Source organism: Pantoea sp. R13S299 (assembly GCF_048515925.1).
Taxonomy (GTDB): domain Bacteria; phylum Pseudomonadota; class Gammaproteobacteria; order Enterobacterales; family Enterobacteriaceae; genus Pantoea.
Map to the genome: position 1 here is coordinate 1 of NZ_JBLYEF010000001.1, position 55,611 is coordinate 55,611.

The 55,611-nt window shown below is 56.5% G+C and carries 56 protein-coding genes, 2 tRNA genes and 1 rRNA gene (1 of these 59 only partly in view); 38 read left to right on the plus strand and 21 right to left on the minus strand.

Annotated elements, in window-relative coordinates; genetic code table 11:
- The first annotated feature begins 9 nt into the window (after positions 1-9).
- Together rrf and ACN1CO_RS00010 are read left to right on the plus strand one after the other, a co-directional pair.
- Positions 10-125: ribosomal RNA gene (rrf, locus tag ACN1CO_RS00005) — 5S ribosomal RNA — on the plus strand.
- A gap of 87 nt (positions 126-212) precedes the next feature.
- Positions 213-289, plus strand: a tRNA-Asp gene (locus ACN1CO_RS00010).
- A gap of 75 nt (positions 290-364) precedes the next feature.
- Here ACN1CO_RS00010 and yafC read toward each other — a convergent pair.
- On the minus strand, positions 365-1,267 hold the full coding sequence (yafC, locus tag ACN1CO_RS00015; protein WP_419136723.1) for a DNA-binding transcriptional regulator YafC: 903 nt from the start codon (positions 1,265-1,267) through the stop codon (positions 365-367).
- Between the two features lie 265 nt (positions 1,268-1,532).
- Between yafC and ACN1CO_RS00020 the strand changes: the two genes are divergently transcribed.
- Positions 1,533-2,324 (plus strand): endonuclease/exonuclease/phosphatase family protein, encoded by a 792-nt coding sequence (locus tag ACN1CO_RS00020; RefSeq protein ID WP_031590451.1) that lies wholly within the window; start codon positions 1,533-1,535, stop codon positions 2,322-2,324.
- Positions 2,325-2,429: 105 nt separating this feature from the next.
- Here the strand turns inward: ACN1CO_RS00020 and mltD are convergent, their stop codons facing one another.
- Complete coding sequence (mltD, locus tag ACN1CO_RS00025; RefSeq protein WP_090963464.1) at positions 2,430-3,806, minus strand: murein transglycosylase D; 1,377 nt, start codon at positions 3,804-3,806, stop codon at positions 2,430-2,432.
- A 71-nt stretch (positions 3,807-3,877) separates the two neighbouring features.
- A complete protein-coding gene (gloB, locus tag ACN1CO_RS00030) occupies positions 3,878-4,633 on the minus strand; it encodes a hydroxyacylglutathione hydrolase (protein WP_419138945.1) in 756 nt (251 codons plus the stop codon).
- A 42-nt stretch (positions 4,634-4,675) separates the two neighbouring features.
- On the opposite strand from gloB, the gene ACN1CO_RS00035 reads away from it, so the two are divergent.
- A complete protein-coding gene (locus ACN1CO_RS00035) occupies positions 4,676-5,413 on the plus strand; it encodes a class I SAM-dependent methyltransferase (protein WP_419136726.1) in 738 nt (245 codons plus the stop codon).
- Here the strand turns inward: ACN1CO_RS00035 and rnhA are convergent.
- Positions 5,395-5,862: a ribonuclease HI gene (gene rnhA / locus ACN1CO_RS00040; RefSeq protein ID WP_419136728.1), complete on the minus strand. Its 468-nt coding sequence runs from the start codon at positions 5,860-5,862 to the stop codon at positions 5,395-5,397. The two genes, ACN1CO_RS00035 and rnhA, sit on opposite strands and share 19 nt — an antisense overlap.
- A gap of 51 nt (positions 5,863-5,913) precedes the next feature.
- On the opposite strand from rnhA, the gene dnaQ reads away from it, so the two are divergent.
- Positions 5,914-6,645 carry a DNA polymerase III subunit epsilon gene (gene dnaQ, locus ACN1CO_RS00045; protein WP_283546176.1) on the plus strand — a complete coding sequence of 244 codons (732 nt, stop codon included), beginning with the start codon at positions 5,914-5,916 and terminating at the stop codon, positions 6,643-6,645.
- 134 nt (positions 6,646-6,779) lie between these two features.
- Positions 6,780-6,856, plus strand: a tRNA-Asp gene (locus ACN1CO_RS00050).
- A 49-nt stretch (positions 6,857-6,905) separates the two neighbouring features.
- Here ACN1CO_RS00050 and ACN1CO_RS00055 read toward each other — a convergent pair.
- Complete coding sequence (locus tag ACN1CO_RS00055) at positions 6,906-8,414, minus strand: NCS1 family nucleobase:cation symporter-1 (RefSeq protein ID WP_419136730.1); 1,509 nt, start codon at positions 8,412-8,414, stop codon at positions 6,906-6,908.
- A gap of 143 nt (positions 8,415-8,557) precedes the next feature.
- Between ACN1CO_RS00055 and ACN1CO_RS00060 the strand changes: the two genes are divergently transcribed.
- The 3 genes from ACN1CO_RS00060 to puuE are packed head-to-tail and all read left to right on the plus strand — an operon-like array spanning position 8,558 to position 10,996.
- Positions 8,558-9,280, plus strand: coding sequence for a GntR family transcriptional regulator (locus ACN1CO_RS00060; protein WP_419136732.1), 723 nt, complete (start codon positions 8,558-8,560; stop codon positions 9,278-9,280).
- On the plus strand, positions 9,277-10,008 hold the full coding sequence (gene hpxA, locus ACN1CO_RS00065; RefSeq protein WP_283546173.1) for an allantoin racemase: 732 nt from the start codon (positions 9,277-9,279) through the stop codon (positions 10,006-10,008). Before ACN1CO_RS00060 ends, hpxA begins: the two co-directional genes overlap by 4 nt.
- A 34-nt stretch (positions 10,009-10,042) precedes the next feature.
- Complete coding sequence (gene puuE, locus ACN1CO_RS00070; RefSeq protein ID WP_419136735.1) at positions 10,043-10,996, plus strand: allantoinase PuuE; 954 nt, start codon at positions 10,043-10,045, stop codon at positions 10,994-10,996.
- A 49-nt stretch (positions 10,997-11,045) separates the two neighbouring features.
- Here the strand turns inward: puuE and hpxZ are convergent, their stop codons facing one another.
- From hpxZ to ACN1CO_RS00090, 4 genes are read right to left on the minus strand one after another with little or no spacing between them, the layout of a single operon-like run.
- The gene (hpxZ, locus tag ACN1CO_RS00075) at positions 11,046-11,426 is read right to left on the minus strand and encodes an oxalurate catabolism protein HpxZ (RefSeq protein WP_110331408.1); all 381 of its coding nucleotides are present in this window, start codon (positions 11,424-11,426) and stop codon (positions 11,046-11,048) included.
- A complete protein-coding gene (locus tag ACN1CO_RS00080; RefSeq protein ID WP_419136737.1) occupies positions 11,426-12,823 on the minus strand; it encodes an AtzE family amidohydrolase in 1,398 nt (465 codons plus the stop codon). The genes hpxZ and ACN1CO_RS00080 overlap by 1 nt, the downstream gene beginning before the upstream one ends.
- Positions 12,820-13,002, minus strand: a complete 183-nt coding sequence (gene hpxX / locus ACN1CO_RS00085) for an oxalurate catabolism protein HpxX (protein WP_419136739.1) — start codon at positions 13,000-13,002, stop codon at positions 12,820-12,822. Before hpxX ends, ACN1CO_RS00080 begins: the two co-directional genes overlap by 4 nt.
- 12 nt (positions 13,003-13,014) lie before the next feature.
- A complete protein-coding gene (locus ACN1CO_RS00090; RefSeq protein ID WP_419136741.1) occupies positions 13,015-14,601 on the minus strand; it encodes a gamma-glutamyltransferase family protein in 1,587 nt (528 codons plus the stop codon).
- 138 nt (positions 14,602-14,739) lie between these two features.
- On the opposite strand from ACN1CO_RS00090, the gene hpxU reads away from it, so the two are divergent.
- From hpxU to ACN1CO_RS00140, 10 genes are all read left to right on the plus strand, one after another.
- Positions 14,740-15,579, plus strand: a complete 840-nt coding sequence (gene hpxU / locus ACN1CO_RS00095) for a MurR/RpiR family transcriptional regulator HpxU (protein ID WP_419136743.1) — start codon at positions 14,740-14,742, stop codon at positions 15,577-15,579.
- Positions 15,580-15,770: 191 nt separating this feature from the next.
- Positions 15,771-16,556, plus strand: coding sequence for a transporter substrate-binding domain-containing protein (locus ACN1CO_RS00100; RefSeq protein ID WP_419136745.1), 786 nt, complete (start codon positions 15,771-15,773; stop codon positions 16,554-16,556).
- Positions 16,557-16,566: 10 nt separating this feature from the next.
- Positions 16,567-17,235, plus strand: a complete 669-nt coding sequence (locus tag ACN1CO_RS00105) for an amino acid ABC transporter permease (RefSeq protein ID WP_090963442.1) — start codon at positions 16,567-16,569, stop codon at positions 17,233-17,235.
- Positions 17,235-17,891, plus strand: coding sequence for an amino acid ABC transporter permease (locus tag ACN1CO_RS00110; RefSeq protein WP_179897149.1), 657 nt, complete (start codon positions 17,235-17,237; stop codon positions 17,889-17,891). Before ACN1CO_RS00105 ends, ACN1CO_RS00110 begins: the two co-directional genes overlap by 1 nt.
- A complete protein-coding gene (locus ACN1CO_RS00115; RefSeq protein ID WP_419136746.1) occupies positions 17,872-18,603 on the plus strand; it encodes an amino acid ABC transporter ATP-binding protein in 732 nt (243 codons plus the stop codon). The genes ACN1CO_RS00110 and ACN1CO_RS00115 overlap by 20 nt, the downstream gene beginning before the upstream one ends.
- A gap of 22 nt (positions 18,604-18,625) precedes the next feature.
- The gene (locus tag ACN1CO_RS00120; RefSeq protein ID WP_419138946.1) at positions 18,626-19,861 is read left to right on the plus strand and encodes a pyridoxal-phosphate-dependent aminotransferase family protein; all 1,236 of its coding nucleotides are present in this window, start codon (positions 18,626-18,628) and stop codon (positions 19,859-19,861) included.
- Positions 19,858-21,111 carry an allantoate amidohydrolase gene (gene hpxK / locus ACN1CO_RS00125; RefSeq protein WP_419136748.1) on the plus strand — a complete coding sequence of 418 codons (1,254 nt, stop codon included), beginning with the start codon at positions 19,858-19,860 and terminating at the stop codon, positions 21,109-21,111. The genes ACN1CO_RS00120 and hpxK overlap by 4 nt, the downstream gene beginning before the upstream one ends.
- A 2-nt stretch (positions 21,112-21,113) precedes the next feature.
- Complete coding sequence (uraD, locus tag ACN1CO_RS00130) at positions 21,114-21,608, plus strand: 2-oxo-4-hydroxy-4-carboxy-5-ureidoimidazoline decarboxylase (protein WP_419136749.1); 495 nt, start codon at positions 21,114-21,116, stop codon at positions 21,606-21,608.
- Positions 21,605-21,940 (plus strand): hydroxyisourate hydrolase, encoded by a 336-nt coding sequence (gene uraH / locus ACN1CO_RS00135; protein WP_161734521.1) that lies wholly within the window; start codon positions 21,605-21,607, stop codon positions 21,938-21,940. The genes uraD and uraH overlap by 4 nt, the downstream gene beginning before the upstream one ends.
- A 203-nt stretch (positions 21,941-22,143) precedes the next feature.
- On the plus strand, positions 22,144-24,513 hold the full coding sequence (locus ACN1CO_RS00140; protein ID WP_419136751.1) for a hypothetical protein: 2,370 nt from the start codon (positions 22,144-22,146) through the stop codon (positions 24,511-24,513).
- Here the strand turns inward: ACN1CO_RS00140 and ACN1CO_RS00145 are convergent.
- The 3 genes from ACN1CO_RS00145 to ACN1CO_RS00155 form a co-directional block, all read right to left on the minus strand.
- Positions 24,510-24,935 carry a hypothetical protein gene (locus tag ACN1CO_RS00145; protein WP_419136753.1) on the minus strand — a complete coding sequence of 142 codons (426 nt, stop codon included), beginning with the start codon at positions 24,933-24,935 and terminating at the stop codon, positions 24,510-24,512. The genes ACN1CO_RS00140 and ACN1CO_RS00145 overlap by 4 nt on opposite strands.
- 469 nt (positions 24,936-25,404) lie before the next feature.
- Positions 25,405-26,172 (minus strand): amidohydrolase, encoded by a 768-nt coding sequence (locus ACN1CO_RS00150; RefSeq protein WP_419136755.1) that lies wholly within the window; start codon positions 26,170-26,172, stop codon positions 25,405-25,407.
- The gene (locus tag ACN1CO_RS00155; protein WP_419136757.1) at positions 26,160-27,320 is read right to left on the minus strand and encodes a pyridoxal phosphate-dependent aminotransferase; all 1,161 of its coding nucleotides are present in this window, start codon (positions 27,318-27,320) and stop codon (positions 26,160-26,162) included. Before ACN1CO_RS00155 ends, ACN1CO_RS00150 begins: the two co-directional genes overlap by 13 nt.
- 296 nt (positions 27,321-27,616) lie before the next feature.
- On the opposite strand from ACN1CO_RS00155, the gene ACN1CO_RS00160 reads away from it, so the two are divergent.
- Genes ACN1CO_RS00160 through ACN1CO_RS00170 form a run of 3 tightly spaced genes read left to right on the plus strand, consistent with a single transcriptional unit; the run spans position 27,617 to position 29,455 of the window.
- A complete protein-coding gene (locus ACN1CO_RS00160; RefSeq protein WP_419136759.1) occupies positions 27,617-28,231 on the plus strand; it encodes a methylthioribulose 1-phosphate dehydratase in 615 nt (204 codons plus the stop codon).
- The gene (gene mtnC / locus ACN1CO_RS00165) at positions 28,228-28,911 is read left to right on the plus strand and encodes an acireductone synthase (RefSeq protein WP_419136761.1); all 684 of its coding nucleotides are present in this window, start codon (positions 28,228-28,230) and stop codon (positions 28,909-28,911) included. Before ACN1CO_RS00160 ends, mtnC begins: the two co-directional genes overlap by 4 nt.
- 1 nt (position 28,912) lies before the next feature.
- Positions 28,913-29,455: a 1,2-dihydroxy-3-keto-5-methylthiopentene dioxygenase gene (locus tag ACN1CO_RS00170; protein WP_136197732.1), complete on the plus strand. Its 543-nt coding sequence runs from the start codon at positions 28,913-28,915 to the stop codon at positions 29,453-29,455.
- Between the two features lie 45 nt (positions 29,456-29,500).
- Here the strand turns inward: ACN1CO_RS00170 and mtnA are convergent, their stop codons facing one another.
- Entirely contained in the window at positions 29,501-30,523 is a 1,023-nt protein-coding gene (gene mtnA, locus ACN1CO_RS00175; RefSeq protein WP_419136763.1) for an S-methyl-5-thioribose-1-phosphate isomerase, read from the minus strand.
- Positions 30,524-30,644: 121 nt separating this feature from the next.
- On the opposite strand from mtnA, the gene mtnK reads away from it, so the two are divergent.
- Positions 30,645-31,844: an S-methyl-5-thioribose kinase gene (gene mtnK, locus ACN1CO_RS00180; protein ID WP_419136765.1), complete on the plus strand. Its 1,200-nt coding sequence runs from the start codon at positions 30,645-30,647 to the stop codon at positions 31,842-31,844.
- 58 nt (positions 31,845-31,902) lie between these two features.
- Here mtnK and fadE read toward each other — a convergent pair whose 3' ends face one another.
- Positions 31,903-34,353 carry an acyl-CoA dehydrogenase FadE gene (gene fadE, locus ACN1CO_RS00185; protein ID WP_419136767.1) on the minus strand — a complete coding sequence of 817 codons (2,451 nt, stop codon included), beginning with the start codon at positions 34,351-34,353 and terminating at the stop codon, positions 31,903-31,905.
- A 253-nt stretch (positions 34,354-34,606) separates the two neighbouring features.
- Between fadE and lpcA the strand changes: the two genes are divergently transcribed.
- Together lpcA and ACN1CO_RS00195 are read left to right on the plus strand one after the other, a co-directional pair.
- Positions 34,607-35,185 carry a D-sedoheptulose 7-phosphate isomerase gene (lpcA, locus tag ACN1CO_RS00190; RefSeq protein ID WP_031374980.1) on the plus strand — a complete coding sequence of 193 codons (579 nt, stop codon included), beginning with the start codon at positions 34,607-34,609 and terminating at the stop codon, positions 35,183-35,185.
- A gap of 51 nt (positions 35,186-35,236) precedes the next feature.
- Positions 35,237-36,004: a class II glutamine amidotransferase gene (locus ACN1CO_RS00195; protein WP_136197263.1), complete on the plus strand. Its 768-nt coding sequence runs from the start codon at positions 35,237-35,239 to the stop codon at positions 36,002-36,004.
- On the opposite strand, the gene dpaA is transcribed toward ACN1CO_RS00195, so the two are convergent.
- Positions 35,975-36,718 carry a peptidoglycan meso-diaminopimelic acid protein amidase gene (gene dpaA, locus ACN1CO_RS00200; protein WP_419136770.1) on the minus strand — a complete coding sequence of 248 codons (744 nt, stop codon included), beginning with the start codon at positions 36,716-36,718 and terminating at the stop codon, positions 35,975-35,977. The genes ACN1CO_RS00195 and dpaA overlap by 30 nt on opposite strands.
- A gap of 244 nt (positions 36,719-36,962) precedes the next feature.
- On the opposite strand from dpaA, the gene dinB reads away from it, so the two are divergent.
- Positions 36,963-38,018: a DNA polymerase IV gene (gene dinB, locus ACN1CO_RS00205; protein ID WP_419136772.1), complete on the plus strand. Its 1,056-nt coding sequence runs from the start codon at positions 36,963-36,965 to the stop codon at positions 38,016-38,018.
- Between the two features lie 36 nt (positions 38,019-38,054).
- Here the strand turns inward: dinB and ACN1CO_RS00210 are convergent, their stop codons facing one another.
- From ACN1CO_RS00210 to pepD, 4 genes are all read right to left on the minus strand, one after another.
- Positions 38,055-39,122 (minus strand): sugar ABC transporter substrate-binding protein, encoded by a 1,068-nt coding sequence (locus tag ACN1CO_RS00210; protein ID WP_419136774.1) that lies wholly within the window; start codon positions 39,120-39,122, stop codon positions 38,055-38,057.
- 25 nt (positions 39,123-39,147) lie between these two features.
- Positions 39,148-40,149, minus strand: coding sequence for an ABC transporter permease (locus tag ACN1CO_RS00215; RefSeq protein ID WP_419136776.1), 1,002 nt, complete (start codon positions 40,147-40,149; stop codon positions 39,148-39,150).
- Positions 40,146-41,651: a sugar ABC transporter ATP-binding protein gene (locus tag ACN1CO_RS00220; RefSeq protein ID WP_419136778.1), complete on the minus strand. Its 1,506-nt coding sequence runs from the start codon at positions 41,649-41,651 to the stop codon at positions 40,146-40,148. Before ACN1CO_RS00220 ends, ACN1CO_RS00215 begins: the two co-directional genes overlap by 4 nt.
- Before the next feature lie 259 nt (positions 41,652-41,910).
- Positions 41,911-43,368 (minus strand): beta-Ala-His dipeptidase, encoded by a 1,458-nt coding sequence (gene pepD, locus ACN1CO_RS00225; protein WP_419136780.1) that lies wholly within the window; start codon positions 43,366-43,368, stop codon positions 41,911-41,913.
- 253 nt (positions 43,369-43,621) lie between these two features.
- Here pepD and gpt point away from each other — a divergent pair, with 253 nt between their 5' ends.
- The 3 genes from gpt (at position 43,622) to crl (ending at position 46,006) form a co-directional block, all read left to right on the plus strand.
- Positions 43,622-44,080 (plus strand): xanthine phosphoribosyltransferase, encoded by a 459-nt coding sequence (gene gpt / locus ACN1CO_RS00230; protein WP_419136782.1) that lies wholly within the window; start codon positions 43,622-43,624, stop codon positions 44,078-44,080.
- Positions 44,081-44,195: 115 nt separating this feature from the next.
- Positions 44,196-45,443, plus strand: coding sequence for an esterase FrsA (frsA, locus tag ACN1CO_RS00235; protein WP_419136784.1), 1,248 nt, complete (start codon positions 44,196-44,198; stop codon positions 45,441-45,443).
- Positions 45,444-45,604: 161 nt separating this feature from the next.
- Positions 45,605-46,006, plus strand: coding sequence for a sigma factor-binding protein Crl (gene crl / locus ACN1CO_RS00240; protein ID WP_419136786.1), 402 nt, complete (start codon positions 45,605-45,607; stop codon positions 46,004-46,006).
- 259 nt (positions 46,007-46,265) lie between these two features.
- Here the strand turns inward: crl and ompC are convergent, their stop codons facing one another.
- Entirely contained in the window at positions 46,266-47,378 is a 1,113-nt protein-coding gene (gene ompC, locus ACN1CO_RS00245; RefSeq protein WP_419136788.1) for a porin OmpC, read from the minus strand.
- A 238-nt stretch (positions 47,379-47,616) separates the two neighbouring features.
- Between ompC and proB the strand changes: the two genes are divergently transcribed.
- Positions 47,617-48,720, plus strand: a complete 1,104-nt coding sequence (gene proB, locus ACN1CO_RS00250) for a glutamate 5-kinase (protein WP_010255198.1) — start codon at positions 47,617-47,619, stop codon at positions 48,718-48,720.
- 10 nt (positions 48,721-48,730) lie between these two features.
- Positions 48,731-49,984: a glutamate-5-semialdehyde dehydrogenase gene (gene proA, locus ACN1CO_RS00255; protein ID WP_419136790.1), complete on the plus strand. Its 1,254-nt coding sequence runs from the start codon at positions 48,731-48,733 to the stop codon at positions 49,982-49,984.
- Between the two features lie 31 nt (positions 49,985-50,015).
- Here proA and ACN1CO_RS00260 read toward each other — a convergent pair whose 3' ends face one another.
- Positions 50,016-50,312: a hypothetical protein gene (locus ACN1CO_RS00260; RefSeq protein WP_419136792.1), complete on the minus strand. Its 297-nt coding sequence runs from the start codon at positions 50,310-50,312 to the stop codon at positions 50,016-50,018.
- 32 nt (positions 50,313-50,344) lie between these two features.
- Between ACN1CO_RS00260 and ACN1CO_RS00265 the strand changes: the two genes are divergently transcribed.
- The 7 genes from ACN1CO_RS00265 to cspA form a co-directional block, all read left to right on the plus strand.
- Positions 50,345-51,076 carry a S24 family peptidase gene (locus ACN1CO_RS00265; RefSeq protein ID WP_419136794.1) on the plus strand — a complete coding sequence of 244 codons (732 nt, stop codon included), beginning with the start codon at positions 50,345-50,347 and terminating at the stop codon, positions 51,074-51,076.
- A 423-nt stretch (positions 51,077-51,499) separates the two neighbouring features.
- The gene (locus ACN1CO_RS00270; RefSeq protein WP_419136796.1) at positions 51,500-51,778 is read left to right on the plus strand and encodes a hypothetical protein; all 279 of its coding nucleotides are present in this window, start codon (positions 51,500-51,502) and stop codon (positions 51,776-51,778) included.
- A gap of 204 nt (positions 51,779-51,982) precedes the next feature.
- Entirely contained in the window at positions 51,983-52,450 is a 468-nt protein-coding gene (locus ACN1CO_RS00275) for a glycoside hydrolase family protein (protein WP_419136798.1), read from the plus strand.
- The gene (locus tag ACN1CO_RS00280; protein WP_031590367.1) at positions 52,447-52,794 is read left to right on the plus strand and encodes a hypothetical protein; all 348 of its coding nucleotides are present in this window, start codon (positions 52,447-52,449) and stop codon (positions 52,792-52,794) included. The genes ACN1CO_RS00275 and ACN1CO_RS00280 overlap by 4 nt, the downstream gene beginning before the upstream one ends.
- Positions 52,791-53,084 (plus strand): hypothetical protein, encoded by a 294-nt coding sequence (locus ACN1CO_RS00285; RefSeq protein WP_419136800.1) that lies wholly within the window; start codon positions 52,791-52,793, stop codon positions 53,082-53,084. The genes ACN1CO_RS00280 and ACN1CO_RS00285 overlap by 4 nt, the downstream gene beginning before the upstream one ends.
- A 203-nt stretch (positions 53,085-53,287) precedes the next feature.
- Positions 53,288-55,042 carry a glycosyl hydrolase family 28-related protein gene (locus ACN1CO_RS00290; protein WP_419136802.1) on the plus strand — a complete coding sequence of 585 codons (1,755 nt, stop codon included), beginning with the start codon at positions 53,288-53,290 and terminating at the stop codon, positions 55,040-55,042.
- Positions 55,043-55,417: 375 nt separating this feature from the next.
- A protein-coding gene (cspA, locus tag ACN1CO_RS00295) for an RNA chaperone/antiterminator CspA (RefSeq protein ID WP_003854408.1) crosses the window boundary here: on the plus strand, positions 55,418-55,611 show its 5' portion. Its footprint extends 19 nt past the window's final position; only the first 194 of its 213 coding nucleotides appear in the window; it begins with the start codon at positions 55,418-55,420; the stop codon falls past the right edge of the window.

A 55,611-nucleotide genomic window follows, 5' to 3' on the forward strand; every position in this document is an offset into this window, starting at 1 on the left:
CAGAATTTGCCTGGCGGCTTTAGCGCGGTGGTCCCACCTGACCCCATGCCGAACTCAGAAGTGAAACGCCGTAGCGCCGATGGTAGTGTGGGGTCTCCCCATGCGAGAGTAGGGAACTGCCAGGCATCAAATTCGTTCCTTTTCCCCTGACAGGGAAAGTAACAGGAACAGACTGTAATCAGCCAGTTGCTGAGAGCGGTGAAAGAATCGGTGGAGCGGTAGTTCAGTTGGTTAGAATACCTGCCTGTCACGCAGGGGGTCGCGGGTTCGAGCCCCGTCCGTTCCGCCACTTAATTGGAAAGCCCTGACTTAACGGTCAGGGCTTTTTCCATTGCAGTATACAAATAAGCCGGCCCCAAAACCGTCACGTGCGCCACGGCTGCTCAGCGGTCCACTCACTGAGAAAATCGATAAAAGCCCGCACTCGCTGGCTCACGCCAGTATCACTGTAGTAAACCGCATTGAAGGGCATCTTCACCGGCAGACGCTGATCGGCCAGCACTTCCACCAGTGATCCCTCCGCTACCTCACGATCGATCATGTAGTCCGACAGACAGGCAATACCATTACCGGTAAGGCAAAGCTGCTTAATCGTCTCACCGCTGTTCGAAGAAAGAGCCCAGTTAATATCATAGAGTTCACCGCTTTCACGGGCGACGGGCCAGCGATTGAGTTTTGGAGAGTCATCAAAACCAAGACAATAATGGTTATCCAGCTCAGCCACCGTTTGCGGTATCCCATGCTCACGAAGATAGGCGGGTGAGGCAACTACCTTGCGAAAGCTATTGAACAGCAGCCGGGCGCGCAGGGTCGAGTCGGTCAGATTGCCGGCGCGAATGGCAATATCGACTTTTCGCTCAATCAGGTTGATGAAGCTCTCTGAGGAAATTAAAGAAATAGTCACTTCAGGGAAGCGTTGGCGAAATGGCTTAATCATCGGCATCAGCAAATGCAGAATGACCGGTGTCGCAGCATCAACCCGCAGCAGTCCTTTCGGCGCCTGCAGACTTTCGATCAAATCGCTTTCCGCTGTGGTCATCTCCTGCAAAAAACGCTGAACGTGGCGGAAATAGCGTTCACCTTCCTGCGTCAGTGCCAGCTGCCGCGTTGTGCGGGTCAGCAGAGCGATACCCAGCTTGCTCTCCAGTTTTTTGATGGTCCTGCTGACGGCAGAGTTCGCCATCTTCAACTGTTCAGCAGCGCGACTAAAACTCCCACTTTCTACTACGCTGACAAACACTTTTAGTTCGTCAGAAGATGCCTTCATTCTTAGTCCCTGCAGTGACGTGGCCAGTTAAACCAGTTTATAGCCGATAATGTTGTGATAACCAGTATAGAGCCCCCGATGATGACGACCTCAATGTCGTCTCCCGATCTGCCTCGTTTTGCTTAGCGAACTTAAAAGAGCTGCTTTATGCTGCAAAAGCGCGATGAATTCTGACATTCACCTGCATCCATTGAAACCCCGGTCTAGAATCCCTATAACAGACAGGTGTTAACTGTATTTTTTGAATCATCAGCCAGGCGGGAAAGTGCGCAAAAAAACTTATGCAATGCGATATGTAGCAGGACAACCAGTGGAACAGATCTTTCCACCTGGCGCGATGCTCCATCTCGGTCAGGCACTGCCTCCCGGCGCGCCATTGCCTGCGCATCCAAACCTCAAAGTTCTGGTATGGAACATCTTCAAGCAGCAACGTGCAGACTGGATGTCCGTACTGGAAGGATTTGGCAAGGATGCGCACCTGGTATTGCTGCAGGAGGCGCAGACCACGCCTGAACTGGTGGAGTTTGCCACCAGTAATTATCTGGCTGCCGATCAGGTGCCCGCCTTTGTGCTGCCTCAGCATCCCTCAGGGGTGATGACGCTCGCCTCTGCGCACCCGGTCTATTGTTGCCCGTTGCGTGAGCGTGAGCCTCTGCTGAGGCTCTCTAAATCGGCACTGGTCACGGCCTACCCTCTGCCGGCCGGTGAAATGCTGATGGTTGTGAACATCCATGCGGTTAATTTCAGTCTGGGTGTCGACGTCTACAGTAAACAGCTGGGGCCAATCGGCGAGCAGATCATGCATCACCAGGGGCCGGTAATAATGGCCGGAGATTTCAATGCCTGGAGCCGTCAGCGTATTAATGCGCTCTACCGGTTTGCACAGCGCATGAAGCTGGAAGAGGTGATGTTCACTGCTGACCACCGGCGCAAAGCGTTTGGCCGCCCGCTGGACTTCGTCTTCTATCGCGATCTCAGAGTGAGTGAGGCATCCGTACTGGTGACGCGCGCGTCCGATCATAACCCCTTACTGGTGGAGTTCAGTTCAGGAAGCTAATCGCTGCATTGAGTGTGACTGCAGAAGGGGGGAAGGCGGGGGATAAGCAAACTGTGGCAGATGAATAAAAGAAAAAGGCTGACAATTGTCAGCCTTTTCAACGTATCAGGTATCAGGTGTGGCGTTATTATTCACAAACAGCGTTAAGTTATCGCCGGGTTGAATATCTTTCGCACTGTCCAGCACACTGTTCCAGCGCATCACGTCTTTAATGTTGACGCCATGATGACGGGCAATACTGTCAAGAGAATCACCCTTACGAACACGGTAGGTGATGCTGTTGCCGTTATCAGCCAGTCGGGTGCCATTCGAACCGATGGTCAGAGTCTGACCCGGTCGGATATCAGCACCGCGCAGGTTGTTTTCCTGCCTCAGTGTCGAGACGCTAACGCCAAGTTTAGAGGCGATACCAGAGAGCGTATCACCACGTCGGACTTTATACCCGCCACTCGCGCTGGCTTTCGCAAGCTGCGTAGGCTGTACCGCTGCGATGTCACCGGAAGCCAGTGAATTACGCAGTTTCGCGACGTTCGACTTCGGCACCATAATGTAGTGCGGGCCGTTTGGCGCTGTTGCACCGCCTTTGTAGCCGGTATTGAAGCTCTTCAGTTTCGTGAGCGACATACCCGCCATTTCGGCAGCCTGCGTCAGCTGTATCTGCTGACCCACTTCCACTCGTGCCAGAGCACGACTTTCATTAGGTGTCGGCAGTTTGATACCGTAACGCTTATTATTTTTGAGCAGTTCACTCAGAGCTAACATTTTAGGCACATACACGGTCGTTTCGCGTGGCAGCGATAAATGCCAGAAGTCAGTCGGCTTACCGCGCGCCTTGTTCTGCTTAATCGCTTTGAGCACACGTCCTTCACCACTGTTGTATGCGGCGATGGTTAATAACCAGTCACCGTCAAACATCGTGTTAAGACGCTGCATCATGTCCAGCGCAACTTTCGTGGATGCGACCACATCACGTCGCCCATCGTAATACTGGTTTTGTTTCAAACCATAGTTTCGACCCGTAGCCGCAACAATCTGCCAGATACCAGCGGCATTGGCGGATGATGTTGCATGGGGGTCAAAAGCGCTCTCCACTATGGGTAGCAGTACCAGTTCCATCGGCATTTTACGTTTCTGTATCTGCTCGACTATCCAGTACATGTACGGCTCTGCCCGTAATGTTACATCGTGGAGATAGCTCTTATTTTTTAGAAATTTACTTTTTTGTTCGCGGATTGCCGGGTTTTCCGGAATCCCCATCTTCAACTCGTCACTAATGAAACTCCAGAGATCTGCGTCTGCTGCGAGGCCAGTTCCATCTTCCTGCCAACGCGGCGACAAAAACTCGTCTCCGTACTTTTCATTTTCACCTTGACCAGCTGAAGACAGACTCTGTGCATGCTGTACCGGGATATTGGCATCGTTCCTGGACGCCTGACATCCCACCAGCAAGACTGAGGCGAGTAATATCGCTTTAGCCTTCATATGTGTGTCAATAGTTCGCTTAAAAGACGAGCAACTATACTTGACGACTTTTCACAACACAACCCGAAAAATCAAAAACCGTCTTTCTTCTCGCGTAGAACGGCAAATGTATGCCATACCGGTTCATCAGAAACATTAACGTTTAAAGCCCGTTGTAAATCAATATCTTGCGTGCGTAGAAATAAATTAATTGACCGTTCGTGCGCCAGTTTTGTTGGCAGACTAATGCCATTTTCAGCGCGTAAGTCCTTAATTTTCTGATATTCGGCCGTTATTTGTGGGTCATGGGGCAGAATAGCCGCAGCAAACTTCAGATTGGATAAAGTATATTCATGCGCGCAGCAGACTAAGGTTTCTCCTGGCAGCTGATTAAGCTTTTGAAAGGAATCATACATCTGCTCTGCGGTGCCTTCAAAAAGACGTCCGCAGCCACCCGAAAACAGGGTGTCGCCACAAAAAAGATAAGGCGCACTGTAATATGAGATATGTCCTAAAGTGTGACCAGGGGTGTGAATCACTTCGAAAGTCAGGCCCAGAACCGTGACTTTATCGCCTTCGCTGACTATCGTTCTGGCCCCTTTGGTCTCGGTTTCCTGAGGGCCGTAGACCGCCAGCTGCGGGAAATGCTCACACAGCGTTTTCACGCCGCCGGTGTGGTCGTTATGGTGATGAGTCAGCAGAATCGCGACCGGCTCCCAGCCATTGGACGCCATTTTTTCTAACACCGGTTGGGCTTCGCCGGGATCGACAATCAGGCATTTCCCTTCATCATCGTTCAGCGTCCAGATGTAGTTGTCCTGCAACGCAGGAATACTGGTAAGATTCATCATCACCTCTCGCAGGTCGTTGTAAAAGGAAGAGCGTAAAGCATGAAGCCCGCGAAAACACGCAAGATTCTGAACGCGCCGCTGTCCTGGCACGATATGCCGTGGGGAGATTATTTCCGCGACGCACTGACTCAGCAGCTTCAGCCTTACCTCGGAAAGCTTTATGGCTTTCATATGCTTAAGCTTGGCAACCTCAGCGCAGAAATCAACACTGAAAACTGTTCTATTTCACATCAGGTTAATGTGGGCAGCCAGGGTGAGCTGTTACAGGTGCAGGCTGACCCGATGCAACTGCCGTTCGAGTCGAAGTCGATTGATGCCTGTCTTCTGGCCCATACGCTCGCCTGGAGTCAGGATCCTCACCGTGTGTTACGCGAAGTGGACAGGGTGTTAATTGACGATGGCTGGATGATTATCAGCGGCTTCAATCCTTTCAGTCTGCTCGGCGTAAGTAAGATGGTGCCGGGATTAACTCGTAAAGCGCCGTGGAGCGGAAGAATGTTCAGTCAGATGCGGTTGCTCGACTGGCTGGGACTGCTGAATTATGAAGTGGTCTATCGCACCCGATTTCAGGTGCTGCCGTGGCACCGGCAGGGCGGGAAACTGATCAGCGCCCACTTACCGGCGCTGGGCTGTCTCAATATTGTGGTGGCGCGTAAACGCACCTTCCCGCTGCTGCCGACCCGGGCAAAGAAAAGCCTGAGTACCAGTAAAATCCGGCAGACGGTCAATGCCACTCGTCAGTTCCGGAAAGCAGAGGATCAGGACTCGGCTTTATAGCCGATATCCTCAAAAGCAGGATTTTCAGCCGCGCTGCGGGCCAGCACGTCGCAGCGTTCATTCTCCAGATGTCCGGCATGCCCTTTAACCCACTCCCACTGAATTTTGTGAGTGCTGAGTGCCAGGTCGAGACGCTGCCAGAGATCGACATTCTTCACCGGTTTTTTATCAGCGGTTTTCCAGCCACGCTTTTTCCAGTTATGGATCCAGCTGGTGATCCCCTGGCGCACATACTGACTGTCGGTGCTCAGCACCACATCGCACGGCTGGGTCAGCGCTTCTAGTGAGACAATCGCCGCCATCAGCTCCATGCGGTTATTGGTGGTAAGGTGATAGCCCGCGCTGAAGGTTTTCTCATGCTGACCGTAGCGTAAAATCGCCCCGTAACCGCCGGGGCCGGGATTTCCAAGACAGGATCCATCGGTGAATATTTCTACCTGTTTGCGCATCTCTGGTAGACTTCCTCTCAAAAATGCTAAGTCTGACATAAAACGGGTCTTATGAGCACTGCAAATAACCGCCAGATCGTTCTCGATACTGAAACTACCGGCATGAACATGATCGGGGTACATTATGAGGGGCACCGCATCATTGAGATTGGTGCGGTGGAGGTGATTAACCGTCGCCTGACCGGTAACAATTTCCATATGTATCTCAAGCCCGATCGGCTGGTCGACCCCGAAGCTTTTGGCGTCCACGGCATTGCCGATGAGTTCCTGGCTGACAAGCCCGCCTTCAGCGAAATCGCCGATGAGTTTCTGGACTACATTCGCGGTGCGGAATTAGTCATCCATAACGCGCCGTTTGATATCGGCTTTATGGACTACGAGTTTTCAAAGCTGAACCGCGGCATTGAGAAAACCGAAACCTTCTGCAAGATTACCGACAGCCTTGCGCTGGCGCGTCGTATGTTTCCCGGCAAGCGTAACAGCCTGGATGCGCTCTGCTCACGTTACGAAATAGACAACACCAAACGAACCCTGCACGGCGCACTGCTCGATGCCGAGATTCTGGCTGAAGTCTTCCTGACCATGACTGGCGGTCAGACGTCACTCTCCTTCTTGTCGGAAAGTGAAAGCGCCCGTCAGGCGCAGGGTGAGAGCATTCAGCGCATCGTGCGTCCCACTTCTGCACTGCGCGTGGTCACGGCCAGTGAAGAAGAAGTGGTTGCTCATGAGTCCCGTCTGGATCTGGTGATGAAAAAGGGTGGCAGCTGCCTGTGGCGTGGCTGAATGGCCTGTTTTTGTGGATAAAATCAACGGCAAGCTGAAAAAAACAGCAAACGATTCATTCACCTGGAAAAAGCGTTGACGCGGTAACGGCCTGCCATTACTATGCGCCTCGTTCTCGACGGGGAACAAAGCGCGGAGCGGTAGTTCAGTTGGTTAGAATACCTGCCTGTCACGCAGGGGGTCGCGGGTTCGAGCCCCGTCCGTTCCGCCAATCTCTTTAAAAAAGCCGATTCAGAAATGAATCGGCTTTTTGCTGTCTGCTATTCAACGATGGCTTGATTCTTCTGCGCCATCACCTCGCCATGCGAGTGGGTAACATCCTCCGCCTCACGATCTTCACGGGCGATAAAGCGATAGCAGCCCGCCGCCAGACCGGCACCAATAAACCAGCTGAAGTTCGCCACCTGATGCAGGGAAGGGATAAAGCTAATCACCAGGCAAATCGCCACCGACGGCAGCAGCGCGCCAATAGCTTTCGGGTTAAAGCCACCGCGATACCAGTAACGGCCTGATGGCGTGTCGTTAAACAGATCGTCGACCGAAATGCGTCCACGTTTAATCAGATAGAAATCGGTCAGCAGAATCCCGAACAGCGGCCCGATAAACGATCCCAGCACATCCAGAGTGTAGTGAATCAGCTCAGGCGACTGGAACAGGTTCCACGGTGTTAACAGCACTGAGCCGACGGCAGCGATCATGCCACCCGTGCGGAAGCTGATTTTCTGCGGGGAACAGTTCGAGAAGTCAAAAGCGGGTGAGACGAAGTTTGCCACGATATTGATGCCGATAGTGGCGGTAATCATGGTCAGCAGGCCAATCGCGACGGCCAGATCGTTGCCGACCATACTGACGGTTTCGATGGGGTCGGTGATCATTTTGCCAAACAGCGACTGGGTGCCCGACACGATGACCACGGTCACTACTGAGAACAGCAGGAAGTTAAACGGCAGGCCCCAGCGGTTGCCGCGACGAATCTCGGACATGTTTTTGCCGTAGCGTGAAAAGTCACCGAAGTTCAGCAGCGGCCCGGAGAAGTAAGAGACCACCAGCGCGGTGGCCGTAATCATCTGCCACGTCTGCTCGCCTGCGGTCAGCGATTTGCTGGCGAGTGTAAAGGAGATCCCATCAAAGCCGGTCTTGTATACAATCCAGCCCGCCAGCGCCACCATCACCACATAAACCGCCGGTCCGGCGACATCGATAAACCGTTTAATGGCGTTCATGCCGTGCCAGAACACCATCGCCTGGAGTAACCACATAATGCCGAAACAGCACCAGCCCAGCAGCGATAGGCCCAGCCAGTGCGGCACGGTCATTGACGTCAGCGAAGGCACGAACTTCAGCAGCACCAGCATCAGGGCGTTCGCCGCCAGATAAGTCTGGATGCCATACCAGGCGAATGCGATCAGCCCGCGGATCACCGCCGGGATATTGGCACCAAATACGCCAAACGCCTGACGGCAAATCACCGCATAAGGGACACCCGCCATCTGGCTTGGTTTCGCCACCAGATTCGCACAGATCTGCACGATGCAGATCCCCGCCAGCAGGCAGAGCAGCACCTGCCAGCTGGCTAATCCCAGCGTGAAGAAACTGGCGGCCACCACATAGCCGCCCATACTGTGCACATCGGACATCCAGAAAGAGAAGATGTTGTACCACGACCAGTTCTGATCGCGAGTCGGTGCCAGGTCGTCATTACAGAGCCGTGGGCTGTAACGGGCGTTGGCTTCAGAGGCCGTGCTGGCCACCGTTGATTGATTTGGCATGAAACCTGCTCCTCTAACCGAAAGTGGAATGAATAATCTGGGAAGAGGTATTGCAGGATTCAGGCCAGATCTGTTTTCTTGTATACAATATTTAATTTTCACGTATACGATATGTGGCACACAGCGAGCGACCGGAGCAGGTAATGACGAGTAAAACAGCCCAGCGAGACGCCACCCATCTGCAGGACAAAGATGAAGGGATTTACCAGGCGCTAATGAACGCCATTGTTGAGCACCAGCTGCCGCCGGGCAGTAAATTGCCGGAAGAGGCCCTTTCCGGAGTCTTTGGTGTGAGCCGCACTGGCATCCGCAAAGTGCTGCAGCGCCTCGCAGCGGTGCAGATGGTCACCCTGACGCCCAAACGTGGTGCGCAGGTGGCAACACCCGGCGTTGAAGAGGCGCGTGACATCTTCTCAACCCGCAGTTTAATGGAGTGCGCCAATCTGCCTGCGGTGCTGGCACATCTGCAGCCTCCCCATCTGGTGGCGCTGGAGCAGCTCATCGTCCAGGAGAACCAGGCGCACGCCGATCATGATGGCCCGGCAGCGATCCGGCTCTCTGCGGCGTTTCATATTCAGCTACAGGCGATCTCGGGTAATCAGGTGCTCACCGGCATGGTGACCAGCCTGACGCAGCGCTCCTCGCTGGTGATCGCCGCCTATGGCGCGCCCTGGCAGCGCGGCTGCCGCTGTGACGATCACGCGAATCTGCTGACGTTACTGCGCGAACGCGCGCTGGAACCGCTGACGCAGGCGCTACAACATCACTTTGAGCACATCGTCTCCAGCCTGCACTTTGAGCGCAGCGGGGAAACCCTGCCCGATTTTTCCCGACTGTTTGCCGCAGGCTCTGGAGCTGACTCATGAGTCTGATTCAGGTCATTAACCCCAACACCAGCCTGGCGATGACAGAAACCATCGCTCAGGCCGCCCGTGCCGTCGCCGCACCGGGTACCGAAATTCTGGCGGTTTCACCGTCGCAGGGCGTGCCCTCCATTGAAGGCCACTTCGATGAGGCGATCGCCGCCATCGGTGTGCTGGAGCAGATCAGGCTCGGCAGGGAGCAGGGCGTCAGCGGTCACGTCATCGCCTGCTTTGGCGATCCGGGTTTACTGGCAGCGCGCGAGCTAGCCAGCGGACCGGTGATTGGTATTGCGGAAGCGGCGATGCACACCGCCACAATGCTGGCGACGCGTTTCTCCATTGTCACCACGCTGCCACGTACCCTGGTGATTGCGCGTCATCTGCTGCAGCAGTATGGCTTTACCCATCACTGTGCCGCGCTGCACGCCATCGATCTGCCAGTACTGGCGCTGGAAGATGGCAGCGGCGTGGCGCAGGAAAAAGTACGGCAGCGCTGTATTCAGGCGAAACGGGAAGATGGCAGCGGGGCGATTGTACTGGGCTGTGGCGGGATGGCGACGCTGGCTGCTTCGCTGACCCAGGAGCTGGGCCTGCCGGTGATCGATGGCGTCAGTGCGGCGGTAAAAATGGTCGAGTCGCTGGTGGCGCTTGGCTTTGGCACCAGCAAACATGGCGATCTGGCCTGGCCTTTGCAGAAACCTCTCTCAGGTGCGTTTCAGCATCTAAACTAACGGAACTTTCCCGAATCAAGACAGGAAGCCAGTGATGACTGACGCTGCAGAGAAGAAAGAGTACAGCTTTAACAAAAACTATCCGCGCGATTTAATCGGTTATGGCGCTAATCCGCCACATGCCGCCTGGCCCAACAACGCCCGTGTGGCGGTGCAGTTTGTTCTGAATTACGAAGAAGGCGCTGAAAACAGCGTGCTGCATGGCGATGCCGGTTCAGAGCAGTTCCTCTCCGACATCATCGGTGCAGCGAGCTATTCCGATCGGCACATGTCGATGGAGTCGCTGTATGAATATGGCTCCCGCGCCGGATTCTGGCGCATCCACAATGAATTTCAGAAACGCGGCCTGCCATTAACCGTGTTTGGTGTGGCGATGGCGCTGGCGCGTCATCCGGAAGTCGTCGAGGCGATCAAACAGGCGGATTACGATGTGGTCAGCCATGGCTGGCGCTGGATCCACTATCAGGGCATGGATGCAAAAACCGAACGTCAGCATATGCAGCAGGCGGTCGATGTGCTGGTGGATCTGTTTGGTAAAGCGCCGACCGGCTGGTACACCGGCCGGGACAGCCCGAACACCCGTCGGCTGGTGGTAGAGCAGGGTGGCTTCAGCTACGACAGTGACTACTACGGCGACGATCTGCCGTTCTGGACCCAGGTCACCTGTCAGGATGGTACGGTGAAACCGCACCTGATTATCCCTTACACCCTGGAGTGTAACGACATGCGCTTTGCCTCGCCGCAGGGATTTAATACCGCCGAGCAGTTCTTCACCTATCTGCGCGACAGCTTCGATGTGCTGTACGAAGAGGGGGAAACGGCGCCGAAGATGATGTCGATCGGTATGCATTGCCGCCTGCTGGGGCGTCCTGGCAAATTCCGCGCGCTGCAGAACTTCCTCGATCACATCCAGCAGCACGACGACGTCTGGATCTGTACCCGCCAGCAGATTGCTGACCACTGGATCGCTACCCACCCGGCTCCTTAAGCCGGTTCCGGCGCTTACCCCACTCAACCGGGCGAAGCGCCGGAAGCCGTCAGCTCATCAGACTGACCTGCGCCGCCACGATGCACCAGCCATGGGGCATTCGCACCCAGGTCTGCTGCTGACGGCCAATCTTATCGCTGCCGGTGCGGGTAAATTCAGTGCTGCAGACCGCATAATCCTCACCAAAAGTCGTAATCACGGTGTTTCGCAGCGTCCGGTCCAGCCCGGCAGAAGGGCGCGCGGCACGGAAGGCCCGAATCTCATCAATGCCATACAGATTCTCACCCGCGCCGAGGCGTACGGTTCGCGGATCGTGCCAGAACAGCGCATCCAGTTCGTCCACATCATTGCTGACCAGCGCCTGCTCGTAGCGATAAAACTGCGCCGTCACTTCGCTGAGCACCTGCGGTAAATTAATCTCTCTGTTCATCAGGCTCCTGCCATATTCATTTGCGGCATCGTGATGCCCTGTTGTTCCAGTGCCCAGGCGGCGCGTAATACCGCCTCTTCGTTAAACGGCCGGGCGATAAGCTGTAAACCAATCGGCAGGCCACTTCGGGTCGCCAGCGGCACGGTACAGACCGGCAATCCCAGGAAGGAGATTGGCTGCGTCAGCATCCCCATACTTGCTTTAGCGGGCAGCGATTCACCCTGAATCGTCAGGGCTTGCTGACCGATGGTGATCGCACTGCAGGGCGTCGCCGGAGCGATCAGCACATCGAAGCGATCAAACAGCGGTAACACCTGCTGCTGGAAGTAGCGACGGAAACGCTGCGCCTGCACATACCAGGCACCTGGCATCATGGCACCCGCCAGCAGACGCTCGCGGGAGTTTGGTTCAAACTGCTCCGGCATCTGACGCAGAGCTGGCAGATAGTGATTGCCGCCCTCAGCGGCGGTCATGATAAACGCGGCTGAGCGAGCCAGCTCCGCCTCCGGCATCAATACCTCTTCCTGTGCCTCAAGCGTTGCCGCAACCACCGCAACGGCAGCGCGGGCATCCTCATCACACCAGCGCGTAAAAAAGCCGCCCAGCACGCCGCAGCGTAATCCTTCGAGGCCCTGTGACAGCCCCGGCAGCGTCGCGGCCAGCGGACGGTCAGCCTGAAACGCATCGGCGTGATCTGCGCCCTGTAACAGGTCATACACCAGTGCCAGGTCTTCAACCCGCCTCGCCAGCGGACCGATGTGGTCAAGGCTGGCGACAAACGGATGGCTGCCGCTGCGTGACAGGCGGCCAAAGGTGGGCTTGAGACCAAAAATACCGCACAGCGAGGCAGGCACCCGAATCGAGCCATTGGTGTCGGTGCCCAGTGAAAAGTGGACCAGACCGGCGGCGACGGCAGCCGCAGAACCGCCTGACGAGCCGCCCGCCACGCGGCTCAGATCGCGCGGGTTGTGCGTCGCACCATAGTGAGTGTTTTCGGTAGTAAAACCATAGGCGTAGGCATCCATGTTCAGCATGCCCGACAGCAGCGCACCCGCCTGGCGCAGTTTCCCGACGGCAAACGCATCTGCCTGTGCCGCAGGGCGATCGCGGAACAGACTGGCACCGGCCAGCGTGCTGTGACCCGCCACATCAAACAGGTTTTTCACCGCATACGGGATGCCCGCCAGTGGTGGCAGGGTTTCGCCGCGCTGCCGCTGCGCATCAATCTCGCTGGCCTCTTTTAACATGCGCGGCCCGGTCACTTCCGTCCAGGCATTCAGCGCCGGATTATGCTGCTCAACCGCCTGCAGCGTGCTCGTCGCCACCTCCAGCGCGCTGATCTCACCCTGCTGGATCGCCCGTTGCAGGGTCTGAATCGAAACATCACCTAATCTCATGCCCGGTATACTCCTGCCACTTCCAGCCGGTCATCCAGCGGAAACGCCATCAGCGGCGCCGCCAATTCTGCGATGCGCGACAGCTGGATCAGCAGTTCTGCGCGGCGGGCGTCATCCAGTTCCAGTTGCAGGATCTGCTCCATATGGCCGATGTAGCTGGTCCAGTCGTGTTGATTCATGATTCGCTCCTGTTAAAAACCGGCGGCGCTGCCGTTACTGCGCGGATCGCTTGCGCCCTCAAACATGCCGTTGCTGTGACGCACAATCGCGCCCGCATGGCCCACGGATTCGCTGAAGTCCGGCAGTAGCTCCACCTCATGGCCCCACAGACGCAGCATCAATACCGTTTCGTCGTCAAAGCGGCCTTCCAGTTTCAGCGAGTCTGACAATTGCCCCCAGGTCCGGCCCAGCAGCCAGCGCGGCGCACTAACCGCCTGCTGTAACGGCAGGCCCTGGATCACATGGCGGGTGAAAATCGCCGCCTGGGTCTGCGGCTGTCCATCTCCGCCCATTGCGCCATACACCATTGTCCGGCCATCTTTCAGCCGTGCGGCGGCAGGATTCAGGGTATGGAACGGCTGCTTGCCGGGCGCCAGCGCCAGCAGGTGCTCAGGATCGAGGCTGAATGCCGCGCCCCGGTTCTGCCAGGTAATGCCCGTGCCGGGCAGCACCACACCGCTGCCAAACTCGTGGTAGATGCTCTGAATAAAGGAGACAGCCAGACCGCTGCTGTCCATTACGCCCATCCAGACCGTATCGCCCGGTCCGCGTCCGTTACCCCAGGCTGCCGCTTCTCCATCGGTGATCTGGCTGGCGAGCGTGGCGAGGTGATCGCTATCCAGCAGCGCCTGCAAATCTTCGGTGACGTGACGCGGATCGGTGATGTGTTTGTCGCGCAGGGCAAAGGCTTTCTTGGTGGCTTCAACGATGCGGTGCACCGTCTGCGCCTCGTCAGCCTCCGCCATCTCCAGACGATCGGTGATGCCGAGGATCGCCAGCGACACCATGCCCTGCGTCGGCGGGGCAATATTCCAGATGTCGCCTTCGCTGTGGGTGAGATGCAGCGGCGTCGTGCGGCGGGCGCGGTGCTGCTGCAGATCGGCCAGCGTGACCGGCATGCCGAGCGTGGCCATCTCATCGGCCATATGGTGAGCCAGCGGACCGCGATAAAAACTGTCGAGTCCCTCTTCGGTGAGCTGGCTCAGAGAGTTAGCCAGTGCGGGCTGGGTAAAACGGCTGCCCGGCTGCGGCACATCGCCGTCGGGCATAAAACTGGTGCTGAAACCGGGCTGATGCTGCAACTCACTGCGGAACGTCGCGGTGGCGGCGCTTTGTGAAGCGGTCACCGGAATGCCGTCGGCGGCGTAGCGAATCGCATCACGCAGCAGACGCGCTAGCGGCAGTGGCGGGGTGCCCATCTCCGCAGAGAGCGTCAGGGCCTCCTGCCAGCCGCTGACCGTTCCGGCCACGGTCAGCGCCGCTTTCGGCCCGCGATGCGGGATCTTCAGGTGATCGGCGTAGAAATCGCGGTGCGCCAGCGAACCGGCTGCGCCGCTGGCGTCGATAGCGACGGGATCGCCGCCGGGCGGCAGAATCAGCCAGAAACCATCGCCGCCCAGTCCGTTCATGTGCGGGTAGACCACGGCGATAGTCGCGGCAGCAGCCACCATCGCTTCAATGGCATTACCGCCATCACGCAGCACGGCGAGTGCGCTTTCACTCGCCAGATGGTGTGGCGTCACCGCCATCCCCTGCGGGGCCATATTGCTTTGAATCATCTTTTTCTCGTTCTTTGGGTGACAGAACCCATATCAAAGCAAGAGCTGTTCCAGTTTTCCCCCCGGCCTGACAATGCGCCGGTTAACCTGGCGTAAATTGTGCTAGCTTCTGCTGAAACAAAAGTTACAGGACGCCTTATGAAACAGCTTGATGAACGACTCAGAAGTCACTATCCCCAGCTCTCTCCACAGGAGCAGCGCATCGCCGACTTCGTGTTTGACCACTTCGATGACCTGATCAGCTACAACAGCGCCGAGCTGGCGCGGCTCAGCGGTGTGTCGAAAGCCACGGTCAGTCGGCTGTTTAAACGTCTGGGCTACGAGAAGTACAAGGATATGCGTGATGAGTTACGCATCCTGCGCCAGAGCGGCATGCCGCTGACCGATAACCGGGATGCGGTGCAGGGCAATACGCTGCTGGCGCGCCACTACAAGCAGGAGATGGCTAACCTGACGCAGTGGGTAAACAGCCTGGATGCCCGGCACTTCAACGAGGTCATCCAGCAACTGGCGCAGGCTAAGCGCGTGTTTATCATCGGCATGCGCAATGCCTATCCGGTGGCGCTCCATCTGCGCCAGCAGCTGGTGCAGGCGCGTTCACAGGTGCATATCCTGCCGCAACCGGGCCAGACGCTGGCTGAGGAGCTGGTGGATATCACGCTGGACGACATGGTGATTGTGATGGCATTTCGTCGTCGTGCGCGCATCATTCGTCCGCTGATGCAGCAGCTCCAGGCTGCCGGTGTCCCGATGCTGGCGCTGTGTGAGCCGCAGGCGCAGACGGTGATTGCGCTGGCGCGCTGGCAGCTCTGTACGCCGCTGGATAGCGTCTCCGCCTTTGACAGTTACAGTGCGGCCATGAGTCTGGTAAACCTGATCGCCAATGCCCTGCTGCATGAAATGCTGGCTCAGGGACGTCAGCGTATTCATCAGATCGCCGATCTTTACCAGCAGTTCGACGAGCTGGAGCACCGTTAACAGGCACCATTTTGGTGCTTTGCCCCATTTCAGAACACGCCCCTTACGGCGTAGTCGCCCCGATTACGCCCGATTTCTGCTGAACTCTCTGCTGCTTAACCCTTTTTCTGTTGCCGTCCGCATTGGCACATTAGTTGCAGATTGCATGTCAAAGAATCTTTTGTTTCACGTTAATCTCACCGGGGTGCATAATGAAAAAAGTTTTATTGGCGGTTGCGACAGCGGCATTACTGATGGCTCAGGCGGGAAGCGCGCTGGCCGATCAACTGCAGGATATCCAGAAACGCGGCGTCATCCGCGTTGCCGTGCCGCAGGACTTCCCGCCGTTTGGCTCGGTCGGCACGGACCTGCAGCCGCAGGGATATGACATCGACACGGCAAAATATCTTGCTAAGCAGATGAAACTTAAGTTGCAGCTGGTGCCGGTCAGCAGTGCCAACCGCGTGCCTTATCTGCAAACCGACAAGGTCGATCTGGTCATCTCCAGCATGGGTAAAAATGCTGAGCGTGAGAAAGTTATCGACTTTACCCGCGCCTATGCGCCGTTCTTCCTGGGCGTATTCGGTCCGAAGGGCGATGAAATCAAAGCGGCCTCAGCCCTGAGCGGCAAGTCGATTGGCGTCACGCGCGGTGCGGTAGAGGACATGGTGCTCAGCGAAGTGGCCCCGAAAGATGCGCAGGTGAAACGCTACGAAGACAACAACACCACGCTGTCTGCGTATCTCTCCGGTCAGGTGCAGTATGTCGCAACCGGCAACCTGGTCGTCGCCGCCATTGCGCGCCAGAATCCGGCCAAAGCGCCCGTCGCGCAGTTCATGCTGAAAGATTCACCCTGCTTTATCGGCCTGAAGAAAGATGAGCCAGCGCTGAAAGCCAAAGTGAATGAGCTGATTGAGCAGGGCATCAAAGATGGCACCCTGAATAAACTGTCAGAAGAGTGGCTGAAAGCGCCGCTGCCCGCCAACCTCGGCGCCTGAGGACGGATTCATGACCGGGCAACTTAACTTTCCCGCCCTGTGGCCTTACTGGCCGGAGCTGCTCTCCGGTCTGTGGGTCACCATCCAGCTGACGGTGCTGGCGACCACCGGTGGTGTGGCGCTGGGCATTGCGGGTGCGGCGCTGCGCAGCGGCAAACCCAGCTGGATGAGCCGCCTGTGGGGCATCTATGTCGAGCTGATCCGCAATACGCCGTTCGTGGTGCAACTGTTCTTTATCGTTTTCGGTCTGCCTGCGCTGGGGATGAAACTCACCGCGGGCGAGGCGGCGTTGCTGGCGATGCTCATCAACCTCGGGGCCTACAGCACCGAGATTATCCGCGCCGGGATTCAGGTGACGCCTAAAGGGCAGTGGGAAGCGGGACGGGTGCTGGGATTAACCCGCAGCCAGACGTTTCTGCGGGTCGTGCTGCCGCCTGCGTTACAGCGCATTTATCCGGCGCTGGTAAGTCAGTGCATCATCGTAATGCTGGGCTCATCGGTGGTGTCGCAGGTCTCCTATGAGGAGCTAACCTTCGCTGCCAACCTGATCCAGTCGCGTACCTTCTTAAGTTTTGAGGTCTATCTGGTGACCACGCTGATCTACCTGGCGTTGTCGATAGCGATGCGCCATCTGCTTCTGGCGATTGGCCGTAAATGGTTTGGAGTGCAGCCATCATGATGACGACCTTTACCGACTGGGACATCCTGCGCAACCTGCTGCTGGCGGCGCGCTGGACCCTGTTACTGTCGCTGGTGGCTTTTGTCGGCGGAACGCTGGTGACGCTGCCGCTGCTGTTTCTGCGTCTGCTGCAACGTAAGTGGCTGACGCGCGTGATACGGGGTTACACCGCGCTGTTTCAGGGCACGCCGCTGCTGATGCAGCTGTTCCTGGCGTTTTTCGGCGTTGGCCTGTTTGGTATTGATGTCGCGCCCTGGACCGCAGCCTCGCTGGCGCTGACTTTTTACACCAGCGCCTTTCTGGTCGACATCTGGTACGGCAGCATCCGCGCCCTGCCGAAAGGGCAGTGGGAAGCGTCGCGTTGCCTCGGCCTGACCTTTGGTCAGACGCTGTGGCGGGTGGTGGCACCGCAGGCGATCCGTATCGGTATCGCGCCGACTGTAGGATTCGCGGTGCAGGTGATCAAGGGCACCGCGCTGGCGTCGATTATCGGCTTCATCGAGCTGACGAAAGCCGGCACCATTCTGAACAACGTGACCTATCAGCCGTTTAAAGTCTTTGGGCTGGTGGCGCTGGGCTACTTCCTGATGTGTTATCCGCTGTCTCGCTACAGCCAGTATCTGGAGAAAAAATTCAATGCCGCTCATCACCATTAATCAGGTGCAAAAATATTACGGCGACAACCATGTGTTGAAAGGCGTGGATCTGGATATCGACATGGGCGAGGTGATCTCGATCATCGGTCGTAGCGGATCGGGCAAAAGCACGCTGCTGCGCTGCATGAACGGGCTGGAAGGCTATCAGGAGGGCAGCATCAAGCTCGGCGGAATGACAATCACTGACCGCGATTCGCAGGCACGTGAAATCAGCCGCTCGGTCGGGATGGTGTTTCAGAGCTTCAACCTGTTCCCGCATATGACGGCGCTGGAAAACGTCATGCTGGCGCCGCGCCGGGTGCTGAAGAAAAGCGAAGCCGAGTGCCGGGAACTGGCCGCGCAGATGCTGGAGAAGGTCGGGCTGGGCGAACGTCTTAACTACTATCCTGCCAGCCTCTCCGGTGGTCAGCAGCAGCGCGTGGCGATTGCCCGTGCGCTGGCGATGACGCCAAAAGTTTTACTCTGTGATGAGATCACCTCCGCGCTCGATCCTGAACTGGTGGGTGAAGTGCTCAAAGTTCTGGAGCAGCTGGCGGCAGAGGGAATGACGCTGATCCTCGTCACTCATGAAATGAGCTTCGCCCGCGACGTGGGCGATCGTGTGGTCTTTATGCATCAGGGGCGCGTCTGGGAGCAGGGTGACAGTAAAACGCTGTTCGCCCAGCCGCAGACGCCGGAGCTGAAGCAGTTTATCTCTTCGGTTCGTCTCTGATTATCTGGAAAAGGAAATGATGATGGATATAACGCAATACCCGCAACTCAATCCGCCACAGCGTCTGCTGATGGGACCGGGACCGATCAACGCCGATCCCCGCGTGCTGCGCGCCATGTCGAGTCAGTTGCTGGGTCAGTACGATCCCGCGATGACCCACTATATGAATGAAGTGATGGCGCTCTATCGCGGCGTGTTCCGCACTGAGAACCGCTGGACGCTGCTGATTGATGGCACCTCTCGTGCCGGTATCGAAGCGATTCTGCTGTCGTCTATCCGCCCTGGCGACAAAGTACTGGTGCCGGTGTTTGGCCGCTTCGGTCATCTGCTGTGCGAAATTGCCCGCCGCTGTCGTGCGGAAGTTCACACCATTGAAGTGCCGTGGGGCGAAGTTTTTACCCCGGACCAGATCGAGGATGCGATCAAAAAAGTGCGCCCGCGCCTGCTGCTGACGGTACAGGGCGACACCTCGACCACCATGCTGCAGCCGCTCGAGCAGTTGGGGGCAATCTGCAAACAGCATGGCGTGCTGTTCTACTGCGATGCCACCGCTTCGCTGGCGGGAAACGCGCTGGAAACGGATGCCTGGGGACTGGATGCCGTCTCGGCGGGGATGCAGAAATGTCTGGGCGGCCCATCGGGCACCTCGCCGATCACCCTGAGCGCAGAGATGGCCGCGGTGATTCGCAAACGCAAATGCGTTGAGCAGGGGATCCGCACCGAGGCGCATCAGGATGGCGAAGAGGAGATGATCTACTCCAACTATTTTGATCTCGGCATGATCATGGATTACTGGGGACCGGAGCGGCTCAACCATCATACCGAAGCCACCAGTGCGCTGTTTGGCGCGCGTGAGTGCGCCCGTCTGATCCTGCAGGAGGGACTGGATAACGGCATCGCCCGTCACAAACTGCACGGTGAAGCGATGCTGAAAGGCATTCAGGGGATGGGGCTGGAGACCTTCGGCGACCTGAAAAACAAAATGAATAACGTACTGGGCGTGATGATCCCCTCCGGCGTAAATGGCGATCAGGTGCGCAAGCTGATGCTGGAAGATTTCGGCATTGAGATTGGCACCTCGTTTGGTCCGCTGCATGGCAAAGTGTGGCGCATCGGCACCATGGGTTATAACGCGCGTAAAGATTGCGTGATGCAGACGCTGTCAGCGCTGGAAACGGTGCTGACCTATGTCGGTTATCGCACGCCGCAGGGTGCGGGCGCACAGGCTGCATGGGATCACTACGGGAGCCAGGCATGATGATGAGCGCCAGCGAAGCCCAGGCCGCTGCACAGCGCGTTATGGCGCGCTGCGATGCGCTGGCGGCGATCAGCGAAACGGCTGAGGGGCTGACCCGCGTCTACCTCTCGCCGGAACATCTGCGCGCCAACGCCTGCGTCGGTGAGTGGATGCAGGCGGCGGGGATGCAGGTGTGGCAGGATGAAGTCGGCAATATCTGCGGGCGCTACGAGGCGGCAGACGCGGGTGCGCCTGCGCTGCTGCTCGGCTCACATCTCGACACGGTGCGCAACGCCGGTCGTTACGACGGGATGCTGGGCGTGCTCAGCGCCATTGAAACGGTGCAGTGGCTTAACGAACACCAGCGCCGCCTGCCGCTGGCGATTGAGGTGATTGGCTTTGGCGACGAAGAGGGCACCCGTTTTGGCATTACGCTGCTCGGCAGTCGCGGTATTACCGGCAGCTGGCCGCAAAGCTGGGTGACGCATCCTGACGGCAACGGCATCACCGTGGCGCAGGCGATGGCCGATGTCGGGCTCGACAGCGACAGGATCGCCTCTGCGGCGCGGCGGGTTGAGGACATCGTCGGATATCTTGAGCTGCACATCGAACAGGGTCCCTGCCTGGAGCAGGAGGATCTGGCGCTGGGCGTGGTCACGGCGATCAACGGTGCGCGCCGCCTTAACTGTCGTTTCACCGGAGAAGCGGGCCATGCGGGCACGGTGCCGATGACCCACCGCAAAGATGCGCTGGCCGCCGCTGCCGAGTGGATGGTGTTTATCGAGCAGACAACCCGTGAGCAGGATTCGCAGCTGGTCGCCACCGTCGGCACCATTAACTGTGCGCCGGGTGCGGTCAATGTGATCCCTGGCGAGGTGTCGCTGTCGCTGGATGTGCGCGGTCCGCTGGATAATCCGCTGGAAACGCTGCTCTCCAGCCTGTTAACGCAGGCTGAGGCGATTGCGCTGCGCCGTGGACTTCGCTTCGAGTCGAACGAATATTATCGCATCGGTGCCACCGCCTGTGACTCCGCGCTGCAACAGGCGCTAAGCCATGCGGTGGAAACGGTGCAGGGCCGCAGTCTGTCGCTACCCAGCGGTGCCGGGCACGACGCCATCGCCATCGCTGAACGCTGGCCGGTCGGCATGTTATTTGTGCGTAACCATCGCGGCATCAGCCATCATCCGGCGGAGTCGGTGGCGGTGGACGATGTGGCACCTGCGCTGCAGGCCTATTTACAGGCGGTCTCGCTGATTGCCGGACGGAGTTGAACATGGAATTAGCCGCATTCAATCAGCTGGCAGCTGACGAAGCGCAGGCGGCCATCCGGCACTGTGTGGCGATCCCGCACTGGCAGCAGTTGCTGGTGGCGGCACGGCCTTTTGCCACCACTGAGGCGCTGCTGGCAACCGCCGATGCGCTGGCGCGCCAGTGGCAGCAGCCCGAGCTGGAGGCGGCCCTGTCGGCGCATCCCCGCATCGGTGAACGCGCGAGCGGCGCGGATAAAGAGGCAGCGTTGTCGCGTGGTGAGCAGTCCGCGATGCAGCAGGCCGACCACGCTCTGCAACAGGCGATGCAGCAGGGGAATCAGGCGTACGAAGCGCGTTTTGGCCGGGTGTTTCTGATCCGCGCGAAAGGGCGCAGCGGCGAGCAGATGCTGGCAGAGTTGCAGCGTCGGTTGCAGAATAGTGAGGTTACCGAGCAGCAGGAAGCGCTGGATCAGCTGCGTGAAATTACCCTGTTACGCCTTAAGGAGACGATTCAATGAGTACCGTGACCACCCATATTCTCGACACAGCGCTGGGCAAACCAGCCAGCGGCGTGGCGATCTCACTGGAGCAGAACAGCCCGGAAGGCTGGTTTCCGATTTCACAGGGTGAAACGGACAGCGACGGACGCCTGAAAGATCTGACGCCGGAGCCGTTGACGCCGGGCCACTACCGTTTAACGGCGGAAATCGGCGACTATTTTGCCGTCGCCGGTCGGGATGCGCTCTACGTCAGCGCGCAAATCGATTTTGTCATTGCCGAGGCGGGCAGCCACTTTCATCTGCCGTTTCTGATTTCGCCCTGGTCGTGGTCAACCTATCGCGGCAGTTAAGAAAAATTTGGATACCAGTAGAACTGAAAAACAATAATTGTATGATTTTTTTATTCTTAATTATTGCTATTTGAAAAGGATTAACTTTATTTTCAAAACCTTAATGGAGGACGTTTTTTTAAACTTATCACTGAGGGGATTTGGGTTAAGTCCTGAGCGGTGTATGATGCGCAGATATCCATACTAAGTTCAGGGAGAACGGGATGAAGATGGTACTGCCGGTTGACGGCTATCATTCAGCAGCGGCGTTCATGGCTGCCATGCAGGGAAGCCGGGGGGACACATACTGGCTGATGAAACAGGCAGAGCACTGGCACGGCGGCATCCACCTGTATGATGGCTTTGCCGGCAATGCCGTCTGTAAACCTGGCAGCTCCGGCCTGAAATCCATGACGGACGGTCACGTGGTTGCCTGGCGGCTGAACGATGATTATCAGACCGCAGCGTCCGGAAAAAAGAGGCTGAAATTCAGCTCCACCTTCCTGCTTATCAAATCCACCTGCATCCCCGACAGCGACAGGCCCGATAACGGGCTGGATTTCTATACCCTGTGGATGCAGATAGCGCCATTATCTGAGTACGGCGTCACCGGCGTCCGGACCGCAACCGTTACCGCCGGCACGCTGAAAATCCGCCAGGACAACACGTTTCCGGGCTGGGTTCGCGGCGGTCTCAGTGAGGGCATCAGCGTTCCCCGCGATGTGCTGAGGCACTATGAGGTGCCACAGGATACGCACACCACGCTGCCGCGCGGTACCGTGGTGGAGGTTAAGCAGGAGGCCACCTTTCTGCTTAAAGGCAGGCCGGCTCCGTTTATCTTCGTGTCCGTGGTGTCGGTACCCGAAGGGGCGAAAAGCGGTTTATCTGCCGGAGAGTCCGGCTGGATTTCGGGTCTGGCCCGGTTCGTGAAGCGGCAGGAGGACACCCTGCCGGCCTGGATGCAGGCTGCCCGTAAGCACGGCGTATTTAATCAGGTGGTGACGGTTTCCGGGGAGAATGCGCCGGTGGTAAAGGCGGGAGAGGTTATCGGTCACCTGGGCCTGTGTGAGCGGCCGCACGGTGCCCCGGAGCACTTCTGCCATCTTGAGGTGTTCAGCCAGGACGCGCGCATGAAAAGCTTCCTGGCAAATGCGGCCGGAGTGACAACCGGGATGACAGAGCTGCACACGCTGGCGGGCAGGACGCGCTGGATGTACCGGGAAAAGGAAAAGACGTTCGTGGTGGCCGGCGTGGATGGCGACCCGTCAATGAGTACCGCGGAGCGCTACACGCAGGAAGGTGAGTGCCGCAGAATGGAGGCGGACGGAAAGAGCTGGTACCACATCCCCGGTGAACTCGCCTGGATGGCGGCGGAGGACGTGGAGAAGGTGAATCAGTTTGAACTTGAAAAGCGGGGCTTTATGCCGCTGGAGCAGGAGGAGGAGGCGCAGAGCATTTTCCAGACCCCGAAAGAGGGCTGGCTGCGGGAGGTGTTCGGCCGGCTGGAAGCGCTGGCCCGGGGTGAAACGCGGGACATGTACTCAGCCAGCTATACCGAAAGGTACCGGCTGCTGGTGAAGCAGATGGATGCGAACCGGGACGGCGTGATTGACGCCGGGGAGCTGTGGCGGTTTCTGCACAACAGCCAGCGGCACATCCGGTATCAGGTGGAGCGCCTGGTGGTGAAGCACCACAGCGAGTGGCTGAAGGACGGGATGTCGGCCCTGTGGCAGGCCGCACTGGATGAGCAGGCGAAGAAACATCCGGATATGGCGCTGTATAACCGCGACTTCATCAATGCACTGGTGTGGATGAAAGAGGTGCCGGAGATCCGCAGCGGCGAAGCGCTGTGGCATATGCATCCGATTGTGTTTCTTGATGCGATTGCTGTCAGCAGCGGAAGAATAACGCTGGCAATGCTCAGGATGATTTGGACGCTCACAGCTAGTGTCAGTGATGAAGCGTTGCAGCAAGTCGCCGATGAACTGAATGCTAATTTAGAGTTATGCAATTTAAATACAGAACAAAGACTTTATCATTTTATGGCTCAGGTTTATCAGGAAACCGGTTCAGAGTTTTCTATTACGGAAAACTTAAATTATGCATCAACTGCCTTACCTGTTTTCTTTTCCTATTACCGTCTCCATCCAACGGAGCAAATATTAGATGGCAGAACAGAAAAACACATAGCAAATCAAATAAATATAGCTAATAAAGCCTATGGATCCAGAAATGGGAATAATATGCAAGGAGATGGGTGGCTTTATAGAGGGAGAGGGATGAAACAGCTTACTGGAAAGGATAATTATAAACGATTTACAGAGTACAACACACGAAAGTGGAATGAGGTTGTAGATTTCGTAAATAACCCTGAGATGGTGGCTGATAATATAAAGTATGCAGTGAGATCTGCTTTGTTTTTCTGGGATGATGGAAAAATGTATCTAAAAGCGGATGGAGGTTACTCACTTAATGCTTCAGTTGAAGTGACGAATATTATCAATAGTGGGCTTTCAATGAGCGAGAAAAATAAAAGATTCAATAACATGGAGGATTTTCTGAAAAAGAAAATCTTCCATGGTGTTTTTGATTAGTCATTGATGTTTAGCAGAGAACCTTCCTCACTACCTTTTATACATTGAAGGGTAGTGAGTTCAATGTTGTTTTCTATCACTGTTAATGAGGTGGATGGTTTTTGTTCGTTAGCTATTCTATCAACACCAGTTGTTATTTTATAAGAAAATTTCCCATTAGTAAATTCAATGGAGTTAGTTGCATATCTGCCCGATAGATTTTCCAGATCAATATCAATTTGTTCTTTTTTTCTACTCAATTCCAGTTCTGGTTTGAAACCGATTTTTCCGAAGGAATAAGTTATGCTGTTAGTGTTCTTATAAAGAATGAGTTGTTTATTTTTATTGAGCTTGCATTTAAAAATAGGCTCATTAGCGCTGACGTTAAAAGTTAGTGCTATTAATGCAAGCTGAATAAAGATGTGTATTTTCCTTGTGTGCATAACATTTCCTTAACTTATTAAGAGTGGGTAATGGTTTTTTATGCTTTTTCAGTGTGCAACCAATCTGTTTGCATGTAAATAAAAACGCATCAGAGATGATTTTAGCGAAGGGTAGTTAGTTGGTAAATGACTTAAATGGCTAATTATCTCGTTGGCGTGCTGAAACGAAATATTATCCTCTAAACGTACCAGTTGTCAGATCATCAACTCAGGATATCTAATATCTTAATTAAAATTTCCTTAAAACAATGACTATTGCTACTGGAAAATTATCGTTTCTTTTAGGGTGGTCTGAAGATAACGTTCCCAGCGGAGGCAGATCTGCTCTCGTTGTACAGCTGGACATGCCGGCTACATCTTAATACACGCTGGCTACATCTTAATAGAAGTCTGCGTTTGTGGTGATTAACATGAGTGGTGATCCCTCACCAGATATTGCAGGTCACGTAATAGAAGTTAATTTCGGCTCTTACAGCGAAAAGCGGTCCGCATCCTGCCAGGCCGGGAAACGCTCGCGGTAAGCATTCAGCGCGTCCAGTGACAGTTCGGCATCCAGCCGGGCGCGCTGATGCGGCTCGGCGGCGCTGAGGATCTCGCCTTGCGGCGAAATAATCTGGCTGTCGCCGCTGTATTGATGCTGATTGCCGTCACTGCCGACGCGGTTACAGCCTGCCACATAAGCCTGATTTTCAATCGCCCGCGCTAACAGCAGCGCCTGCCAGTGCAACGCGCGTGGCGCTGGCCAGTTGGCGACATAGAGCGCCAGATCGTAGTCATTGCGGTTGCGCGAGAAGACCGGGAAGCGCAGGTCGTAACAGATTTGCGGCAGGATGCGCCAGCCGCGCCACTCGAACACCTGACGCTGTTCGCCAGGCTGATAGTGGTGATGCTCTTCCGCCATGCGGAACAGGTGACGCTTATCATACTGATGCAGCGTGCCGTCCGGCTCAACCAACAGGAAACGGTTTACCGCGCCGTGTTCTGTCTGGATCGCCGCGCTGCCGCCGACCAGGGCATCGGTGCGGCGGGCATGCTGATGCAGCCACTCAATGACCTGCGCCTGTGGCAGCGAGCTTTTCGCCGCCTCCATCGCAAAGCCGGTAGTAAACATCTCTGGCAGGATAATCAGATCGCGTCCGGTGAGTCCGGCCAGCTGCTCGTCGAAATGGCGCAGATTGGCCTCGCCATCCATCCAGCTCAGCGTCTCCTGCAACAGCGTGATTTTCAAAGCTGACATAAGCGCTCCGCGGCGGCATCTAAAGTCGCCGGCTGTTTGGCAAAACAGAGGCGAATCAGTTTATAGGGGAAAGCATCGGCGCAGAACACCGACAGGGGAATCGCGGCGACTCCGACTTCACAGGTCAGCCACTGGCAGAAACTGACATCATCCAGGTCGGAGATGGCGCTGTAATCGACCAGCAAAAAGTAGGTGCCTTCGCAGGGCAGCACCTTAAAGCGGCTGTTGCTCAGCGCCGTTGCCAGCCGATCGCGGCGATCGCGATAAAACGCTGGCAGCTCAAGATAGTGTTCCGGATGCTCACGTAGCATATCGGCGATCGCCAGCTGCGCCGGGGTATTCACCGAGAAGGTCAGATACTGATGCACCTTGCGCAGTTCAGCGCTGATTGCCGCAGGGGCAATGCAGTAACCCACTTTCCAGCCGGTCATGTGGAACGTCTTACCAAACGACGACACCGCGATAGCGCGCTGACGCAGCTCGGAATGTGCCAGCACGCTGGCGTGGCCCGCCTCATCGAAGCAGATATGCTCATAGACTTCGTCGCTCAGCACATAGATTGTGTGTTGAGCAATCGCCTGCCACAGCGCGGCGAAATCTTCCTGCTGCCAGACGGTTGCCGAAGGATTGTGCGGCGTATTCAGGATCACCAGCCGGGTTTTGTCACTCAGCAGCGCAGCAAACGCCTGCCAGTCCACCCGAAACGCGGGCGGCTGCAGCGTAATGCGTTTCATCACGCCGCCCGACAACTCCACTGCAGGCGCATAGCTGTCGTAGCTGGGATCAAAGCAGATGACCTCATCGCCCGGACGTACCAGCGCGGTAATTGCCGCATAAAGCGCTTCGGTTGCGCCCGCCGTCACCGTGATTTCCGCATCCACATCAGGACGATAGTCATAAAGCCGCGCGGTTTTCTCTGCAATCGCCTCACGCAACGGCAGCGCACCGGTCATCGGCGCATACTGGTTCGCGCCCTGGCTGACGTGATACGCCAGCCGCTGCTGCAGATAGTCGGGCCCGCTGAAATCAGGAAAGCCCTGAGACAAATTGATGGCGTTATGTTGCTGCGCCAGCGCACTCATCTGGCTGAAAATCGTGGTGCCGAGCAAAGGGAGTTTACTCTCGGGGATCAGGTTGTGCTGCGTCATGGTGTCAGGCCTTAAGCGCGAAGATTGATGCGGTGTCACCCGGTGTTTGTGCCACTATAAACAGGATGGTAGTATTTGGCAATCAAGACGCTTAGACGGCTAAATGCTTCATGCTCCGCGCGTCAGCGGCGTTGGCAGCGCTTGCTTACCCGAGTCACTTACTCATGTAAGCTCCCCGGGATAAGCGCGCTTGCCGCCTTGCTGACACACGGATCATTTCGCATTTACATGCGTCATGCTCCGCGTGTCAGCGGCGCGTACTTATCCGGGATTACATTTCACCGCAAGGAACCTTTATGTCGCAGAGTCTTCCGTTAGATCAGCTGGTCGCCGCCTGTCACTGGATTGGCGAGAAAGGCTGGGCACCGGCCACCGGCGGGAATATGTCCGTGCGCCGCGATGAACATGTCTGCCTGCTGAGTGAATCGGGCAAAGATAAAGGCTCGCTGACGCGGGATGACTTTATCGAGGTCGATATTGCCACCAGCCAGTCGCTTTCTGGCCGTAAGCCGTCGGCAGAAACCGGGCTGCACACGATGATCTATCGCCTCTTTCCCGAGGCGGGCGCGGTGCTGCATACCCACACGGTGAATTCGACCGTGTTGTCGCGGGTGGAGCAGGGCGCGGCGCTGCTGCTCCACGGCTATGAGATGCAGAAATCGTTAACCGGCCAGCACACCCATCTGGATACGCTGGCGATTCCGGTGTTCGACAACAGCCAGGACATCGCGGCGCTGGCGTCAGAAATTGAAGATTACGCCGCCCGCTTTCCGCTGCGTTATGCCTTCCTGCTACGCGGCCACGGCTTAACCTGCTGGGGCCGGGATGTCAGCGAAGCGCGCCGTCATCTGGAAGGTCTGGAATTTTTATTCGAATGTGAACGTCAACGTCGCCTGCTGGAGAAAGCATGATTCGCGCCATTGTTACTGATATCGAAGGTACCACCAGCGATATCCGCTTTGTACATAACATCCTGTTTCCCTATGCCCGCAAACATCTGCCGGACTTCGTGCGTGACAATATGCAGCAGCCCGACGTGGCGGCGGCGCTGCAGTCGGTGCGTGAAGAGGCCGGTCAGCCGCAGGCCGATCTGGCCGGCGTGACAGAGATTCTGCTGGGCTTTATGGACCAGGATCGCAAATCCACCGGCCTGAAAGCGCTGCAGGGCATGATCTGGCGCGATGGCTACGTGAACGGCAGTTTTACCGGCCATCTTTATCCCGATGTCCTGCCTGCGCTGAGCCGCTGGAAGGCGCAGGGTATTGAACTCTATGTATATTCCTCCGGCTCGGTTGCGGCGCAGAAATTGTTATTTGGCTACAGCGACGAAGGTGATATTACTGACCTGTTCAGCGGCTATTTTGACACTCACGTTGGCGCCAAACGCGAAGTCGCGTCTTATCGCGCTATCGCCGCTGAAATTGGCCAGCCAGCGGAGCAGCTGCTGTTTCTCTCTGATATTCATCAGGAGCTGGATGCCGCCGCAGAGGCGGGCTGGCAGACGTTGCAATTACTGCGTGGCGATGCGGACGACGAGAGCCGCCATCGTCAGGTGACGGATTTTTCCCAGATTAACCCGGAGTCGATTTAGGATGAGCGCACTGACTATTTTTACCGACCGCGAAGCCAGCCAGCCGGTGTGGCACAGCACTGACGCGGAAGCGATTCGTGACCGCCTGAACGCCAAAGGCGTCCGTTTTGAACGCTGGGAAGCCGATCGCGATTTGGGTGAAAACCCGGATCCCGCAACGGTGATCAACGCCTATCAGCATGCGATCGATCGGCTGGTGGCGGAGAAGGGCTATCAGAGCTGGGACGTGATCAGCATGCGCGCCGATAATCCGCAGAAAACCGTGCTGCGCGAGAAGTTTCTCTCTGAACATACGCACGGTGAAGATGAGGTGCGTTTCTTTGTCGAGGGTGCAGGGCTGTTCTGTCTGCATCTGGATGGTGAGATCCTGCAGATCCTGTGCGAAAAAAACGATCTGATCTCGGTGCCTGCGGGAACGCCGCACTGGTTTGATATGGGATCGTCACCGCACTTCACGGCGATCCGGATTTTCGATAATCAGGAAGGCTGGGTAGCGAACTTTACCGGCGATAAGATCGCGGATGCCTATCCGCGTCTGGCCTAATCTGTCACGAGGCGTCTGCCATAGCGGCAAACGCCTCGCAGACCGTTACTGCGGCTGGAAGATGCCGCTTTGCACCTGGTCAGGCGTCACTACGCCAGTGTCCAGTACCCAGCCGCTGATCAGGGTGGCGGGCGTAACATCAAATGCCGGGTTATAGACATTCGCCGCTTCCGGTGCCCACTGCACGCTGCCAAAACTGCCGGCAACGCCCGTCACTTCGCTGGCGGCACGCTGCTCAATAGGAATCGCTGCGCCGTCAGGACAACTGCGATCCAGCGTGGTATGCGGAGCCGCTACGTAAAACGGAATCTGATGATAATGCGCCAGCACCGCCAGGCTGTAGGTGCCGATTTTATTCGCCACATCGCCATTGGCGGCAATGCGGTCAGCGCCAACCCACACCGCATCTACCTCTCCACGGGCCATCAGGCTGGCGGCCATGGAATCAGTAATCAGAGTGTAGGGAATCGCCAGTTCGCCCAGCTCCCAGGCGGTTAAGCGGCCGCCCTGTAACAGCGGACGGGTCTCATCAACCCAGACATTTTTAATCAGCCCCTGCTGATGGGCGCGGGCAATGACGCCCAGCGCGGTGCCGACTCCCGCGGTGGCTAGCCCACCGGTATTGCAGTGGGTCAGCAACTGGCTGTTGGGTTTCACCCGCGAGCAACCGGCATCAGCGATAGCGTCACACAGTTGCTTATCTTCCTGCACCAGCCGCCAGGCTTCCTGAGCCAGCGCGGGGGCAAAGTCCGGCTGAGCCAGCGCCACTTTCATCCGGTCAAGATTGTTCATCAGGTTGACGGCAGTAGGGCGGGCGGCGCGCAGCGTCTCCAGCGCCTGTGTCAGCTCAGGGCGCATCTGTCCCTGTTCTGCCAGCAGCGCCAGCAGCAGCGAGGCGGAGAGGCCGATCAGCGGCGCACCGCGCACCCGCAGCGCATGAATATGTTCAATCAGCTGAGGCACACTGTGTGCGGGCAGCCAGTTTTTCTGCTGCGGCAGCGCCTGCTGGTCCAGAATCCAGAGCTGATTGTCACGAACCTGTAAACTGGTGGTTTGAAGTGTCTGCATTGTGGGTGAAATCCATGTTGCGTTAATGATGCGTATTGTGCCAACATGCTGGACGGATGTATAGACGTCTGAACGGCTTATTACACCTGAGTGACCCCCTTCGAATGATGAGGAACAGGCAATGTCGCAATACCGTACCTTTACTGCTGCTGATGCTGTGGAATATGCCCGACAATTTGGCGGCGTGGACAATCCTGCCGCGCTGAGCAGCGCAGAAGAGATTGGTGATGGCAACCTCAACCTGGTGTTTAAGATTTATGACGATCAGGGCAACAGTCGCGTTATCGTCAAGCAGGCACTGCCCTATGTGCGCTGCGTGGGGGAGTCCTGGCCGCTGACGCTGGATCGGGCGCGGCTGGAAGCGCAGACGCTGGTCGAGCACTATAAACATTGTCCGCAGCACACGGTGAAGATCACCCATTATGATGCGGATTTGGCGGTGATGGTGATGGAAGATCTCTCCAGCCATCGTATCTGGCGCGGCGAGCTGGTGAAGGGCACTTATTACCCGGAAGCCGCTCAGCAGTTAGGCGACTATCTGGCACAAACCCTGTTCCATACCTCCGATTTCATCCTGCATCCGCATCAGAAAAAAGCCGAAGTGGCGCGTTTCATTAATCCGGAAATGTGTGAAATCACCGAAGATCTTTTCTTCAACGATCCCTACACGAATCATGAGCGCAACAGTTATCCCGAAGCGCTTGAACCGCTGGTCGCCAGCCTGCGCAATGACGATGCACTGCGCATTGCGGTGGGCGGTCTTAAACATCGCTTCTTTGCCCACGCTGAAGCGCTGCTGCATGGGGATATTCACAGCGGCTCGATTTTCGTGGCGGACGGCAGCCTGAAAGCGATTGATGCGGAGTTTGGTTATTTTGGTCCCATCGGTTTTGATGTAGGCACCGCCATCGGTAATCTGCTGATTAACTACTGCGGCCTGCCGGGTCTGCTGGCTCCGCGTGAAGCGGCCGATGCACGCGAGCAGCGCCTCAGCGATGTGCATAAAGTCTGGACGACCTTTGCTTCAGGCTTCCTGGCGCTGGCAGCAGAGAAAACCCGCGATGAGGCGCTGGCTTATCCAGGCTATGCGGAAGCATTTCTGCGTAAAGTGTGGGCCGATACCATCGGTTACTGCGGCACCGAACTGATTCGCCGCACGGTGGGGATGTCACATGTGGCGGATATGAAGCTGATTGCCGATCCGGCGATGCGAACCAACTGCATCCGTAATGCGATTAACCTGGGACGCACGCTGATTCTGGCAGCCGATCACGTAGAAGATGTGGATGCGTTGATTGCCCGCATCCGTCAGGCAGGATAAAAAAAGGCCGACATCATGTCGGCCTCTTAAAACAGTACTGGCTCAGACAAAGCTAATCCTATGCCGCCTCACTCTCCCGTGATGCAGGCTGAGGGGCTTTCTCGGGCACCGGTACTGCCAGTGCCTCCGGCTCAAACTCATCGACGTTAATCGAACGCAGACGACTGGATTCAGCACGCTTCAGCACATCAGCCTCTTTAGCATCAATCCAGCCCTGCTCCAGCGCACGCTTCGCCAGCGCGTCAAGACGGGTAAAGGAGAGATGCTGCTTCGTCTGTTTGCACAGCCTGTCATGAATCACTTCTGCCGCCATCACATCCTGCAGCGCCTGTTCCAGCTGACCGGCAGGGTTGTGCTCGCTTGGCGTCAGGTACATGCCACGGCCCAGACGGCTACGGGTAGCTGACGGCTGCTGCAGCATTTTTGCCAGTTGATGATCCAGGCGGTCAGACGGAGCAGAGCAGTGATGACCGCCTGCAAAAATCGTCATCCGCAATGCGCCTGCCACCAGACGGTTCGGGAAGTTGCGCAGCAGATCGTCGATGGCGACTTCGGCCTGATGCAGCGCATCCTGCACGCCCCAGTGAACCAGCGGCATATCGGCTTCGTTACGGCCTTCATCGTCATAGCGTTTCAGCGTCGCCGAGGCGAGATAGAGCTGGCTCAGCACATCGCCCAGACGCGCCGAGATACGCTCGCGACGTTTCAGGCTGCCGCCCAGTACCGCCATCGACACATCAGAGAGCAACGCCAGGTTGGCACTGATGCGGTTCAGGTGCTGGTAATAACGGCGGGTGCCATCGCGGGTCGGGCTGGCGCTGGTGCGTCCGGCGGTTAATCCCAGCCACAGGCTGCGCATAGTGCTGCTGCCCACGTGACCGATATGGCTGAACAGCGCCTGATCAAATGCGTTAACATCATTGCTGGCTGCGGCCGCCATCTCCTGCAGCACATACGGATGGCAGCGAATCGCGCCCTGTCCAAAGATAATCATGCTGCGCGTCAGAATGTTCGCGCCTTCTACGGTAATCGCGATAGGCGCACCCTGATAAGCACGGGCCAGGAAGTTGCTGTTGCCGAGCATAATGCCTTTACCACCGGCAATATCCATGGCGTCGATAATGGCGCGCTGACCGCGATGGGTGCAGTGATATTTCACAATCGCCGACAGCACCGCCGGTTTTTCACCCTGCATAATCCCGGCCGTAATCAGCGTGGCCGCCGCATCCATTACATAAGCGTTACCGGCGATGCGCGCCAGCGGCTCTTCAATCCCTTCCATCTTACCGATAGAGACGCGGAACTGACGACGGATATGGGCATACGCGCCCGTCGCCAGCGCCACACTTTTCAGGCTGCCGGTTGAGTTTGATGGCAGCGTAATACCGCGACCCACTGACAGACACTCCACCAGCATCCGCCAGCCCTGACCGGCCATTTCCGGGCCGCCGATAATATAGTCAATCGGCACAAAGATATCGTTGCCGCGCGTCGGTCCGTTCTGGAACGGCACGTTAAGCGGGAAGTGGCGATGGCCGATTTCCACGCCGGGGGTATTCGTTGGAATCAGCGCACAGGTAATGCCAGGATTCTCATTGTCGCTAAGCAGATGATCCGGGTCGGAGAGTTTAAACGCCAGGCCCAGCACGGTGGCGATCGGTGCCAGTGTGATGTAGCGTTTGTTCCAGGTCAGGCGCATGCCCAGCACCTGCTGACCTTTCCATTCGCCCATGCAGACGACGCCGGTATCAGGAATCGCACCGGCATCTGAACCCGCTTCCGGGCTGGTCAGCGCAAAGCAGGGGATCTCGTCGCCGCGTGCCAGCCGGGGTAAATAGTGATTTTTCTGCTCTTCGGTGCCGTAGTGCTGCAGCAGTTCGCCCGGACCCAGTGAGTTAGGCACACCGACGGTAATCGCCAGAATCCCGGAAACGCCCGACAGTTTTTGCAGCACGCAGGCCTGCGCATAGGCGGAGAAATCCAGCCCGCCATACTCTTTCTTGATAATCATCGCGAAGAAACGATGCTCTTTCAGGTATGCCCAGAGTTCCGGCGGCATATCGGCCAGCTCATGGGTGATCTGGAAATCGTTGGCCATACGGCACGCTTCTTCAACCGGGCCATCGAGAAAAGCCTGCTCTTCGGCGGTGAGGCGCGGCTGCGGATAGTTGTGCAGCTTCTGCCAGTCCGGTTTGCCCTGGAACAGATCGCCTTCCCACCAGGTGGTGCCCGCATCGATCGCTTCTTTCTCGGTGCGCGACATCGGTGGCATCACCTTTTTGAAGCGCTGAAAGATCGGCGCTGAAAACAGGCTGCGACGCAGCGACGGCAGGTTAAACGGCAGCAGAATGATCGCCAGCGGCAGCAGCAGCCACGGCGTCCAGAGATGAGCAACAGCCATCGCTGCAGTCCACAGCAACAGGATTGCGCTGCTGAGCCGTAACGACAGGCGGTGATAGAACAGAGCGCCAATCAGCGCCAGCGTGGCAAATATTGAAACAATTATCATGATGAACCGCTCCAGGAAGTAAGAGGTCTGACCTGTTGTGTAGAGAGGTTTAGAGTAGTTGGCTGGATTTATCAATTTGTTTACATCGCAATTACAACCTGCCTCACAAAAACCGTTTTTAGCCCATTTTTGCAGCACCTGCGGCAATGATAATTGCCGTCGCTGCCTGGCCCTGTGTGGCATGACGCTTTGCGCTTACCGGCCATTCCGTTAAACTTGCTGCGATTAACCTCTCCTAAAAAAGGACATCCCTATGTACCAGGACATCATCCGCTCTGAGCTTAATGAAGCTGCTGATACGCTGAATAAATTCCTCAGCGACGACGCCAATATCCATGCGATCCAACGTGCTGCGGTGCTGCTGGCTGACAGCTTTAAGGCAGGCGGCAAGGTGCTTTCCTGTGGTAATGGCGGTTCACATTGCGATGCGATGCATTTCGCCGAAGAGCTGACCGGTCGCTACCGTGAAAATCGTCCTGGCTATCCGGCGATTGCCATCTCGGATGTCAGCCATCTCTCCTGCGTCAGTAATGACTTTGGTTATGACTATGTCTTCTCACGTTATGTGGAAGCGGTCGGGCGTCCGGGCGATGTGCTGCTGGGCCTCTCAACCTCCGGTAACTCTGCCAACATCATTAAAGCGATTGAAGCTGCCCGTGCTCAGGGGATGAAAGTGATCACCCTGACCGGTAAAGATGGCGGTAAGATGGCAGGCAGTGCCGACATTGAAATCCGGGTGCCACACTTTGGTTATGCCGATCGCATCCAGGAGATTCACATTAAAGTGATCCACATCCTGATGCTGCTGATCGAAAAAGAGATGGTGAAATAACAGCGCTGGCCTCCTGCCTGACGGGAGGCCGCAAAATCAGAGGCGGTGGCTATGTGCGAATTGCTCGGGATGAGCGCCAATGTTCCTACGGATATCTGCTTCAGCTTTACCGGACTGGTTCAGCGTGGCGGTGGAACCGGGCCTCACAAAGATGGCTGGGGCATTACCTTTTACGAAGATAAAGGTTGTCGTACGTTTAAAGATCCGCTGCCGAGCTTTAACTCGCCGATTGCGCGTCTGGTGCAGGAATATCCGATCAAATCGCATTCGGTGGTGGCGCATATCCGCCAGGCGAATCGCGGTCAGGTGTCGCTGGAAAATACCCATCCGTTTACCCGCGAGCTGTGGGGCCGTAACTGGACCTATGCGCACAACGGTCAGCTTAAGGGCTACCGGCAACTGGAGACCGGCACATTCCGGCCGGTAGGCGAAACGGACAGCGAGAAGGCGTTCTGCTGGATCCTGCATCAGCTGGCGACACGCTATCCGCGCACGCCGGGCAACTGGCCTGCGGTGTTTCGTTTTATCGGGGAGCTGGCCGTCACGTTGCGGCAGAAGGGCGTGTTTAACATGCTTCTGTCAGATGGCCGGTATCTGATGGCCTTCTGCTCCACTAACCTGTTCTGGATCACCCGCCGCGCACCCTTTGGCCGGGCGCAGTTGCTGGATCAGGATGTGGAGGTCGATTTCCAGCAGCACACCACGCCGCATGACGTGGTGACGGTGATTGCTACGCAGCCCCTGACGGCCAATGAAACCTGGCAGCGGATTGCGCCAGGTGAATGGGCGTTATTCTGCCTTGGAGAGCGCCAGGAATGAACGGGAAGCCGCTTCGGGACTGGCTAAAACCGGTGCCGGGCTGCTGTTCATCACATATTTACCGCTGGCGACATTGACCATCGGCGGCTGGTGATATTTAGCGAAGTAGGCGTATCCCGGCTGCAACTGCTGCCAGAAACCAGCATCGCTGGAGTAGCGGTGACGCTGCATGTTGCTGTCGGTCATGCGGAACGGATAGATGCTGATGCTGACATCCTGCTGGCCATTACGCAGCGCTGCGTTCACATAAGTAAAAATCTCATCCATATAGGCGTTAGTCATGGCATAGCAGCCAATCGACTTACAGTCGCCATGAATCATCAGGTAGTTACCGCTGTAGCCCTGATTCCGATCGAACTGATTCGGGAAGCCAATGTTGATCGCGCGATAAAAACGGCTATCCGGCTTCAGCTGATTCAGCTTCACGTTGTAAAAACCTTCCGGGCTTTTGAAATCGCCTTCACGGCGTTTCGGGCCGAGGCCGCCAGAAAAGTTACAGATGCGGTAGGTATCCAGCAGGCGGTATTCGTTACCGATTTTGCCGTAGAGTTCGAGTGTGCGTTCTTCCTTGAAGATCTGAATATAGACCGGGGTACCCAGTAACTGCTTCTTTAATTCTTTGCTGACCGGTGCCGTTGAGACGGGTTCGGGTGTCATTGCCATGCTGAGGGCTGGCAGTAAAATCATCGCAAACAGGAGTGCGATTTTGCCCATGCTGTGTATACCTTGAGGTGAAGAGAACATGACGCAAATTGTGCGTCTCTGTTTGCATTATCGGAACTGTCCGCTACCGCAGCGCAACATTAAACATTGTCTGTTTTTTTAGCAATACGCAGGCAGCCAGATTCGCGATTTACTGAAAGATATTCGGCCACAAATTTGTAAACTTTAATTGTGGGCGCGACAAATATTGCAGTTACCCCTGCCAACTGTATACTTATCCAGTGCCGGAGGGGGTATGCGTAAAATCATTCATGTCGATATGGACTGCTTCTATGCCGCGGTGGAGATGCGTGATAATCCCCAGCTGCGCGATATCCCGATCGCCATTGGTGGCAGCCGCGAACGTCGTGGCGTCATCAGCACCGCCAACTATCCGGCCCGCAAATTTGGCGTACGCAGCGCGATGCCAACCGGCATGGCCCTGAAATTATGCCCGCATCTGCGTCTGTTGCCAGGACGCTTCGACGCCTATAAAGAAGCCTCCGCACAAATCCGCGACATCTTTACCCGCTACACCCCGCTGATCGAACCGCTCTCCCTGGATGAAGCCTATCTGGATGTCACCGACAGCCCACACTGTCACGGCTCTGCCACGCTGATGGCGCAGGAGATTCGCGCCACTATCTACCGTGAAACCGGGCTGACCGCCTCAGCGGGCATCGCGCCGATTAAATTCCTGGCAAAGATCGCCTCCGATCTGAATAAGCCCGACGGGCAGTTTGTGATTACCCCGCCGGAGATGGCCGGTTTTCTGCTGACGCTGCCGCTAGCGAAGATCCCGGGCGTCGGCAAGGTCTCGGCAAAAAAGCTGGAGGAGATGGGGCTGGTAACCTGTGGTGACGTGCAGAAGGCCGATCTGGCGTTGCTGCTGAAGCGCTTCGGTAAGTTTGGCCGGGTGCTGTGGGAACGCAGTAATGGCCTTGATGACCGCAGCGTCATCGTTGAGCGTGAACGTAAATCGCTGGGAGTAGAACGCACGCTGGCGGAAGATATCAGCGACTGGGATGCCTGCCTGGAGATTATCGATTTTCTCTATGCCGAACTGGATCGTCGTCTGACGCAGATCCGACCCGACAAGCAGGTGGCGCGTCAGGGCGTCAAACTCAAGTTCAGTGATTTTCAGCAGACGACCCAGGAGCATATCTGGCCGGTACTGAATAAAGAGGACATGATTGCCATCGCCCGGAAAACCTGGGATGAGCGTCGTGCCGGGCGCGGCGTGCGGCTGGTGGGACTGCATGTCACCATGGTGGATCCCCAGCTTGAGCGTCAGCTGCTGCTGGGCCTGTAACGGTCAGCCTTACCGTTCGGCAAGGCTGACGCCGGATTACTTCTTATATTTCGCCTCAAGGGTAGCAAACCACGGCGCGACGAAATCCTCATTACTGCCCCAGCCCGGAATGATCTTGTTCAGCGACGCGACGTTTACCGCGCCAGGCTGGCTGTTGAGCTGCTGCTGAGAGATCGATGCAGCTTTAAACTGGTACGTCGCGGGTGTCTCTTCACCAGCAATCTTCTTCGCCACCAGCCGCATATTGACCGCGCCGATGGTTTTAGGATCGACCGCGACGGTCTGCACCCACGGGCTGTCCTTCTGGCGCATCAGCTGCAAATCCTGGTTCGAAACATCAATGCTGTAGAGCTTGATCTCGGTTCGGCCATTCTCCTGCAGCGCTTTGTAAGCGCCCTGGCTGAAGGCATCCCACGCACCCCAGATTGCGTCGATTTTCCCTTTCGGGTATTTCGCCAGAATCGCACCAATCTTGTTAGCGGTGTCGCCCTGAACGTCAGTTGAGACCGCGCCAATCGACTCCAGCTGATGAATGCCCGGATTCTCTTTCAGCAGTTTTTCATACACGACCTGACGGCGTTCCATCGGCGGGAAACCGGCGACCCACAGCTTGACGATGTTCGCCTTGCCGTTGAAATCATGGATGAGCTGGCCGAGCGACAGCTGCGCCAGCGAAGCGTCATCCTGCGCGGTGACGGTGACACCCGGAATCGGGCTATCCACCGGCGTATCAAACACCGACAGCTTAATGCCCGCATCGGCAATGCGCTTCACCAGTCCGCTGGCGTAGGGCGCTTTACCGTGCGACAGCACGATGCCGTCATATTTCTGGCTGATCGCCTGATTCACAAAATCCTGGAAGCGCGCGTCGTCGCCGTTGCTCAGGAAGGTGCTGACCTTGAAGCCCAGCTGGCGACCCTGCTGAATGGCACCGGCAACAAACTGGGTGGTGTTGTCATCGGATCCGAGGTTGCGGATCACCGCAATACGGATTGGACCATCATGGCTGGCAATAGCCGCAGGTACCGGGGTGACGGTGTCTGCGAAAGCGGCGCTGGCGTTCAGCAGGCTCAGAGCCAGCAGCGAGAGTGTTATTTTTTGCATTGTTATTAACTCCGGTAAACGCGCCTCAGCGGCGCTGGATATAGGTAATCGCCAGTGCTAAAGCCAGCACCAGCCCTTTAATAATGTCCATGGCGTAGTAGGGAACAGAGAGCATCACCAGACCGTTCTGCAGCACGCCGAGAATAACCGCGCCGACCAGCGTGCCCAGCGCATTCGGTTTGCCGGAGCCCGCCAGTGAGAAGCCAATCCACGCCGCCGCGACGGCATCCATCAGGTAGCCGCTTCCGGCATTCACCTGCGATGAACCGATACGTGAGGCGAGCAGGATGCCGCCCAGGCCAGCCAGCAGTGAGGCGATCACATAAGCCAGCACCCGATAGCGGGTAGTACGAATGCCGGAGAGGCGCGCCGCTTCCGGATTACCGCCCAGCGCATACATCCGCCGACCATGTTTGGTCAGCGACAGCGCCAGCTGCGCGGCGACGGTCACCACCAGCATGATAATGACGATGGTCGGCACCTGCCCGAGCAGGCCAAACGTGGCCGGAATGGTACCTTCCGCCATATCACCGCTCGGCAGCACCATGTTCTCGGTGATCGATCCGCCAAAGCTGTAGGTCATCGCCACCCCCTGAATCACAAACAGGGTTGCCAGCGTCGCCAGCATGTCGGGGATGCGCAGGATCACAATCAGGAAGGCGTTAAACAGCCCGACCAGGGTGCAGAGCGCCAGGGTGATCACGATTGCGGTCGTCGTGCCGAAGCCGTACCAGACAAACAGCGAAATCACTAACGCATTGGCCAGCGAGGCGGTCGAGCCGACCGAGAGATCAAAACCGCCCACGGTCAGGGAGATCGACACGCCAATTGCAATCACCGTCACAATGGCAATCGATCGCAGAATGTTGATGATGTTGTTGGGTTCAAGGAAGCTGTCGGAGGCCAGGCCAAAGGCGGCGATCAGGATCACCACCGTGAGCAACATGCCCCATTTATAGAGAAAGTCGAACAACTGGTGACGCCACGGCGAGGGGGTCAGATTCAGGCTGGTTTCTTTGCTGCTCACGCAGGGGTTCCTCCGGTGGAATAGAGCAAAAGCGTCTCTTCGGTGACGTCGCGCGCAGCCAGTTCGGCCACAATGCGTCCGTCCCAGAGCACGCAAATCCGGTCGCATAAGCCGACCAGTTCAGAAAATTCACCCGACGCGTAGATGATGCCTTTCCCTTCGCGCGCCAGGTTGTCGATCAGGGTGAACAGCTCGGTTTTGGCTTTGATATCGACGCCTTTGGTTGGCTCATCGAAAATCAGTACGTCAGCGTTGTTGCGCAGCCATTTGCCAATCGCCACCTTCTGCTGGTTACCGCCGGAAAGGCGGCGCAGTGTCTGTGCCGGGCCGGTGGTGCGCACCTGTAACTGCTGAATAACCTGCTCCGCCCAGCGCCACGCCTGGCGATGCCTGAACAGGCTCCAGCGCGAAAAGCTGTCGTCCGCGCTGACGCTGAGGTTCATCGCCACCGACTCATCAATAAAGATCCCCTCTTTGCGCCGCTCCTCCGGCACCAGCGCCATGCGGCGACTGACGGAGTCGTGCGGCGAACGGGGCTGCCACGGCTGACCGTGCAGCTCACCGCGACTGACGCGGCTTTTGCTGGCACCAAACAGTGCTTTGCAGAGTTCGGTTTTGCCGGCACCGGCCAGTCCGGCAATCCCCAGGATTTCGCCTTTGTGCAGCCGCAGCGAGATATCCTGCAGCAGCTGCTCATCGTGCAGTCCTTCCACCGCCAGCAGCAGCGGCTGTGCCTGTTGCGCACGGCGGGCCGGGAAGATATCGGTCAGTTGATGGCCCAGCATCTTCTCTACGATCTGTTCGCCGCTCAGCGCCGCCATCGGGCCGGTTTCAATCAGACGGCCATCACGCAGCACCGTTAGCTGATCGCAGATCGCTTTGAGTTCATGGATACGGTGAGAGATAAACACCACGCCTATGCCGCTGGCCTTCAGGCGACGCACCACGGCAAACAGCCGCTCGCTTTCGTGCTGATCCAGTGGGGCAGTGGGTTCATCCAGAATCAGGAAGCGGCAGTGATGCGACAGCGCCCGTGCCAGCAGAATTTGCTGTTTCTCCGCCAGGGTGCAGCGCTCCACCAGCCGGTTGACGTCCAGCGCCACATCGAGCTGCGCCAGCAGGGTCCGCGCCTGACGGCGGATCTCGCCCCAGCGATAGCGGTGGCCTGGCTCTGCCAGCCGATCCAGCAGAATGTTTTCCGCCACGCTGAGCTGCGGCACCAGGGCGACATCCACTTCCTGCTGAACCAGATGGATACCCAGCTGTTTTGCATCACGCGGCGTGCGGATAGTGACCGGCTCACCATCCAGCAGGATCTCACCGCTGTAGTGGCTGTGCGCGCCGGAAAGGATCGCCATCAGCGTAGACTTGCCCGCGCCGTTAGCGCCGGTCAGCGCGTGAACCGAATGGCCCTCGCTGCGGAAATCCACCGACGATAGCGCGGCAAACCCGCCAAAAGCGATGGAGATGTTACGCATCTCAAGGCAGTTTAACCCCGGCATGTGATGACTCTCCTGAAGAAACACTGGCCGCATTTTTTCCTGAACCTTCAGGCGCGGCAACAGCCGAAAGCGCATAAGCTAGCACGAAATCTTATTAGCCATCCAGACATCTGGACATAATGGCGGCTGTGACCAGCGAAGCGCGGGAAAGTGGCGGAATAGTGGGGGAAAGCGCGGAAAAGGCAGCGAATTATGCTGGTGAAAAGTCGCAGGCATAAAAAAACCAGGCCGGAGCCTGGTTACTTTTTTTGTGACAGAATTACTTTTCTGGCACCACATTCAGCAGGGTGGTCAGCAGTTTCCAGTAAAGGCCAACGCTTTCGATGTGAACCTGCTCATCAGGCGAGTGCGGCCCGGTGATGGTCGGCCCAATCGATACCATATCCATGTCCGGATAAGGCTTTTTGAACAGACCACACTCCAGACCGGCGTGAATCACCTGAATGTTCGGAGTCTTATCAAACAGCGCGATATAGGTCTGACGGGTCAGCGCCATGATGGCGGAGTCCGCATCCGGCTGCCAGCCTGGGTAGCCGCCTTTCGCTTTGGTCTGCGCGCCGGCCAGCTGGCCCAGCGAAGTCAGCATCTGCACCACATAATCGCGGCCGGTGTCGATCAGCGAACGGATCAGGCAGTTGATTTCTGCGTGATCGTTTTCCATCGTCACCACACCGATGTTCAGTGAGGTTTCGACTACGCCTTTCGCCACGTCTGAATTGCGGATCACGCCGTTTGGCGTGCTGTTCAGCAGATTCAGGAAGCGATCGCGGCTGTCAGTGCTCAGGGCATCACCCTGATGCGCCAGCGGCTCGGTGACCAGAGCGATGTTCGGCTCTTTGATGCCGTGCTCGTTTTTGATGGCGCTCAGGAAGTGCGCGGCCGCTGATTTCAGCGCATCCGCTTTGTGGCTTTCGACCGCCACGGTTGCGAAGGCTTCACGCGGGATCGCATTGCGCAGCGTACCGCCGCTGAAGGCCAGCAGACGCAGATCCAGTTCAGCCGCGTGGGCCGCCAGGAAGCGCGCCAGCAGTTTGTTGGCGTTGCCGAGGCCCATGTGAATATCGGCACCGGAGTGACCGCCACGCAGGCCTTTCAGCGTCAGCTTCAGGGTCTGGAACTCAGCAGGCACGGCTTCGCGGGTCAGCGGCAGGGAGGAGACGAAGTCGATACCGCCTGCACAACCCATGTAGATCTCACCTTCTTCTTCGGAGTCGGTGTTGATCAGGATCTCAGCCTGCAGCCAGTTGGGTTGCAGACCGAAAGCGCCATCCATGCCGGTCTCTTCAGTCATGGTCAGCAGCACTTCCAGCGGGCCATGCGTCAGGCTGTTGTCAGCCAGTACCGCCAGCGCAGAAGCCATACCGATGCCGTTGTCCGCGCCCAGCGTGGTGCCGCGCGCTTTCACCCATTCGCCGTCAATCCACGGCTGAATCGGATCTTTGGTGAAGTCATGAACGGTGTCGTTATTTTTCTGCGGCACCATATCCAGATGCGCCTGCAGCGCGACCGGGGTACGGTTTTCCATGCCTGCGGTGGCAGGCTTACGAATCAGGATGTTGCCGACCTGATCGCGCTCACACCAGAAGCCTTGCTCTTTAGCCCAGCCAGTGATGTAGTTCGCCAGCGCTTCTTCGTGAAAAGAGGGATGGGGAATCGAGCAGATCTTAGCGAAAATATCCCACAGCGGCTGTGGAGAGAGTTGAGACAATTCAGACACGACAGGTCTCCTGTGTCAGTGTACCGGCGAGGCCGGACATCGCGAGTTTCCAGTGAAAAATCGCCGTCAGAGAATCTGACGAGCCAGGCCTGAGAATATCACTGTTTTTTACCGGGTGCGCTCTCAGTCGCGCTAAAAAGCCGCAACCAGCGCGCGGGTGCTGGTTTTTAGTGCGTCAACTCCTTATAATCTCGCGCAACCTTTTCCCCGTTGCACATTTTTACGCCACCTCGGTTGGCTGGGATTTCTATTTATGAGCGAAAAATACGTCGTTACCTGGGACATGCTTCAGATTCATGCCCGCAAACTGGCCCAGCGCCTGCTTCCTGTTGAACAGTGGAAAGGCATTATCGCGGTGAGCCGCGGCGGTCTGGTACCGGCTTCGCTGCTGGCACGTGAACTGGGACTCCGCTACGTTGATACCGTCTGCATCTCCAGCTATGACCACGATCATCAGCGTGAAATGAAAGTCCTGAAGCGCGCAGAAGGCGACGGCGAAGGCTTTATCGTGATCGATGACCTGGTCGATACCGGCGGCACCGCCCAGGCAATCCGCGAGATGTACCCGAAAGCGCGTTTCTGCACCATTTTCGCTAAACCAGCCGGTTGCTCACTGGTTGATGATTATATCGTCGATATTCCGCAGGATACCTGGATCGAACAGCCGTGGGATATGGGCGTGGTTTACATCCCGCCGATTGTAAAAAACTGATTGATACACATCAGACAACGCCCGGTTTTCCGGGCGTTGTGCTTTCTGAGCCTCGCACCCCGAATTGCCGTACAGTACACTTAGCCATTGCCGTTCTGTTGCAGGAGAAGTGAGTATGTCGAGCAAAAATCTCAGCGAGGAGCTATTCAAGCCGCGCTTTAAACATCCTGAAACCTCTTCCCTGGTTCGCCGCCATCATCACGCAACCCCGGATGTCCACTCTGCCCTGGATGGTGACAGCCAGCGCGGCTGGTATCGCATGCTGAATAAGCTGATGTGGACATGGCGCGGCCTGACGCCGCAGGAGATCAGCGAAGTGCTGGCGCGTATCGCCATCAGTAACGTTGAGCATACCGATGAGGCGCTGCTCGACACCGTGATCGGTTTCCGCGGCGGTAACTGGCATTTCGAATGGTGCAAACAGGCGGGCATCTGGCAGCAGAAAGCGCTGGAGACCACCGACGATATTGAGGCGGGCGACTACTGGCTTCACGCTGCACATCTCTATAGTGTCGCTGCCTATCCCTACATCAAAGGGGATGAGCTGGCTGACCAGGCACAGACGCTGGCGAACCGCGCCTATGAAGAGGCCACACAACGGCTGCCAGGCGAGCTGAAACCGCTGACCTTTGCCATCCCTGGCGGCAGCCCGGTCAGCGGCTTTCTGCACATGCCGCCTGACGTGGAAGCCCCTTATCCCACCGTGCTGTTCTGCGGTGCGCTCGACTCGTTACAGAGCGATCACTACCGCCTGTTCCATGATTACCTTGCGCCGCGCGGCATTGCGATGCTGACCATTGATGTGCCGTCCGTGGGTAACTCGGTGAAATGGACGCTGAATCAGGACACCAGTTTTCTGCATCAGCAGGTGCTGCGCGATCTGGCCAATGTGCCCTGGGTTGACCATACCCGCGTGGCGGCGTTTGGTTATCGCTTCGGCGCGAACGTCGCGGTGCGTCTGGCCTATCTGGAATCGCAGCGGCTGCGCGGCGTGGCTTGTCTTGGCCCGATTGTGCATGCGCTGCTGACGCAGACGGCGTTGCAGGATGAGATCCCGGATATGTACATGGATATGCTGGCGAGCCGGCTGGGCATGGCAACCGCCTCCGACAGCGCGCTGCGCACCGAACTCAATCGATATTCGCTTAAGACCCAGGGATTGCTGGGCCGCCGGACGCCAACGCCGATGCTGTCGGGCTACTGGCAGAACGATCTCTTCAGCCCGGAAGAGGAGAGCAAGCTGATCGCGAACTCTTCCTCAGACGGCAAAGCGTTGCTGATTCCGGTGAAGCCGATGATGGCCAGTTTCGACAAGGCGCTGAATGAAATTTGCGACTGGCTGGAGAAGCGTTTAAAAAGGTAACTGGCAAAATTTACAGTATTTGCTACAACTAGTAGCGGAATTCTTCCGGGCGGCCGCCAGGCGAAACCTGACGTGATCTGGCCCCTGCGGCGCGACGTCGCGCTGGACGGACGCCCGGAAAATCAAGACTGTATAGCGGTCAAAACCTATGGAGAATCAGCATGACGTTACCAAGTGGTCATCCCCGCAGTCGCCTGCTTAAGCGCTTTACGGAGCTTGGGCCTTATATTCGCGATGGGAAATGTGGCGAAACCCGGTTCTTCTTCGATTGCCTGGCTGCCTGCGTTAATGTGAAACCTGCACCGGAGCTGCGTGAGTTCTGGGGCTGGTGGATGGAGCTGGAAGCACAGGCTGACCACTTTACCTATGTCTACCATATCGGTCTGTTCGATAAAGAGGGTGACTGGTCGGTGTCAAATATCAAAGGCAAAGAGAACACGGCGCGCGTGGAAGAGACCTTACGGAATTTCCATACCCGTCTGAAAGCGATGCTGAAAGAGTTCGAGCTGGATCTGATCCCAGCCAGCGATTTCGATGAGAAACCGGTGAAGCTGAGCGCCTGATAGGGTAGTGCAGTGAAATAAAGACGAAAAAAATGGCGAGTTTAAAAACTCGCCATTTTTGTTGAAGTCTGACCCGCTGTTGGATCGAGCCTTCGCAGAGAACACGGTCAGATCGGAAAGACGCAAAAGCCGCCATCCATGGCACGCTCGGCCCGCGCCGTCCTGGCGCGGGACGCTTTCCTCTTCTGACCGTGTTCCCTGCGTGTTGAATTTATGCGTTGCTGCCAGCTCCAAATCTGCCCGGTTTGCGAGCCTGACATCAGAACTGGTAAGTCACACCCATCGCGACAATGTCATCGTTGTTAAGCGACAGCGCGTTGTCGTCAGACAACTGGTTGATTTTGTAATCAACGAAGGCTGACATATTTTTGTTGAAGTAGTAGGTCGCGCCCACATCGATATATTTCACCAGATCCGCATCGCCGATACCGTTTTCGATATCTTTGCCCTTGGTCTGTACGTAGCCAATTGACGGACGCAGGCCGAAATCAAACTGATACTGCGCCACCAGTTCGATGTTCTGCGCCTTGTTGGCTGCGCCCGCGACGGCAGCGCCAGTGGTACGGTTGGTGCCGCTGATTGGCGTCATGTTGCGGGTATCGGTATAGATTGCGGCCAGGTAGACACTGTTAGCATCATACTTCACGCCTGCACCCCAGGAATCTGCACGGTCACCGCCGCCATAGGCGCGTGCCTGCTGCTGGTTGGTGCGGTCAGATGAGGTGATGGCACTCATCAGGCTCACACCGGAATCACCCAGGGCATAGCCGAGTGAGGCACCGTAACCGTCTCCATTCTGACGGTTAATGTCAGTACGGGTGTTGGCGCTGGAAGCGTCGTTCTTGCCCTGATACTGCAGCGCAAACTTCAGGCCATCGACCAGACCAAAGAAGTTGTTGTTACGATAAGTTGCGACGCCGGTGGCACGCTGGGTCATAAAGTTATCAGAACGGGCAGTACCGTCACCGCCGAATTCCGGGAACACGTCGGTCCAGGCTTCCACGTCATACAGCACGCCGTAGTTACGGCCGTAATCTACCGAACCGTACTGCGAGAATTTCAGACCGGCAAACCCAAGACGGGTTTTGTTGCCGTTGTTGGCGTCACTGCCTTCGGAGTTGTTAACGTTGTACTGATATTCCCACTGACCATAACCGGTCATCAGGTCGTTAATCTGTGTCTGACCCTTAAAGCCGATACGGGTATAGGACTTGTCACCATCTGTGCTGGCATTATCGCTGATGTAGTGCTCAGCTTTAACTTTGCCGTACAGGTCCAGCTTGTTGCCATCTTTGTTATAGATTTCGGCAGCCTGCGCGGCAGAAGCCAGCGTCAGCGTGGAGAGGAGCATGGCCAGTGTGCTTTTCTTCATTTGCTATCAATCCCAATGTGAACGCCGTAAATAAATGAAAGTTTTTGTAAAACACGGACTTTTTACCCGCTGGCGATGAAGTTTTTATGACACTTTTCGTGATTTCTTGTTAAGGCTGAACTTTTGGTCTACGCCCTTGTCCGCGTAATTTCGTGCTTTTCCCCCGCTGGCTGTTGGCTTCCGTATCGACTCCTGTTAAAACGTCCTTTCGTAAAAATTTTTCACTACGGCAGGAAATATGAGTGGCAGTCAGACCTTAGTGGTCAAGTTGGGTACCAGCGTTCTCACCGGCGGCTCTCGCCGGTTGAATCGGGCGCACATGGTGGAACTGGTTCGTCAGTGCGCGCAGCAGCATGCCGCAGGCCACCGCATTGTGATCGTTACGTCTGGCGCAATGGCCGCTGGACGCGAACATCTGGGCTACCCTGAACTGCCACCGACCATCGCCTCAAAGCAGCTGCTGGCTGCGGTGGGGCAGAGCCGTCTGATTCAGCTGTGGGAACAGCTCTTCTCCATCTACGGCATCCATATTGGTCAGATGTTGCTGACCCGTGCCGACATGGAAGATCGCGAACGTTTCCTCAATGCCCGCGACACGCTGCGTGCGCTGCTGGATAACCACATTGTGCCGGTCATCAATGAGAACGATGCTGTTGCCACTGCTGAAATCAAAGTGGGCGACAACGACAATCTCTCGGCGCTGGCGGCGATGCTCGGCGGGGCCGACAAGCTGCTGCTGCTGACCGATCAGCAAGGGCTCTTCACCGCCGATCCGCGTAATAATCCTGAGGCTGAGCTAATCAGTGACGTCCATGTGATTGATGATGCGCTGCGCGCCCTGGCAGGCGACAGCGTATCGGGTCTCGGCACCGGCGGAATGTCGACCAAGCTTCAGGCGGCGGATGTTGCCTGCCGCGCTGGTATTGACGTGATCATCGCTTCGGGCAGTCGCAGCGGTGTGATCAGCGATGTGATTGACGGCAAGCCGGTCGGCACGCGCTTCCATGCGCAGCAGTCGCCGCTGGAGAACCGTAAACGCTGGATTTTCGGTGCACCACCGGCGGGTGAACTCACCGTCGATGACGGTGCGCTGGCGGCTATCATCGAACGCGGCAGTTCGCTGCTGCCGAAAGGGATCCGGGCGATCCAGGGGAATTTCTCGCGCGGTGAAGTGATCCGTATCCGCAGCCTGCAGGGCCGGGATATCGCTCACGGCGTCTCTCGTTATAACAGTGATGCGATGCGGATGATTGCCGGTCATCACAGCCAGCAGATCAGCGAGATCCTGGGATATGAATACGGCCCGGTGGCGGTTCACCGCGACGACATGATCGTCAGTTAAGGAGCGGACAATGCTTGAAGAGATGGGAAAAGCGGCGCGTGCCGCAGCTTACACCGTGGCCGATCTGTCGACGGCAGAGAAGAATCAGGTTCTGATGACCATCGCCGACCGTCTGGAGGCGGAGAGCGCAGACATTCTGGCGGCTAACGAGCTGGATTTAGCCGATGCGCGTCAGAACGGTATGAGCGCCGCGTTGTTAGACCGGCTGACACTCAATCCGCAACGCCTCAGCAGCATCGCCAGCGATGTGCGCCAGGTCTGCCAGCTGGCCGATCCGGTGGGGCAGTTAATCGACGGCGGCCAGCTCGACAGCGGCCTCCGCATTGAACGTCGCCGCGTGCCATTAGGTGTTGTTGCAGTGATTTATGAGGCACGTCCCAACGTCACGGTTGATGTCGCCAGTCTGTGCCTGAAAACCGGCAATGCCGCTATTCTGCGCGGCGGCAAAGAGACCTGGCGTACCAATGCGGCCACCGTTCGGGTCATTCAGAACGCCCTGAAGCAGCACGGTTTACCGGTGGCTATTGTGCAGGCGATTGAAAACCCGGATCGTGAACTGGTGAATCAGCTGCTGAAGCTGGATCGCTACGTCGATATGCTGATCCCGCGTGGCGGCGCCGGGCTGCACAAGCTGTGTCGGGAAAACTCCACCATTCCGGTGATTACCGGCGGGATCGGCGTCTGTCATATCTACATTGATGAGACGATGGAGATCGAACCGGCACTTGATCTGATCGTCAATGCCAAGAAACAGCGTCCGAGCGCCTGTAACTCACTGGAAACGCTGCTGGTGGATCAGGCGATGGCCGAGCGTTTCCTGCCAGCTTTCAGCGCGCGTATGGCGCAGGAAGGGATCCCGCTGCATGCTGACAGCAACGTGCTGGCGCAGCTGCAAAAAGGCCCGGCCGCGGTGAAACCGGTTAATCCGCAGCAGTACAATGATGAGTGGCTGTCGCTGGATCTCAACGTCAAATTAGTGGCGAATATGGATGAGGCGATCGATCACATCCGTACCCACGGCACTCAGCACTCGGATGCGATCCTGACACGCAACACCCGCAACGCCGCGCGCTTTGTCCGTCAGGTCGACTCCTCAGCCGTCTATGTCAACGCCAGCACCCGCTTTACCGATGGCGGACAGTTTGGTCTGGGCGCTGAAGTGGCGGTCAGTACCCAGAAACTGCACGCCCGCGGACCGATGGGATTAGAGGCGCTGACCACCTATAAGTGGATAGCATGGGGCGACGATACGCTCCGCCCATAACGACGATAATTTTTAACAAAGCGGGAGTCTTTCACAGACTCCCGTTTTTTTTAGCGCCATTTTCCGGACCAGTGAAAGATAGAGTTTTCTGCGCATCAGATTCATTTCCGTTCAACACCGGCCACCGCTGGCCATTATGCTGGCGGATATTCACGCAATTTCTTACGGAACATTCCTGAAAACCGGGGCCGCCAGCGGCCTGAGGCAATATTTTTTGGTCAGCCGCAGGCTGAAGCGGATAATGAATATCAGGAATGCTTGATAAAGCGGTTAGGTAGTAAACGAGCGGTAATATAAAATGAACTGGTAGCAATAATGAAAATAACATCCAGTATCTCTTCTATGGCTGATTATTAACTAATGGTTAAAAAAGAAAGTACAAGACAAGCTTTCACTGCCAGGCTGATAGCGGCCTGTGAGAGTGCCGGCATTGTCGGACATGGACGAAACAAACAGGTTGCCAGGGCCCTCCAGCAGCAAGGCTGTAAAATTTCAACGCCGGGAGTATGGAAGTGGTTTAACGCGCAGTCCGTTCCTGATGGCGGCAATTTACTGGCTCTTAGCCAGCTGCTGGGCGTCAGGGTAGAGTGGCTGCAGTACGGTATGGAACAACCTGCTGAGCCGGTGACACTAAGTCCACTCACCGGTCAAAAGAATGTGTTTCGGGTTGATAGTCTCGACATTGGTCAGCGCAGCGCTGTGGGAATGCCCGCGCGTGATGAGTTTGTCGAGACCATCCAGGCGATCGAATATGGTCTGGATGAGGCGCGGGTGCTGTTCAACGGTCGCCCGGCGGAAAACATCCGGTTAATCGCGATTAACAGCGACTCTATGGCCGACACCTTTGCACCGCGCGATCAGCTGTTTGTAGACATCAGTGTGCGGATGTTCGACGGTGACGGCATCTATATTTTTACCCTCGATGAACAACTCTACCTCAAGCGCCTGCAGCTGCAGCATAAGAAAATTGCTGTAATATCAGACAATAAACGCTATGAAACCTGGTATCTCAATCATGATGACGTCACCAGCCTGAAGGTACTGGCAAAAGTGATCATGAGTCAGGCGCGTCACTATCAAATCCTCGGCTAAGGCCGCTTCTGGCGCTTTTAGCAGAGGGCCTGCAAAAAAATAATCGGCATAAATTCATAAATTTAACCAGCGGTAAATAAAAAATTAACCAACAGTGTTTGATAAAGCATAAGAACCTGTTAATAATTTGGATATGGATGAACGACGCAGTTCTTTTCAGGGATGACCCGCTCTTAAACAATTGAGGCGCTGCACAAGCGCGAATCATACCACCCAAAAGTCAGTGAACTTTGGGATGGGGTGGATGCGCAAAATGCAGCGTCGTCAGATGCCGTTTATTTCCCCTCGCTTACTTTCCACCTGACTGCTGATGCAGTCGGGCGGCGAGCGTGCGATCGCAATATGCGACATTCGGGCCCGTTCGGTTCGCCGAAAGCTCGCGCCTGCCACCCCATCGCCAAATACTCATTCACAGGAGGAGTTATGGCGATAATTCACTATGGCAAAAGCGTTTTTATGGGCAACGCACGTACTCGTCGCCATCGGCGGCGCCAACCTCTCAGCAGCCTGCAACAGAGCATCGACCAGGCCCTGAACTTTCCAGCTGAAACACCCACCCTGAGACGTGCAGAGCAAATCTGCCAGCGTCAGGTCGCCCCGCGCGTTGATCGCGCAATCACTGCACCCCGCGTTACCAGTCAGGAAACACCCAGTTTCGACAATTGCTGTCTTCCACATGTTCACCTCTACGCGGTGAGCTGAAACGCGAAGAAAGCGTTTTTTTCCGTTCCGGCTAACTCTTCGTTATCTCCAGCTCCCACTGGGCGCAATCTGCTGAATTACTGTTCAGTTTTGCTGCAGGGTCAGTAAGGCCTCCTGCTGCACCGGACATCGTAATGATCAGCAGGCGTTATGTATTTCTTTTCACAAGGCTGAATTGCCTTAACTCGTCACTGAGGAGTCGTTATGAGCCAGATCATCGCAGTACTGAATTTTGAAGAGGGGTATGTGGATACGCCCTATCTCGACACGCTGGGTTTTCCCACGGTGGCGGGTGGCATCCGCATCGGGCCAAAGGGGGCATCGCTGAGTAATTACACCTTCCGCGTGCCGCGGCGCGTCGGTGATGTCTGGAAGCAGTGCATTCTTGAAAACAAAGTTCAGGAGATGCAGAGCAGAGACCTGCTGCGCACTGCGCTGACGAAGTGCAACGACGCCCGCACCGATGTGTTGCTGAGCATGACCTATCAGCTGGGCGTCGAGGGCGTCCTGCAGTTCAAAAACATGCTCACCGCCATCGCCGCTGAACAGTTTAGTGATGCGGCTGACGCGATGATGAATAGCCTCTGGGCGCGTCAGACGCCGGGCCGCGCCCGTCGTCATGCGGAGATGATGCGCACCGGAACCTATGCGATTTACAGGGGGCTGCTATGAGATGGCTCATGTTTCTCGTCGCCGTGTTGACGGCCATCATCATTCTGCTGCTGCTGCAGCGTTTTACCACTCTGCAGTTTGTCTCTCATGCCCGCCTGCTCTTCAAAACCTGGTCTGTCTGGCTCGCGTCGCTGGGTTCCATGCTCAGCGCCTGGGCGCAGTCGTTTCCTTCTGCCGCCGTGGATGCCTGGAATGTGCTGCCGGAGGACGTGAAATCGATTCTGCCACACAACTACCTCGGCCTGGTGGGCGCGTTCATGGTGGCGATGGGGGTAATTGCCCAGTTTGTTCGACAGAAAAACCTGCTCAACGCGAAGGAGCAGGCGGAAGGAGCGAAACCATGACTCTGATTACCACCTTACTGGGCGGCAGCTGGCACTGGCTGGCCGCATTGGCTGGCGTCCTTGCGGCGCTGGGTGCCACTTATTTTGGCGGCAAGAAAATCGGCAAAGTGCAGCAAAAAGCGCGTTCTGACGTCGATAACGCGCAACAGGAGGCCTCCCGCGTTAGCGCGGTGGCGCAACAGCAACAACACAACCGCGAGGAGGCTACCCGTGTGGCGACCGACAACCATAGCCTTGATGACGCTGCTGCTCGCGACAAGCTGCAGCAGTCGAAATACAACAAACCCTGAGCCGGTCGCGATTACCGACTCTGCCTGCGTACTTTTTTCCCCTCTTTATACCTACGGCGATGACGCGAAAAAAATGGACGTTCGTACGGTGCGCGCCATCAACACCCACAACGACATGTGGGACTCCCTTTGCGGCCATCCGGCTGCGGCTAAGTAGTGCGCTGATTTCAGCGCGATATCTCTGTGATCCTGAGGAGGATTCTATGATTGAAGTTAACTCTTTTGCTGAGCTGCGTACCACTGTCCCACCAAAATCAGGTGAGGTCGCAATCCTTAAACGCTATTACGACAAAGATTCCGGCTTCCGTGGCGGCGCTAACTTTGTCGGTTTCCTCAGCACCACCACGCTGAAGGATGATGGTGGTACGGTGGCGGTGGGCAACGGTTTCTACTGGAAGCGCACTATCAACGATCCGGCTGAAGTGAATGTCCTGCACTTTGGCGCGAAAGGGGATGGCGTGACTGATGACACCGATGCCTTTAAGCGGATGCTGGCATGGACGCAGACCTACAACACCTATGCGAAAGCGATGCCGGTGCGTTTTCCGGGTGGCCGCTTCCTGATTTCACCCATCGATCTCACCGATACGGAGTTGCCGTTTTTTGGTATCGCAGGGGATGATATCGAGCTCGGATCGTCACCGCGCACCACCATTGTCTCTGACAAAAGCGCTAATCCGGTGTTTAAGGTTATGGCGCGCAAAATCGTCATTAAAGGTATCTGCTGGCACGGGCAGGCCAACGCCGGGACGGTCGACACCACTCTCAAAGTCACCGTCACGCCTGAACAGTGCAGCAACGTTCAGCCGTTCTTCGAAAATACGATTGTCGGCGGTCAGATCGTCAATATCTTCTGCTTCAAGGCGCAAAGCACCGGCGGAACCGTCTTTAAGCTGCAGGATACGCTCGACAGTAAATTCGATCAGATCTACAGCTCCAGTACCTATTCGCGCGTGTTTGATGTTGGCTGGTCAAATACACCGAAGGGGAACTGGGACCACTCAACTGCGATTGAGCTGTGTAATGCCAACTTCCAGTCGGGCTATGGGGACGCCACGCTCTATATGCCACGCGTCACACAGGGGGTCATGCGCAACGTCTGGATTGAGCACACTACTAACCCGGGTGATCTGTCGGACGGTGGATGGAACATTGAAACGCTCAACATTGAAGATTGCGCGACGCCGCTCAATCTCAACAATGCCCGCGTGGTGATGCGTCATATCAACCTGCAGGCGGGGGCGAAAATCACCAATGACGTGGCCGGAAACAAATGGTTATCGACCTTTGAATATGGCTATCGTCGGGATGAGAACTACGGCACATTCATGACCGGTTCGCTGCGTGCTGGCTATTACAGCGGCTATAAAGTGGTGAATAACACCGCGACCGATAACTGGTATCGGCTGGGGCAGCTCTATTTCCCGGCGCCTAACCAGCAATGGGTGATGGAGCTGATCGGGAAAGCGGATGCCACCACGCCGTCCGGCACCGCCGGTTCACCGGTCAATATGCCGGCCACCGGTAAAACCCTGATCAACCTGCAGCGACTGGAGACGGTCTGGGCCGATGCGTACCACATGGGACAGCCTTCCGTGCTGGACATTCGTTATGGTCGGGTAGGGACCACCTATGCCGTCATCTGGGTCAAGCTGAAAGCCAACAGCGGCGAGACCATGTTCAACCTGAAGACCACCGGTCCGACCCGCTTCGATACCGGTTCCTGTTCGCTGTTCCAGGCTGATATGTCAGTGGTTGCGGACATCACTAATATCAGCAACCTCAAACCCGCAGCACGTTTCGGCATGCATAATGGACTGGCGGGTATCGGTGCCAATGAAAAAGGGGTGGTGACGCTCGCGACCGCTGCGGGTACACCGACCAACAAGACCGCTCCGACCGGTTTTGTGCTGATCAATATCAACGGCGTGGACCGCAAGGTTCCTTACTACGATTGATGATCGGCATGTTTTGGGCGAGGCTTCGGCCTCGCCCTTTTTTGATCGGAAGTTATCTCCGCTTCTCTCTATGCTGTAAGCAAGCCGTGGGGCATGGTTAAGCCAGACTGCTTCCCTGATACAGCCTTGTTCTTTCATCCTCTTCAGGAGGCTTATTGCGATTAATTTGAATTAGGAGTTGCGTCACTGTGAGAAGTGTGGCCTAATGAATCGTCGGTTTGATTAACAGACACTATCAAAGTAAGTAACCAAAGCAGTTCTCATCTCTAAGTTTGTCGCGAGACATCCCTTCTTTTTGAGTCTTCTCTTACGTTCTGATTAAAATCTGTTCTCAGGCCATTATGCCGGAAGGCTCGATATATTAAGGATTTAAGCATGTCTAACAAAATTCGCGGTACCGTTAAATGGTTTAACGCAGAGAAAGGCTTCGGTTTCATTTCTCCTGCAGACGGCAGCAAAGATGTATTCGTACATTTCTCTGCAATCCAGGGCACCGATTTCCGTTCATTAGATGAAGGTCAGCAAGTTGAATTCACAGTAGAAAATGGCGCCAAAGGCCCAGCTGCTGC

Excerpts from the sequence above, each read along its gene's own strand:
- yafC (WP_419136723.1), bottom strand. The coding sequence starts at position 1,267 with ATGAAGGCATCTTCTGACGAACTAAAAGTGTTTGTCAGCGTAGTAGAA.
- mltD (WP_090963464.1), bottom strand. The coding sequence starts at position 3,806 with ATGAAGGCTAAAGCGATATTACTCGCCTCAGTCTTGCTGGTGGGATGT.
- gloB (WP_419138945.1), bottom strand. The coding sequence starts at position 4,633 with ATGAATCTTACCAGTATTCCTGCGTTGCAGGACAACTACATCTGGACG.
- ACN1CO_RS00035 (WP_419136726.1), top strand. The coding sequence starts at position 4,676 with ATGAAGCCCGCGAAAACACGCAAGATTCTGAACGCGCCGCTGTCCTGG.
- rnhA (WP_419136728.1), bottom strand. The coding sequence starts at position 5,862 with ATGCGCAAACAGGTAGAAATATTCACCGATGGATCCTGTCTTGGAAAT.
- dnaQ (WP_283546176.1), top strand. The coding sequence starts at position 5,914 with ATGAGCACTGCAAATAACCGCCAGATCGTTCTCGATACTGAAACTACC.
- ACN1CO_RS00055 (WP_419136730.1), bottom strand. The coding sequence starts at position 8,414 with ATGCCAAATCAATCAACGGTGGCCAGCACGGCCTCTGAAGCCAACGCC.
- ACN1CO_RS00060 (WP_419136732.1), top strand. The coding sequence starts at position 8,558 with ATGACGAGTAAAACAGCCCAGCGAGACGCCACCCATCTGCAGGACAAA.
- hpxA (WP_283546173.1), top strand. The coding sequence starts at position 9,277 with ATGAGTCTGATTCAGGTCATTAACCCCAACACCAGCCTGGCGATGACA.
- puuE (WP_419136735.1), top strand. The coding sequence starts at position 10,043 with ATGACTGACGCTGCAGAGAAGAAAGAGTACAGCTTTAACAAAAACTAT.
- hpxZ (WP_110331408.1), bottom strand. The coding sequence starts at position 11,426 with ATGAACAGAGAGATTAATTTACCGCAGGTGCTCAGCGAAGTGACGGCG.
- ACN1CO_RS00080 (WP_419136737.1), bottom strand. The coding sequence starts at position 12,823 with ATGAGATTAGGTGATGTTTCGATTCAGACCCTGCAACGGGCGATCCAG.
- hpxX (WP_419136739.1), bottom strand. The coding sequence starts at position 13,002 with ATGAATCAACACGACTGGACCAGCTACATCGGCCATATGGAGCAGATC.
- ACN1CO_RS00090 (WP_419136741.1), bottom strand. The coding sequence starts at position 14,601 with ATGATTCAAAGCAATATGGCCCCGCAGGGGATGGCGGTGACGCCACAC.
- hpxU (WP_419136743.1), top strand. The coding sequence starts at position 14,740 with ATGAAACAGCTTGATGAACGACTCAGAAGTCACTATCCCCAGCTCTCT.
- ACN1CO_RS00100 (WP_419136745.1), top strand. The coding sequence starts at position 15,771 with ATGAAAAAAGTTTTATTGGCGGTTGCGACAGCGGCATTACTGATGGCT.
- ACN1CO_RS00105 (WP_090963442.1), top strand. The coding sequence starts at position 16,567 with ATGACCGGGCAACTTAACTTTCCCGCCCTGTGGCCTTACTGGCCGGAG.
- ACN1CO_RS00110 (WP_179897149.1), top strand. The coding sequence starts at position 17,235 with ATGACGACCTTTACCGACTGGGACATCCTGCGCAACCTGCTGCTGGCG.
- ACN1CO_RS00115 (WP_419136746.1), top strand. The coding sequence starts at position 17,872 with ATGCCGCTCATCACCATTAATCAGGTGCAAAAATATTACGGCGACAAC.
- ACN1CO_RS00120 (WP_419138946.1), top strand. The coding sequence starts at position 18,626 with ATGGATATAACGCAATACCCGCAACTCAATCCGCCACAGCGTCTGCTG.
- hpxK (WP_419136748.1), top strand. The coding sequence starts at position 19,858 with ATGATGATGAGCGCCAGCGAAGCCCAGGCCGCTGCACAGCGCGTTATG.
- uraD (WP_419136749.1), top strand. The coding sequence starts at position 21,114 with ATGGAATTAGCCGCATTCAATCAGCTGGCAGCTGACGAAGCGCAGGCG.
- uraH (WP_161734521.1), top strand. The coding sequence starts at position 21,605 with ATGAGTACCGTGACCACCCATATTCTCGACACAGCGCTGGGCAAACCA.
- ACN1CO_RS00140 (WP_419136751.1), top strand. The coding sequence starts at position 22,144 with ATGAAGATGGTACTGCCGGTTGACGGCTATCATTCAGCAGCGGCGTTC.
- ACN1CO_RS00145 (WP_419136753.1), bottom strand. The coding sequence starts at position 24,935 with ATGCACACAAGGAAAATACACATCTTTATTCAGCTTGCATTAATAGCA.
- ACN1CO_RS00150 (WP_419136755.1), bottom strand. The coding sequence starts at position 26,172 with ATGTCAGCTTTGAAAATCACGCTGTTGCAGGAGACGCTGAGCTGGATG.
- ACN1CO_RS00155 (WP_419136757.1), bottom strand. The coding sequence starts at position 27,320 with ATGACGCAGCACAACCTGATCCCCGAGAGTAAACTCCCTTTGCTCGGC.
- ACN1CO_RS00160 (WP_419136759.1), top strand. The coding sequence starts at position 27,617 with ATGTCGCAGAGTCTTCCGTTAGATCAGCTGGTCGCCGCCTGTCACTGG.
- mtnC (WP_419136761.1), top strand. The coding sequence starts at position 28,228 with ATGATTCGCGCCATTGTTACTGATATCGAAGGTACCACCAGCGATATC.
- ACN1CO_RS00170 (WP_136197732.1), top strand. The coding sequence starts at position 28,913 with ATGAGCGCACTGACTATTTTTACCGACCGCGAAGCCAGCCAGCCGGTG.
- mtnA (WP_419136763.1), bottom strand. The coding sequence starts at position 30,523 with ATGCAGACACTTCAAACCACCAGTTTACAGGTTCGTGACAATCAGCTC.
- mtnK (WP_419136765.1), top strand. The coding sequence starts at position 30,645 with ATGTCGCAATACCGTACCTTTACTGCTGCTGATGCTGTGGAATATGCC.
- fadE (WP_419136767.1), bottom strand. The coding sequence starts at position 34,353 with ATGATAATTGTTTCAATATTTGCCACGCTGGCGCTGATTGGCGCTCTG.
- lpcA (WP_031374980.1), top strand. The coding sequence starts at position 34,607 with ATGTACCAGGACATCATCCGCTCTGAGCTTAATGAAGCTGCTGATACG.
- ACN1CO_RS00195 (WP_136197263.1), top strand. The coding sequence starts at position 35,237 with ATGTGCGAATTGCTCGGGATGAGCGCCAATGTTCCTACGGATATCTGC.
- dpaA (WP_419136770.1), bottom strand. The coding sequence starts at position 36,718 with ATGGGCAAAATCGCACTCCTGTTTGCGATGATTTTACTGCCAGCCCTC.
- dinB (WP_419136772.1), top strand. The coding sequence starts at position 36,963 with ATGCGTAAAATCATTCATGTCGATATGGACTGCTTCTATGCCGCGGTG.
- ACN1CO_RS00210 (WP_419136774.1), bottom strand. The coding sequence starts at position 39,122 with ATGCAAAAAATAACACTCTCGCTGCTGGCTCTGAGCCTGCTGAACGCC.
- ACN1CO_RS00220 (WP_419136778.1), bottom strand. The coding sequence starts at position 41,651 with ATGCCGGGGTTAAACTGCCTTGAGATGCGTAACATCTCCATCGCTTTT.
- gpt (WP_419136782.1), top strand. The coding sequence starts at position 43,622 with ATGAGCGAAAAATACGTCGTTACCTGGGACATGCTTCAGATTCATGCC.
- frsA (WP_419136784.1), top strand. The coding sequence starts at position 44,196 with ATGTCGAGCAAAAATCTCAGCGAGGAGCTATTCAAGCCGCGCTTTAAA.
- crl (WP_419136786.1), top strand. The coding sequence starts at position 45,605 with ATGACGTTACCAAGTGGTCATCCCCGCAGTCGCCTGCTTAAGCGCTTT.
- ompC (WP_419136788.1), bottom strand. The coding sequence starts at position 47,378 with ATGAAGAAAAGCACACTGGCCATGCTCCTCTCCACGCTGACGCTGGCT.
- proB (WP_010255198.1), top strand. The coding sequence starts at position 47,617 with ATGAGTGGCAGTCAGACCTTAGTGGTCAAGTTGGGTACCAGCGTTCTC.
- proA (WP_419136790.1), top strand. The coding sequence starts at position 48,731 with ATGCTTGAAGAGATGGGAAAAGCGGCGCGTGCCGCAGCTTACACCGTG.
- ACN1CO_RS00260 (WP_419136792.1), bottom strand. The coding sequence starts at position 50,312 with ATGTTATTTTCATTATTGCTACCAGTTCATTTTATATTACCGCTCGTT.
- ACN1CO_RS00265 (WP_419136794.1), top strand. The coding sequence starts at position 50,345 with ATGGTTAAAAAAGAAAGTACAAGACAAGCTTTCACTGCCAGGCTGATA.
- ACN1CO_RS00270 (WP_419136796.1), top strand. The coding sequence starts at position 51,500 with ATGGCGATAATTCACTATGGCAAAAGCGTTTTTATGGGCAACGCACGT.
- ACN1CO_RS00275 (WP_419136798.1), top strand. The coding sequence starts at position 51,983 with ATGAGCCAGATCATCGCAGTACTGAATTTTGAAGAGGGGTATGTGGAT.
- ACN1CO_RS00280 (WP_031590367.1), top strand. The coding sequence starts at position 52,447 with ATGAGATGGCTCATGTTTCTCGTCGCCGTGTTGACGGCCATCATCATT.
- ACN1CO_RS00285 (WP_419136800.1), top strand. The coding sequence starts at position 52,791 with ATGACTCTGATTACCACCTTACTGGGCGGCAGCTGGCACTGGCTGGCC.
- ACN1CO_RS00290 (WP_419136802.1), top strand. The coding sequence starts at position 53,288 with ATGATTGAAGTTAACTCTTTTGCTGAGCTGCGTACCACTGTCCCACCA.